Genomic DNA, 57,671 nt, shown 5'->3' with positions numbered 1-57,671 from the left:
GAAGTATTTGAGTTTTCAGCTCTAAATGTTGGTCCAAAAGTATAAATCTGACCCAAAGCCATAGCAAAAGTTTCTCCTTCTAATTGTCCAGAAACTGTCAAGTTGGTTTCTTTTCCAAAGAAATCTTCTTTGTAATTTACTTTCCCGTCCTCGGTTCTTGGTGTTCCGTCAAATGGCAAAGCCGTAACTTTAAACATTTCACCAGCACCCTCAGCATCAGATCCGGTGATGATAGGCGTATTCACATACACAAAACCTTTCTCTTGAAAATAGCTGTGAACGGCATAAGACAGTACAGAACGAACTCTCATAATAGCTCCAAAAGCATTCGTACGCACACGCAAATGCGCATTCTCACGCAAGAATTCTAGTGAGTGCTTTTTAGGCTGCATTGGGAATTTCTCCGGATCAGAGTCTCCTAAAATTTCCAATTTTGTAACCTGAATTTCAAATTTTTGACCTGCTCCTTTGCTTTCTACCAAAGTTCCCGTTACAGATACTGCAGCTCCAGTTGTAACACGTTTTAAAGTTTCGTCTGGCGTATTTTCAAAATCCACCACACATTGAATATTATTGATAGTTGAACCATCATTCAACGCGATAAATTGATTATTTCTAAAAGTTCTCACCCATCCTTTTGCATTTACTTCATGAAGCGTCGTTGTACTGTTTAGTAAGTCTTTAACTTTTGTATGTCTCATTTTATGTGAATTGTTGATATTAAAAATTGTCTCGTGACTGAACTGCAAATATAAATGATTTGTTTGAAAAGTCCTTGTGTAAAATTCAGGAATGAGGAGCTATTTCCCGCTATTCGCTTTATCTTTTATCCCGTTCTTAAAAACGAGATAAAAGGATGCCGCTACAAACGCAGTTCACTGAATACCTATGTAATTAAGAGTACGGTGAAGTAATTGGTGCTAAAGAGTATCGGAATTGACAAATCTCTAATTAATTAAAAATTTGGCTTACTGCCTAAAATACAAATTAAAGTTTAATTTTTAGCCTATTGTGCTTGTTGTTTTATCTTTTCAAGGTAAAATGTCCTTTCAAAATTCTACCATCTTCTAGTACTACCGTATACCAATAGTCATCAGAAGGCAAAGGTCGCCCATTAAAGTTTCCATCCCAACCTTGATTTAAGGGATCTAATTTGCTTATTAATTTACCATATCGATCAAAAACATGAATAATTGTTTTAGCATTAAAGGTATTGTTGACGCCTTTTATATTCCAATAATCATTTAACCCATCTTGATTTGGAGTAAAGAAATTGGGTATTCCAAGTATTGCTACTTCTTGCAAGGTAATACCGCAGCCATTTAAGTCTTTTACATAAACCGTATGCATTCCTGCACTAACATTAGTAAAAAGATTTTCTGATTGATAGTAGCTATTTTCGTCATCCAAGGCATATACATAGTCACCTGTACCCGTTGCGGAAACCTGGATACTATTAGTAGAAGTAAGATCCTCTATTTTTATGTTTTCTATTTTAGCAATATTAGATGCAGAAACTATAATTATTCTAGTTCTAGAACATCCGTCAACACTAGTTGCTTTCGCGGTATAGGTTCCTGTTTTGTCAATTGTTAAAGTATATTCTGTTTCGCCGCTGATGATATTTCCGTTATAAGTCCACTCATAAGTGTAATTATCTATTAATAATTCATCAACAAGGGCAGCATTGATTACTTTGGTAGAATTCCTAATATTGCTGCAAAGTCGTTCCTCACCAGTCAAGTTTATTGGCGGTAATGAATGAACTACAAATGGTATAGTCATTGTTGCTTTACAGTTCGCATTATTTGAATTAATTACCTCTACTCTTATATTTTGTGAGCTGGTTACAAACGGGTTGGGCAATGGACTTGAAAGTAAATTATTACTAGCATCATAATACTTGACTATCATTCCTGTTTGACCTCTCAAAATGGTATTTTGAAAGGTCGAAGTGTCAAAAGCATATTTTCCGTCTTGCTGTGTGGGATCGATTTCATCATCGCAAACAATTAATAAATTGGACGGAATAGGAGAGGCTTCTGGTAAATCCGAAACCACGAATTCTAATTTTGTTTCATAGGAACAAGCAGTCATTGAATTGTTGGTTGCCTCTACTTTTATTATTTGCGAACGAGTTACAAAAGGATTGGGTAGCGGACTTGATAAAGAATTATTGTTTTCATCAAAGTATTTCAAAGTGAAGTTAGTTGAACCATTCAATAATCGAGTTTGAATTGTAGAGGTGTCAAAAGCAAAAAAGCCGTCGTGGTTGTCATCACATTGTATTTCCTTAATAGGTTGCATTACCGGTATTGATTCAACAGTTAACTGAATAGGAGAACCTAAACCCAAACAATCATTGTTAAGTTTACTATCAATTCGAACATAAATTTTTTGTGAATTGAGATACCCTGTATTTCTGTAATTTACAATATCTAAAATTGAATTTTTTTCTATTAAAGCATCATTAAGATTGCGATAGTAGGTAATGTCTAGTTGCTGTCCTATAGGAAAAAGATCTTTTATTTCCTTATTTACACTACTAAAATCAAAACTAGAAATACCGTCTGTATTGGTACCCAAAACGGCATCATCACAAACTGTAAAATTTCTAACGAAATTAATCGGAATTTGCGTTGTAGAAACTATTAGGTTTATTGTTGCAATTTTAGAACAGTCATTGGAGTTTGAAATTCGTGCATAAACTATATCGTTATTGATTATTTGATTGCTATAATTAGTGGGATTAGTTATTGGGTTGCGATTATTTTGTGCATCAATTTGTTTTGAAAAAAAAGTGATGCTTTCGTTTGTAGCATTAGCTGTTATTTTTGGGATTGCTTCCTCTAAATTAAAAACAGTAAATCCATTAATATCATCGTCACATTGTTTTAAATCAACATTTTGATTGATAGTAGGTAATGCATTCACTTGTATGTTGAAAGATGTTGTTGCAAAACAAATTGGATCATTTTTGTTATACATTTTTACATAAATCGTTTCCGTTGCATTGGTATTTGCATAAGATGATGGCGCTGCAATATTTTGCGTCAAAGCAATGTCTTTGTAATAACTAAGTAAAAACTGAGTCGCTGACTGTCCCTTTAAAATTGTTGAAGATTTTTGAGTTAAATCAAATAAAACACGTCCATCAGTATCATTGCCAATGCTCGCATTATCGCAAACTACATAGTTTGATATAGCAGTGGAAATTTCTGGAATAGGTCTTTCATTAACAGAAATTGAAAATGAAGTACTGCTTTTACAAGACGGATTAGCTTTGTTTGTTACTGAAGCAATTATCGTTTGTGGTAAGTAGGCTGTTGTGTTTGTGTATGTAGATGGGCTATTTATGGCTAAATTATCATTATAGTCAGCAGCATTAACATAATAATCAACCTTATATAAATTGGGATCTTGACCGTTAAGTATTACAGCATTTTGAGATGTCAAATCAAAAGCATGAAAACCATCATTATTGTTATCACATATTGAGATATTTTGTGGTTGAGAGGCTGAAGGAACTTCGTAAATAACAATGTTTTTAGTTTCTGTTATTACACCTGTATTCGATGTTGCTTTTACGGAAACGGTGTAATTTCCTATTGATGAATAAAAATGATTAGGATTGAGATCAGTGGAGGAATTGCCATCACCAAAATCCCATTGCGCGGCAATAATTTCTCGATTGCTATCTAATGAAAAAGAAGCGCTATCGCCCAAACAGTTATTTTGTATTTTTATGGTGACTTGAAGATTAGATGGTGTAAATTGAGGAAGACCAGCATACGAGAGTCTACCCTTCAGGTCAACAGCTTTTAATTGAAAATTGCATCCAATACCCAAAACATTAGGGTTAGCAATAGCGCTTAAATAAGGAACTAGGTCATTGGCTACATAGATTTTCCCGTCAGGAGCTAACTGCAAGGCAAGTGGGCTAGATTCCCTGTAGATTGTAGTAACTAAATTGATTTCAGAACTGGGGATATTAGTAGCTGTTAAATCATATTGGTTCAGTTCATACTTCTTAGGAATTTCATTTCCGGTTGTTAGGTATGCAATTTTTCCAGATTGTGAAAATTCTACACCATAAGTATTTGGTTTATTCGTAATCAATCGAGGATTACTAACGACACCAGTTTGGTTATTAAAATTAAACAGTTCGGTTAAACTTGATAAATTAGCACAAATTAATTTATCACCTGTTGGAGCCACTTTCATGCTTCCAATAGCATCTTGAGCTCCTGCTACTTCCACACCAGCACTACTAATAACTGGGATAGAATTTACTCCTGAGTTATCTACAAAGAATGAGTAGAAATTATTACTTCCATATCCATGAGTAATGACCCATACTCCCTCTCCCGTTCTATTTAATGCTGCTGTTAATTTTTCAGTAGTTGGCGTGAATAATAGAATATTTTTATTGGAAGTAACAGCTCCTAATCCCCCATTTAAAGATAAATCTACTTCAGAATACTTTATTCCTTCATTACTCCCTTTAGCATCACAGGTGAAAATATAATAAATCGTGGAAGATTTAGGCTTTTTTACTATTATAGCAGATTGTGTGCTGGTATTATTACCTCTTAGATCGCTTCCATTTTCCATCAAGAGATGGCTTTTATTATAAACAGATACACCATCAGTATAGAATAACAATTGACCAGCACTGTTTGATATAGTTGCAGAACCTTCATAAGTAGTCTGTTTTCCGTTAGTTAATGCAACTGGAGTACCGCTGTTAAAATCTAATCCTGCACGTTCACCAAAATACCAAATATTAGCCTCGCCCTGAGCATATATTGATAGAGAAAATGAGAATAGCAAAAACACAAAAAATTTATTCATAGCATAAATCTAAAAAAGAAATTAAAAGTACATTTTATTTATGAGTTAGTGTAAAATTTGTAGGAATATTTGCTTTGTCAATTTTATAATAATGCTGAAATACACACAGCAGGTATTAATTTTAAAATTAGTTTTTTTTATGTTTTAAGAGTTTACGCTACTATTTTACATTAAGTGATTTTCGCTCGTAAGGAATTATAAAGTATAGTTATGCTATGAATATTTAAAGTATTGACCATTCAAGTTTCAAAATATATTTAAGTTAATCAGGAGCTGCTTCCCGCTATTTGCTTTATCTTTTATCTCGTTCTTAAAAACGAGATAAAAGGATGCCGCTGCTATCGGGGCTAGGCCATATTTTAATAAGAATATTTTACTTTACTTTTGTCGCTTTGAGGAGCGAAAAATATGAGTTTGGTAAGCAATTTGCAAAGATTCATACTTCCGCAAAATAATAAATTGTGTTTAAAAATAATGATCATGATTCTTGTTGCATAATCTATTAAAAAAAGCTAAAAACCCAGTTTTATTGAATATTTGCATGCCACATTATGGTTATTCAAAGTTGAAAAATTCACTAAGAGGTGGCTTCATCCCAAATGTAATGATGCAAAAAAACCACATCTAAAAAAGATGTGGTTTGTATATTAGTAAGTAAAAATTTTCTAATTAGTTGTAATTTAGCTTGACATTGATGGGGCTACTCTTAAATGGACCACTTAAAATAGTAATAGTGCCTTCAAAAAAACTATTTGTTGGAAAATCATTAAAATAATTTGCATTTGCCTTTTTGGGTACATCAAAAGTTATTTGAGTCCCCGCTTCATTTATCTTAAAATCCGGTGAGTTATTAGCATATACATCAAATATGTAATGACCTGTTCCTTTAAAATTAGTAAACGCTAGCCATAGTGGCACTCTCACTTTAAGTAAGCCCTGAGATGGTAAAGCATCTTCATTTAATAAATACCTTAAATTTGTTCCGGTGATAATTAATGACTCGCCCGAACTTAAAACAGTTTTGTTTACACCAGTAATTACCGGCTTTTTTTCTGCAACAACCAGCAAGTCATAACTAAAGTAAGTCGTTGTTCCATTTATATTTTTTACAGCTAAAAAGTAATTACCAGGATTTACAGCTGTCGGAATTTTAAAAACTACTTTGTTGTTCACTATTGAAAAGTTGATACTGCTGTTCACAAACATTTCTCGATTTTCAAGTGTTACACTCTGTATTCCAGCTCCAATAGCTAAATCATCAATAGAATACGTTGCACCCTGAAAAAACAGAATATTATTGTTGCTCGGTGTTGGTTCAAAATGATAGGAGGTGATTGATTCGTGTTGTATCGAGTTAAAAACAGTAGGAACAACTTTAAAAGTTTCCGAGAATGTTTGATTGGAAATTTTATTTTTGACAATCAAGGTATAATATCCTGAAGGTAATGTTGCAGTTTTTAAAAAGATGCGTTGCGCTCGACTAGAAGTATTATTGTAACCTGAGCCAGTTTGTTCTATTTTACTTATTGAACAATCAATACTGTTATTGTCATTTGCCAGACTGATGTCCCAATGTGACAAATCAGTATCAAAATCTAAAGCCAAAAATGAAATTTCTGATGGTTGCGATTTTTGAAGAAATACATCTTGATCCAAGTCAAGAAAGCGAAATGTTTTGGTGCTTGTAGACTCATCTGAACTGCTGCATGCTACCAAAAATAACGATGACAAGAAGAGAAGTAAAAATTTTAATTTCATAAGATTATTTTTTTTGGCGAAAATATGTATTTTTTTACAAAATCATCAAAAAAAGTGGTTATGCTAATCTTTTATAATAAATACGATTATTTTTTCCAGATAATTATGATTTAAGAGTAGCATTGATAGACGATCAAATCATAAGTGAGATAGTGGTACTTTGAAAGTTTTCCTTAATCAAATTAAAAACTTGATTAACCTACAAACACTTTGTATTTTTGCGGCATGAACGACAATTTTGTAACAGAGTATTTCGGCATTGGCATCCAAAATGGTAAAACACCTGAAAATCTTGGTGTATTGTGGCGCACCGCACAAAACCTGGGTGCAAGTTATATTTTCACCATAGGAAATCGATATGCCAAACAAGCTTGTGATACGCACAATGCTGTAAAATCTTTACCCTATTTTCATTACGAAAATTTTGAAGATTTCTACAACAACTTACCCAAAGGCGCTCGCTTAGTAGGCGTAGAACTTGATGAACGCGCTACAGATTTAGAAACATTCGAACACCCAAGGCGCTGTGTTTATTTATTAGGAGCTGAGGATAACGGACTCTCTAAGGCTGCTATCGCCAAATGCCATCATTTGGTCAAATTCAAATCAGAGAAAAGTTTGAATGTATCTGTTGCAGGCAGTATTGTACTTTACGATCGTGGCCTTGCAAAACCAAGATCATAAAGCATAAAGTGAAATTCAAATAGTGATATAGTTTATTTTTTTTGTTCTAATTCGTCAATTTCTGCATCACTAGGTTCAATGATGTCAATTTTAGGCTCAATAAAATCTTGTTCATTTGCCAATGTTTTATTTAAGGTGAGCACTAAAGCAGGTAGTAACATTAAATTAGACAGCATCCCGAACAATAATGTCAAGGAAATCAATCCTCCAAGGGCAATTGTACCTCCAAAACTAGACAACATAAATACCGAAAAACCAAAGAACAATACAATAGAGGTATAAAACATACTCAAGCCCGCATCCGTAAAAGTGGCATACACTGATTTGCGAATCTTCCAGTTGTTTTTCTTTAGTTCTTCTCGATATTGCGACAAGAATCGGACGGTGTCGTCTACTGAAAGTCCAAACGCAATTCCAAAAACCAATATCGTTGACGGTTTTAATGGTATATCCAAAAAACCCATCAATCCAGCGGTAAGCATCAACGGAAGTAAATTTGGAATAATAGAAACCAAAACCATCTTGAACGAACGGAACATAAATGCAATTAAAAGTGCCGTTAACAAAAAAGCAAATGCTAGCGAAGAAAGTAAATTATCTAGCAAGTAACCCGTTCCTTTTTGGAAAACCAAAGCTTTTCCTGTAATGGTTACTTTATATTGATTGGCCGGGAAAATCTTGTCTGCCTTCTTGCGAATTTCAGCTTCTATTTTAGCAATCTTATCGCCACTTTCATCACGCATGAAAGTAGTAATTCGGGCATATTGACCGGTTGCATCCACATAGCTTTTCATCACATTATCTTTCGAATTTTTAGTCGAATTTTTAGCATACGATAAAATAAAAGATTGTTCCTGTGAGCTAGGTAATTCGTAATAATCGGGATTACCGTTGTAATACGCTTGCTTAGAATATTTAACCAAATTGACAATAGAAATGGGCTTAGACAATTCTGGAACCTCATCAATAGCTTCCTCAAGTTCCTCCATTCGCTTCAGGGTAGACAATTTCATAACCCCTTTTTTGCGCTTGGTATCAATCATAATTTCAAGTGGCATCACTCCGTCAAACTCTTTTTCAAAAAAAACAATATCCTCAAAAAAGGCTTCTTTCTTAGGCATGTCCTCTATTAAACTTCCCGAAATTCGCATTTCATATATCCCTATAATGCTCACTACTAATAACGATACAGCTACTACATAAATAGAAAATCGATTGTATTTTACATTTCTTAAAATCCAATCCATGAAAACTTTAACGTAGTTGCGATCCAAGTGCTCAATGTGACGCTCTTTTGGTGCTGGAATAAAACTATGAAAAATAGGGATTACTATAATGCACAAAAAGAAAAGCGCCATAATATTGATAGATGTTACCACTCCAAACTCTAATAACAATTGATTGTTTGAAGCAATAAAGGTTGCAAAGCCTATGGCTGTTGTAAGATTAGTCATTAAAGTTGCCATTCCTACCTTTGTAGTAACACGTTGTAATGCTTTAGCCTTATTATGGTGAATTTTATATTCTTGATGATACTTATTGGTCAAGAAAATACAATTCGGGATTCCAATTACGATGATTAAAGAGGGAACTAAGGCCGTTAAAACCGTAATTTCATAATTCAACAATCCTAAAAACCCAAAAGACCACATCACACCAATAATTACAATAATCATAGATATTAAGGTGGCTCTAAAACTTCTAAAAAAGAAAAAGAAAAGCAATGAAGTTACCAGTAAAGAAGCACCTATAAAAATGCTAATTTCATCAGTAATGGTCTTTGCATTTAAGGTCCTGATGTACGGCATCCCCGAAACTCGCAAATCAATTCTTGTTTCTTTCTCAAAAACTTCGACTGCAGGGACTAGTTTCTCTAAAATAAAATCTTTTCTAGCAGCTGTGTTTACAATTTTCTTGTCCATGTATACCGCAGAACGAATACTTCCTGATCTTTTATTAAATAGCAAACCCTCATAGAAAGGCATATCATTGATAAGCTCCTTTTTAATGGATTGTAAATAGGCAGGATCTAAAGTTCTATTTTGGTCAATAAAGGGAACCAACTCAAAGGTTTCCAGGGATTCATTTTTTTGAAGCTTTTTTAAATCATTAAGAGATACCACAAGATCTACAGCGGCATCATTTTTTAAAGAATTCATCATTCTAGACCAAGAAGCGAATGCCTTTGGGGTGAATATAGCATCATCTTTAACACCTATAATGACAAGATTCCCTTCTTCTCCAAATTTATTTAAAAAAGCATCGTACTCAACGTTTACAATATTGTCATTAGGCAATAAATTTGCTTCAGTAAAAGTAAAATGAATATTTTTCCATTGTAATGCTAAAAGTGCCGTAATTATAGCAATAATAGACAGCATTAAAATTCTATTTCTAAGGACAATACGAGCAATTAACTCCCAAAATCCCAAACTAAACCACTTGATCATATTTCCTATTTATCGGGCACAAAGGTAATTAAATCGACTACAAATCGTGAGGTATAATCAAAAGTTTTTCTTGTGTTTACTGGATTTTAACGGTTGTTTTTTATATTTACAATTAATTAATTTTAAACTGTAAAATTTATACATTTGGTTTTACCATCTTTGTCATAATTAAAAAAATAATTTGTATCCACAACACTATGAAAAAATATAAAAACTCAATTTTTTACTTTGTTGTGACTGGCGTGTTTCTCTTTTTGATGTATCTCATTATCAATAAAGGAAAAACACTCGAAGCTAATGAAACAATTGTATCCCCAATTAGTGACAAAGGATCTTGGGGTGATTTCATTGCCTCTATGCTTCATAATTTTCAGGATCCATTAGCCATATTATTAGCGCAAATCATAACTATCATTCTAGTTGCACGCATATTTGGATGGATTTTCAAAAAAATTGGTCAGCCCTCCGTAATAGGAGAAATTATTGCAGGTATTGTTTTGGGACCGTCTTTATTGGGTTTATATTTCCCTGAAGTATCTGCTGCATTATTTCCAGTCGCTTCTCTAGGAAATTTAAAATTTTTAAGCCAAATAGGACTTATCCTTTTTATGTTTGTAATAGGTATGGAGCTGGATTTAAAAGTCTTAAAAAACAAAGCTAACGAAGCCATAGTAATCAGCCACGCTAGTATTATTATTCCGTTTACGCTAGGTATAGGACTCGCCTATTTTGTTTACAATCAATTTGCTCCAGAAGGCGTTAAGTTTTTATCTTTCAGTTTATTCATGGGTATTGCACTAAGCATCACTGCTTTTCCAGTACTAGCACGTATTGTCCAAGAAAGAGGCATACACAAGACAAAATTAGGCGCTATTGTAATTACTTGCGCAGCAGCAGATGATATTACTGCTTGGTGTATTTTAGCAGTAGTAATTGCAATTGTAAAAGCGGGAACATTTGTTAGTTCACTATACATTATCATGCTTGCAGTACTATATGTTGCAGCAATGATCTATATCGTAAAACCTTTCTTAAAGAGAATTGGAGATTTATATGGAACTAAAGACAGTATTGTAAAACCTGTTGTAGCTATCTTTTTTTTGGTATTAATTGTATCCTCTTATGCAACTGAAGTGATTGGAATCCATGCTCTTTTTGGGGCTTTTATGGCAGGAGCTATTATGCCAGACGTACCTAAATTTAGAACCATATTTATAGAAAAAGTAGAAGATGTTGCCCTAATTTTACTATTACCATTATTCTTTGTATTCACAGGATTAAAAACCGAAATTGGTCTTTTAAACGATCCCTTTTTATGGAAAATAACTGGTTTCATTATTCTTGTGGCGGTTGTAGGTAAGTTTTTTGGAAGCGCACTAGCAGCTAAATTTGTGGGGCAAAGTTGGCGCGACAGCTTAACCATTGGCGCCTTGATGAACACCCGAGGATTGATGGAGTTAATTGTATTGAACATAGGTCTTGAACTAAAAGTACTTACACCCGAAGTTTTTACAATGATGGTTATTATGGCACTCGTAACTACATTTATGACAGGACCGGCACTAGATCTTATTAATTATATTTTTGACACAAAAGATGGTCCCGAACAAGCTGAACTATCAGATGATTCCAAGTTTAAAATACTGATCTCTTTTGGGAACAATGAAAAAGGAAAATCACTGCTACGAATTGCAAATAGCTTAGTAAAAAAACAAAAAAACACTGCTGTTACCGTTATGCACCTGTCTCTGAGTGATGAAGTACATAGTTTTAACCTAGAGGATAAAGAAAAAAACAGTTTTCACCCTTTGGTTGAAGAATCTCAAATTCTAAAACAAGAAATCACTACCATTTTCAAGGCAACTACTGATATTGAAACCGAAATTGCCGATGTTGCTAATCAAGGAGATTATGATTTATTGCTAATAGGTTTAGGAAAATCTATTTTTGAAGGTACCATCCTTGGGAAAGTGATTGGGTTTACCACTAGAATCATTAACCCTGACCGTTTAATAGATAAGTTTACAGGTAAAGAAGGCTTGTTTGAAAATTCACCATTTGATGAGAGAACAAGACAAATCATATCCAAAACCAAAATGCCTATTGGAATTCTTATTGATAAAGATCTACAACAAGTAAACCAAGTTTTCATACCTGTTTTTAGTTCCGAAGATTATTTTTTAATGGACTATGTTCAAAAATTAATTTACAATAATAATTGCAAAATTATACTCTTAGATGTCAATGGAAGATTAACTACTAATTTTGTGATGAATAGCGCCATCCAGTCACTAGAACAACAATTCCCGAACAACATCAGTGTTATTACCGAAAAGATTATCAAAAAAGATTTCTTAGATCAGCAAGATTTAATGCTTATTAGCCTTGAGAGCTGGAAAGCACTTGTTGATTCAAGAAGTACTTGGTTGAGTGGCGTTCCTTCGGTCTTAATTGTTAAGCAATAATTATGAATTGGGTCTTACTGGTAATTGGAGGTCTTTTTGAAATAGGTTTTGCAACTTGTTTGGGCAAAGCCAAAGAAAATTCAGGTACTACAGCAATAGTATGGTTGATAGGGTTTTTAGTGTGCTTATCCATAAGCATGTTATTACTTTATAAAGCCTCACAGACATTACCCATAGGAACTGCTTATGCCGTCTGGACAGGAATTGGCGCAGTAGGAACCGTTCTTGTTGGGGTTTTTATATTCAAAGAACCCGCTGATTTCTGGAGGATATTTTTCATCACCACCTTAATAAGCTCCATCATTGGATTAAAATTAGTATCCAGTCACTAATATTTACATGACTGTTAACCCAATTAGGATGGGAAATGATTACTTATCGTACTTTTTAATTTCAAAATTCTCACCATCAAAAACGCCATAGGTAAAATATACAATCCAATCTCCTAGGTTGACATACTCTGCATTTTCACCTACAGAAACTTTCATCGGTAAATGGCGGTGACCAAAAATAAGGTAATTGTAGTGCTTGGTTTCTAATTTTCTTTTGGAATACAGAATAAGCCATTCTTTGTCTTCGCCAAGAAAAGTCACATCTTCATCACCTGAAATCAGTTTGTTTTTGACCGATAAATATTGTGCCAATTTCACGCCAATATCCGGATGCAACCACCTGAAAAGCCATTTGAAAAACGGATTGGTAAACACTTTTTTCATGCGTTTGTAACCCTTATCACCAGGGCCTTTTCCGTCTCCGTGGCCAATAAGGAATGTTTTATCTCCAAAAGTGTATTCTTGATTGTCATGAAAAACAGGAATATTCAATTCCTTCTGGAAATAATCGGCCATCCACAAATCGTGATTTCCCACAAAGAAATAGATAGGAATGCCACTATCTCGCAGTTCTGCAAGTTTACCCAAAACACGGATGAAACCTTTTGGGACAACCGTTTGATATTCGAACCAAAAATCAAATAAATCGCCTAATAAAAAAAGAGCTTCGGCATCACTTTTAATTTCATCAAGCCACGCTACAAACTTTTGTTCTCGTGGATAACTCAGCTCAGGCGTAGGAGCACCAAAATGTTGATCAGACGCAAAATATATTTTTTTGTTGTTGGGTAATTGCATGAAGTTACAAAATGGATTTTACATTATCACTGGCATACCATTCTGCAAAAGAGGATTCGGTCTCTTGTAATTTTAAAGAAAAAAGCGCAATACCTTCTGGAAGTCTATTACTGATGCGTTGCGCAAAATCAATAACCATGTTCTCACTTGTGGGTTGATAATCCACCAAAATTACGTGATGCCCACGGTTGATCAACTCATTAGCCAGCTCAATATGAGGTGTTGTTCCGTTAAAAACGGTGGCGTGATCAAACTGATCTACAATTTCTTCTTTTACAATTTTCTTTAAATCCGTAAAGTCAATTACCATTCCGAATTTCACATTAGAACGGTCAGTAATTGGAGACCCAATTACCGTTACTGACAATTTATAACTGTGTCCGTGTACGTTTTTGCATTTGCCATCGTAACCATACAAGGCATGCCCGGTCTCGAAACTAAATTGTTTTGTAATTCTGATATTGCTCATCGGAGTTTAATTTTAAGGCAAATTTAGTGATTTTTTGACTTGTAGTAAAAGCTTTGTTCATCAAACCACTTGAATGCTAATAAAACCAAAAGTTTTAAAAAACCATACCGTAAAATGGCACGTTAAATCCGACCAAAATTTACAATAAATTAACATACCGATTGCGTTGTCAATATTATTAGTAATATATTTGGCCTTCAAATATTTAAAAGTAAATAATATGAGAATACGCGCTCTGTGATTATAGAATGCCTATCCTTATTTTAATTATTTGAATGAAACTAACTAACACTTATTTATTACTTTTTCTATGAAAAAAACTTTACTCAACAATGTTTTGTTTGTGTTACTCACCTTTTTGGGCTTGAGCCTGAGTTCATCACTTAACGCACAAACTACCTACACGTGGAACCAAACAGGTAGCGCCTCTTTTGGTCTTGCAGCAAACTGGTCCCCTAGCAGAGATACGCCAGCAGCAAATGATATTTTAGTTTTCAATAACGGTGCTACAACTACCGTAACCGATGTACCTACACAAACTATAGGAGGTCTTACAGTTGCGACAAATACTAATGTAACTTTAAACACATCAGCTACACCCGCAAAAATACTAACCATCACTAACGGTCTAAGCGGAGCAGATTTTTCTGTTGAAAGTGGTTCTCAACTTAACGTGGCCATTACAGGAGGTGCTTTCCCTTTGACTATTGCTATTGGCACAGGAGCAACTGGAATCGTTGCCGGTTCTATGACATTTTCAAGCGCAACAGCAAATACTACAAACACCATAACTGCTGCTGATGCAAGTGGTTTAACTTTCACAAATGGTGCAACACTTACGCAAAGTACAAATAGTACAGGTAACATTTTTGGTAGTGGAACAAGCAACAGTGTTATATTTGCAAGTGGATCTACTTTTATTCAGGCAGCTGGTTCAAACCCTTTTCAAAAAACTCAACCTGCATCAGTAGTAGTTTTTCAAACAGGAAGTTTATTTAAATTAATTGCAAATCAAGGGCCAGCTTTTTCTGGAAGAACCTATGCAAACCTTGAAATTGCAGCAACTGGATTTAGTCAAAATTCTACTGGAACAGGGGCTTTATCCATAGACAACCTTACAATTACCACAGGTGCTCTTAACATAAATCTTACCTCAGCAGTTTCAATAAAAGGAAATATTAGTGTTGCTGCAGGACAAACATTATCTTTTAATCCTGCAACGGCTGTTGGATCATTAACTTTTAATGGTACAAATGCTCAAACCATCAACAATGCAGGTACACTTAATTTTAATGCAAATACAAATGCAATCATAGCAAATACAAACGGAGTTACTTTTAACCAATCTCAAACATTGTTAGGAAGTACTACTGTAAATGCTGGGGCTACATTAGCAACAAACGGAACCCTTACACTTTCAGGCACACCTTCTATCAATGGGACACTACGATTAAATTCAACTGGATTACTTGCAGGTGCCGCTCCTACTTATGGTGCTGCGTCAAGTCTAGTATACAATAGCGTTATTGGCGGTGCCAATGTAGGAAACGAATGGACCGGCAATGCAACAACAGCTGGGGTTGGGATTCCTAATAACGTGACTCTAAACAGCAGTAGCATCAACATCAACAGCAATAGAGGTCTTGCTGGTAATTTAACCATTGACTCTGGAAGTACAGTAACAGTGAAATCAGGAAATAATCTTTCTGTGGCAAATAATTTATTTAATAACGGTACAGAATCTTCATTCGTTCTCGAAAATAATGCAAATCTTATCCAAAATGGGACTACCGATACCAATACTGGCGCTATAACTATCAACCGAAACGGAGCTTCACTAATGCTTTTAGATTACAGTTTATGGTCTTCACCAGTAAACGGTCAAAAATTAAAAGCTTTTTCACCAAGTACATTAGATAATCGTTTTTATACTTACAATCCAGCTTCAAACATCTACGTACCCGTTGCTACTCCAGCTACTACTGATTTTGTACCAGGAAATGGGTATTTAATTCGTGTTCCAAATGATCATCCTGCCACTCCAACTATCTGGGGTGGAATCTTTAGAGGGGTTCCAAACAATGGAAACATATCTGTTTCTGGTTTGACTTCAGGAACTTTTAATGCAGTAGGAAATCCGTATCCATCTACCATTAGTGCCGATGCTTTTATCACTGCTAATAACCTTACAGAACCGTTGTATTTTTGGAGAAAAACAAATGCTGCTGCAGGAACTGCTTACGCCACTTATACAATGGCAGGAGCTGTTGGAACACCAGGTAATGGCGGAATCACGCCAAACGGAACTATTCAAGTAGGACAAGGATTTATTGTAAAAACAACTTCAAATGCTGTTGCATTTGCCAATACAATGCGTACTGCCAATACTGCAAACCAAATACTAAGAACTACTACAACTGAGAAAAACAGAATTTGGTTGAATCTATCTAAAGGCACTGAACCAGTGAACCAAATGATGGTTGCTTACATGGATGGCGCCACTAGCGAAATTGACAATACATTAGACGGAAGATACATTAATGATAATGAAACTGCTCTAACCAGTTCTTTAAAAGGAGAAGAATTTATTATTCAAGCCAAAGGATTACCATTTGATTCTAGTGACATTGTTCCTTTAAGTTTTAAAACAGAACTTGCAGGTAGTTTTACCATTGCTATAGACAAGGTAGACGGTTTGTTTTTAGGTAACCAAGAAATTGTACTTAAAGATCTAAAAGCAGGAACAGAGCAAAACCTTAAAACAGGTTCATACACATTTACCAGTGAAGCGGGCACTTTTAAAAACCGTTTCGAAATTGCTTTCAAAAACAACCAAACTTTAGATATCAACACTCCCAACTTTGATGAAAATTGCGTAATGGTCTTCAATCAAAATGGAACTTTAAACGTATCTACAGGAAAAAATGCTATCAAAAACATCCGTGTTTTTGATATAAGAGGCGTTTTAATTGCAGAACAAAAAGACGTAAATTCAAATAAAGCAAGTATCAAAAACGTTACGGCAAGCAAACAAGCTGTTTTAATCCAAATTACTTCAGAGGACAATAAAACGGTAACTAAAAAAGCTATTTTTTAGGCTGTAGCCAATAAAAACAGATACTAGAATTAAAATTTTAAAATTAAATCATGAAAAACATAGTAATACAATTTTATATCGTTGCTTTTTTTATACTCTCTAGTGTTACTATGGTAGCACAAACTCCGGGAGACACTGATGGTACAGCCGATGGACTAGAAGGAACTGATGCTCCTGCAGCACCAATAGATGATTACCTTTTGCCAATGGCACTAGTGGCTATTTTTGCAGGGTACAAATATTCTAAAAACACAGCTCAAAAAACAGTTTAAATAGAGTTGATTTTAAAACTGTAACCCAATAAAAACCCCCGAAAAATAATTTTCGGGGGTTTTGCTATTTTATATTGAGATACTAAATCATGAATTTAAATGACTCGTTATTTCATTCTATTTTTTAAACTGTGCCAAAGCATTTTTTGTAAATTCAGACAAAACCAACTTCCCCGAAATAGCGGCACGATCTAATAAAAGTGTGTCCCAATGTTGCGTTCCTTCCCAAAGTACTTTTTTCATTTCCAGCAATGCCTGAGGATTATAACTTGACAAAGTGTTGCTAAAGTTACTTACTTCAAGATCCAGCTCCTCTATACTGTCACAAACTACGGCATATAGCCCTTTTAATTTCGCCCATTCAGCCGACTTCCACTCTTGTGCCGCCAAAGTCATTTCAGACGTAGCTGTTTTTCCTATTTTTCGGGTCACAGCAGGTTCAATTACAAACGGCCCTATTCCTATAGCAAGTTCTGATAATTTAATTGCAGCATGCTGCGTAGCCATCACGTAATCACAAGCCGATGCAATTCCTACTCCACCTCCCACTGCTTTCCCATGCACTCTGCCTATAATAAGTTTAGAACAGTTGCGCATGGCATTTATCAAGTTTGCAAAACCAGAGAAAAAATGTGTACCAGCGACCTCATCTTGTACCGCAAGAAGTTCATCAAAAGAAGCGCCTGCACAAAATGCTCCAGTACCACTACTTTGAATCACAATTACAGACACATTTGTTTTTTGGTCTAATGTACTAAATTCAGCTGTTAAACGATTTAATAGTTCTCTTGGAAAGGAGTTACTCGAGGGATGACTAAAAGTTACCGTTGCTACTCTATTATTGATGCTGGTCTCTAAGGAACCCATTGCGTTTTCAGAAATCATACTTTTTTTTGGGTAAAGTTAAAAAAAGTAATGCGGAATTCATCAACTCCTTGTAAGAATGAATTTGTCTTTAAAATTTGTTTTTTGGTAGATTTAAATAGTATATTTGCGCACTCCTTGGGGGATTAGCTCATTTGGCTAGAGCGCTTGCCTGGCAGGCAAGAGGTGATCGGTTCGAATCCGATATTCTCCACCAGTAAATTCAAGCCTTACAGCAATGTGAGGCTTTTTTTATTTATCATCTCCTTTAATTCTAAAAATATCAAAAAGCTTGTGTCATTTTCACAATAACGACTTGTGCTACTATTTTTTTAATAAATACTTACATTGTACTTCAAAAAAAGAAAATACATACTTGAACATAACAATCAAATTATGTAACCGAATTATCAACTAGAAATATAGGAGCAAAAAATATGTTATTAATTAAATACTTTGTTGCCAAAGAATTGAATAAATTCTGTTTAATGTTAAGGTTTTAGTACAATAACTACTTCTAACATAAATTTTTCATCAAAATTCTACATCAAATCTTATGAAATTATATTTTTTTGTTTAAACCATTTGGATTTTTTTATCTTAGCTATTTGTATAATATCTATAGGTAACAAAGTTTAGTAAAACCTTTTAGGTTAGGGTTTAAAGACAATATAAAAATCACTAAAAATGGGTATAGGAATTCCGAAAAATATTTTAGTTATTTAAGGAAATTTCTTTTGAAAGATATTACAAGCTAACTTACATAATTCCAATACTAAATCATTTTGCAATTTTAGAGTTTTTAGAAAAGACAAATTAAATTACAGTAACGGAAATAATAAATCATTAAAAAATTAAAAAATGCCAATTAACTTACAAAAGGGTCAAAAAATTGACATTGGGTTATCAAAAATCTCTATAGGATTAGGTTGGGACCCTAATGAAGGCACAGGTCATGAATTTGATTTGGATGCATCTGCCATAATGATTAACGGTGACCGTAAGCTTCTCGGTGAAAAATACTTTATTTTTTATAACAATTTAACCTCTCCTGATGGTGCATTAGAACATACCGGAGATGACCCTACTGGCGGAAATAGTGACGGGGATGATGATGAGGCAATAAAAGTTGACCTTAGCAAAATTGATGAAAATGTTCAGGAAGTACTTTTTGTAGTTACTATTGAGGATTTTGAAAGAAGAAAACAAAATTTTGGCCAAGTTAGAAACTCCTATATCAGGATTGTAGATGATGCCAATGGTCAGGAAATTGCTAAATATGAATTAAATGAAGATTTTTCTATAGAAACTGGTGTTGAATTTGGAAGATTGTACAAACGTAACAATCAATGGAGATTTGAAGCTTCTGGTATTGGATATAGAGCAGATTTAGGTTTTTTTCTAGAGAAATATTATTCGGGGGAAATAATAAAATAATATACCAAAACTAACCAGTCAAACATAATCGGGACATTACTGTTTCGATATTTTAAATGAATATTTTGAAACTAAACTATAAAAAATACAGCCATCTTTCTTTTGATTTGTGGCTCACATTAATAAAATCTAATCCTGAATTTAAAAAAAAGAGAAATTTACTATTTAAAGATTTCTTCGAAATAGATTCACCTATAGAAAAAGTAAATGAGGTTGTTCGATATTACGATGTTTTGTGTAATAATATCAATGAAAAAACAGGGTTAAATATAAGTACTTATGAAATTTATTATCTAATTTTAAACGCTCTAGACGTAAACTTGAATTCAAATGGAACAGAGAAATTAGGAGAATTTTATAATGAAACAGAGGTTTTGTTTTTAAAGAATAAACCTGAATTGATTTATCCAGACATTAAGCTTCAGTTTGAAGAGATTTTGGCAGAGGGGAAAACAATTAATATATTGAGCAATACCGGATTTATAAAAGGGAAAAGTTTAAAAAAGCTGCTCTCATATTATGAATTAACAGATTCTATTTCTTTTCAAATTTATTCTGATGAGGTAGGAATTTCAAAACCCAACAACGAAATTTTTCAGTTAGTTTTTAATGAAATAAACAACTCTAAAAAAGTATTGAAAAATGAAATATTGCATATTGGAGACAACAGTATTGCAGATTATAATGGCGCAATCAATTTTGGGTTTGAAGCGCATCTAATAAAAAATTAAAAGTGAATAAAAATTATAGCTTACATAAAATTATTGAAAAAGATAATTGCCCGTTTGAAGAAAAAGAATACAGCCGGTTTAAATTTGGTGACAAATTCTATGCAGAAAAATTTGCAAAGGAACTTTTCGAAGGTTTTGTAAATCAATTCAGAGATTTACTACTTTCTGATAAAGAAATTGTTATTTTACCAAGTCCATATCTGTCTATACCAACTGCATCAAATTTTTTATGCTATTATTTTAAAAAAGAATTAAATAGCTTTTTATTTAAAAATGGTAAAATGGCAAGTATCGAATCAAAAATTTATCGAAATCAGACTTATGTTACGGATTATGGAAATTTAGATTTTAATGAAAGAGTCAATTTAATATCTAATGATACTTACTACGTTGATCGAAATTTTATTGAAGGTAAGCTTTGCATTTTTGTTGACGATATCAAAATCACGGGTAGTCATGAACATACAGTAAACAAAATATTGAATCAATATAATGTAAATGGAGATTTCATCTTTATTTACTTTGCGGAACTTGCAAATAAAGATATTCATCCTAAAATAGAAAATCATTATAATTATTTTGATATCAAGACTGTTGAGGATATTATTTCAATTATCAATAGTGACTATTTTCAATACAACACAAGAATAGTAAAATTCATTTTAAGTCTAAATGAAGATGAGTTTGGTTTCTTAATTAGTAACATCTCTTCCCAAAAAAGTAACGAGTTATTTCATTTGGCAATAAGTAACAATTATCACCAAATTTTAGATTATAAAACAAACATTAATGTAATAAAAATAGATTAAACTATGGCTATCAATTTACAAAAAGGGCAACGCGAAAATATTAACGCACCAAAATTTACAATAGGTTTAGGATGGGATACTAATAATAGTTCCACAGGATCAGGTTTTGATCTAGATGCTTCGGTTTTTATATTAGGTGACAACAGAAAGATCATATCCGATTCTCATTTTATATTTTATAATAACCTCAAATCGCCGGACGAATCAGTTATTCACACAGGTGATAATTTAACCGGAGACGGCGAAGGTGATGATGAACAAGTAAAAATTGACCTTACAAAAATAAACCCTGCCGTAAAAGAGATTTGTATTGTAGTTACAATTCATGATGCTGTCAATAGAAAACAAAATTTCGGTCAAGTTAGAAACTCATTTATTAGAATTGTAGATGATAGCAATAATACAGAAATGGTTAAATACGAATTAGAAGAAGACTTCTCTATTGAAACTGCTGTCGAATTTGGAAGAATTTATAATAAAGATGGACAATGGAAATTTGAAGCAATGGGGGTTGGAATGAAAGGTGGATTAGAAGATTATTTAAATAAATATAACTAATAAAATGGCAATTAATTTAGAAAAAGGGCAACGTATAAATCTTGAAAAAAGTAACGGGACCAAATTACAAAACATTTGTGTGGGTGTAAATTGGGGTGCAATTGAGAAAAAAGGACTTTTTGGAACCAAAAAAGAAGCTGTAGATTTAGATGCAAGTTGTGCTATTTATGATGATAAAAAGAATCATATTGATTCTGTTAATTTCAAAAAATTAATTTCAAATGACCGGGCTATTAAACACAGCGGAGATGATTTAACAGGAGATTTAAATGGAGATGACGGTTTAGATAACGAGGTTATCACTTTAGATTTTTCTCAGTTAACACCTGCAGCAAACCATGTTGCCTTTTTTATAAATAGTTTTAGAGGACAGGATTTTAAAGATATTCCTTTTGCATCCATACGTATCTATGAAGGAACCCCAACAAGAGTTACCCAAGAATTTGCACGTTTTGATATTGCAAATGACGCAAATTTTGCAGGAAATGTATCTATGGTTTTAGGGGTTTTTTATAAAAGAAATGACGAATGGAAATTTAGTGCAATTGGAGTACCAACAAGCGATAAAAAGCTAGAGCAGACTATTGTTACAATTCAACAGAATCATTTATAAAATCAGTCATGCTAGAAAATCAATTAGTTCCTCAAGAAAATACTTCTTTGATTGACAAAGATGGAAATGTAAACTTAGCGACAATTACTGAAGCTGATGCAAATAATTACAAATCTATTTCGAATCAGTTAAATGAAAACGATGCCAATTCGATTCTAAATTACGGTGCGGAAATTCAAAATTCGATTGCAAAACAAAGTGATACTTTTTTAACCAATGTTAGAACATATAATTCTGGTGAAGTAGGAACTTTAATTAACGATTTGTTGACAGAATTAAATTATGTAGATGTAGATCAGCTTGATCAGGGACCGTTTAAAAAGTTCCTTTCTAAAATTCCATTGCTGAATAAATTAGTGGTTGATGTAAAAAAGTTGTTTCAACAATACGATAAGATTACTGTAAATATTGATAAAATCAGTAATAAAGTAAAAGCAGGAATGATTAACTCGGTTAAGGATAACAGTGCTCTTCAAACCATGTTTGACGGCAATGTGGGACTTATTCATGAGATGGAAAAACATATTATTGCAGGTCAGATTCGATTTAAAGAATTAAGCGAAGATCTTGCTGTGATGGAATCAAATCCTGCGCAGTATCAGGATTATCAAATAGCTGATAAAAGAAATTTTATCAATCGTCTGGACAAACGTCTTGCGGATATGAAAATAGTGCGTTTCATCATGCTACAGTCTTTGGCTCAAATTCGTGTTGTTCAAAACAACAACACATCAATTGCAGAAAAAGCGCAGTCTATCCTTACTACAACAATGCCTGTATGGAAAAACCAGCTTACCCTTGCAGTGGCACTTCAAAGACAAAAACAAAACATTGAAATTCAAAGAAAAGTATCCGAAACCACGAATACTATTTTGCAGAAAAATGCTGAGATGTTGAAACAAAACAGTATTGAAGTGGCTAAAGAAAATGAAAACACAATAGTGTCTTTAGAGACTTTAAAAATGACAACAAAATCATTAATAGACACTTTAACCGAGGTAAAACAAATTCACGATCAAGGCACAGAAACAAGAAGACAGCTTGATGCTGGATTACAAAGCCTTGAAGCAGAATTAAAAAAAGGGGTTATAAGTTAATATAGTGTAAGGAAATAATTGAATGCAAGAGGAAGAGGAAAGGTACGTTCAAATAATAAAAGATAGTAACCGAAAGCTGGTGGTTTTAAAATTGTTGTCCAATTTCTTTAACCACAAGGATTTTGTTGGCGTTTTGGTAAGAACAAAAGTCATTCATTCTCTTTTTCAAAAAAACCAGACATTAGACATAAATAAATTAGAATTATTTCACATACAATTTACCAGCAGCCTCATTGATTTGTTTCAAAAAATCAAAAAATCAAAAGAGCAGCAGTACACTCTTATTTCAGACGAAATTTACATCAACAAGGATATTATTTCGAAACTGAAATCTGAAATTGGAGAAGATAAATTCACTGAGAAGTCAAAAGAACATGCTCAAAGAATGTCCAAAAAAATTGAACAGCTGTATCAAATTTTGGCATCAGATAACCAAAGTATTTTTGATTGGAATGAAATCATGTCTTTTTCAGATGCAATAAAATCTGAATTTTATAGGGAAATAAATATTGAACAGTATGAAAAAGTAACTGCCGTTAATAGGAAATTCTATGAAAATAAGCATGTTAGATTTGAGAAAAAGCTCTTAGGTAGATTGAATATATTGAAGTTTAAAATTAAGTTTTTGTGTGGTTTAGTCTGTAATAATGAAATCATCGAAGTGTATGAATTTAGAGACTCTAATGATAAGTTCGTTTTTGTAGGGAATGAAAAGTCTTTTTATTTCATTGAAAATAATATTGAAAAAGAAGTCAATCTTTCTAAAAATAATTCTGCCAAAGGCGAAATTATTGCACAATTGAATGATAAGAATGCAATGTTAGAATTAGAGTTAAGCACTATTAAAACATCTCTTCCTGAAAGTGTAAAAGAGGTATTAAAAGATTATTTAAATAAAATTTCATCTGTAGACTTTTTAGAAGATCTACAAAATGTTGATGAGCAGACCAATATTTTAAAAACAATGTTGAATATTAATATTAATTAAAGACAAATAGAATGGCGATTAATTTAGAAAAAGGTCAAAGACAAAGTATAGATGCACCAAAATTTACTGTTGGACTTGGCTGGGACAGTAACTCAAGCATTACAGGAGAAGGTTTTGATCTAGATGCTTCGGTTTTTTTAGTTGGTGCTAATGGTAAAATCCCAAATGATAATCATTTTGTTTATTATAATAACTTGAAATCACCTGATGGAGCTGTAACGCATACAGGAGATAATTTAACGGGTGCCGGAGATGGCGATGATGAAAAAATTCAAATTGATTTGTCTAACATATCTCCTGATGTAAATGAAATTTCATTTGTGGTAACGATTCACCATGCAGATACGAGAAGACAAAATTTTGGTCAGGTTAGAAATTCATACATCAGAATTTTAGATCAAGCAAATGTTGAATTAGTAAAGTATGAGCTAGATGAAGATTTTTCCATTGAAACAGCAGTTGAATTTGGAAGAATTTATAAAAGAAATAATGAGTGGAAATTTGAAGCAGTAGGAATTGGAATGAAAGGTGGTTTGCAAGATTATTTAAATAAATATAACTAATTAAAACCTGATAAAAAACAATGGCAATTAACTTAACAAAAGGGCAAAAGATTGATTTAAGAAAATCAAGCGGTGAATCATTAACAAATTTCTGCGTAGGTGTAAACTGGGGAGCAATTGAAACAAAAGGATTCTTAGGATTATCAAAAAATGTAACAGAAATTGATTTGGATTTGAGTTGCATTTTAATTGATGACCAAAATAAACTTTGTGATCATTTGTATTCTCCTTTATACAGAGTAGAAGTATTACAGCAATTTGGCCTTCCAAAAGGTAAATTATTGAGTGTTGATGGCGCACTAAAACACACCGGTGATGACCTTGCAGGTGATACAGGTGGAGATGACGGTTTAGATAATGAAATCATTACCGTTGACCTTTCAAAAGTTGATGCTAAAGTAACTCAGATATTTTTCTTTTTAAACAATGCAGGAAAAGAAGATTTCTCTCAAATTCCGTATGCAAAAATCCGAATGTATGAAGGTACTCCAACAAGAGTGGTTTCAGAATTTGCATCTTACAATGTTTCTGCTGATCGTCAGTACGTAAACAAGCGCTCCATCATTATGGGTAAATTATACAAACGTAATGGGGAATGGAAATTCAGTGCTATTGGTGACCCTACAGATGATACCTTTTTAGGTCAGACTATTCATAAAATTGTTCAGTCTTACCTATAATGGAAATCAAAAACATCGAAGGACTAAGAGTCTCTCAGATTAGAGACATGGTTCAGCAAGGAGGAAAATTTGTTATTTTTCCATATACGATATCATTTATATTAATGACTTTAAAAAGAAGTTCTGATATTTATTTCATCAAAGCTGATGAAAATACATTTAAGTATTCTTACGGATATGTTTTTCTGAACTTAATTGTTGGCTGGTGGGGAATACCATGGGGGCCAATTTACACTATTGGTGCAGTTTACCATCATATTGTAGGAGGAAAAGATTTAACTCAAGAGGTTATGAGTCACTTAACACAACACGACCCAGAAGCAAACACAAATACGTATAATATCAATGGTTTTGAAAGCTATAATCAGGCAAGCACTACTAGTGAAACCCCAACTTATAATATTCCTGTTTAATAAATTATTACCATGAGAAGACTGCCTGTATATTTAGTATTAGACACATCCGGTTCTATGACCGGAGAGCCTATCGAAGCTGTGAAAAATGGTGTTCAAATGATGATCAGTTCATTAAGACAAAATCCGCAGGCTATTGAAACTGCTTTTTTAAGTGTTATTACTTTCGATACTACAGCACAGCAAATTATTCCGTTAACCGATTTGGCTTCTTTTCAAATGGTCGATCTTAAAGCAATAGGCGTAACTGCATTGGGAGAAGCATTAAGATTATTGGCTCATAAAATAGAAACAGAAGTTGCCAAAACAACTACAGAACAAAAAGGCGACTGGAAACCCTTAGTATTTATAATGACTGACGGAATCCCAACAGATAATTGGGAAAGTGGTCTAAATGAATTTAAGAAAGTAAAAACCGCTTATACAGTTGCATGCGCAGCGGGAGGTGGTGCTGATACTGCTATTTTGAAACAAATTACGGATAATGTAGTAAGTCTTGACACAGCTGATAGTGCCAGCATAGGAAAGTTTTTTCAATGGGTAACCGCTTCTATTGGAGTAACTTCAACAAAAGTTGAAGATTCAGGAAAAGAATTTACAAATTTAAAAGAATTACCTCCGCCACCATCAGAATTAAACATAGTAGTTTAAGTTTTGAGAAGGCGGAGTTTATATTACCGTTTTAATTAAATACACTTTTGAGTATTACATCTTTTTAAGGATGTTATGCTATAAAACAAGCATGCTTTCAAATTATAAAACACATTTGAAAGTTAAGTAATTTCATTGTTATAACATTTTTAAAAGTAATATGAGAAGACTACCAGTATATTTTTTATTAGATACTTCGGGTTCTATGTATGGCGAACCCATACAGGCATTGAATAACGCTCTGAGCGGTATGATCAACACATTACGATCAGATGCCCAGGCCTTAGATTCATTATGGATCAGTATCATAACTTATGATCGTGAAGTAAAAGAAATAGTACCATTGACTGAACTGGTAAACTTTCAACTTCCTGAAATTACTTGTCCGCAAAGTGGTCCTACAAATACTGGAGCAGGTCTTGATTTTGTTATTCAAAAAGTAAATAAAGAGGTCATTAAAGGGTCTGAAACTCAAAAAGGTGATTGGAAACCATTACTTTTTGTTTTTACAGACGGAAAACCATCAGATATTCAGCTTTACAGACAAAAAACTCAGGAAATACGCAATATGAGTTTTGGTGCAGTGGTAGGCTGCGCCGCTGGACATATGGCTAACGATGAAATTTTAAAAGAATTAAGCGATAATGTTGTGCATTTAGCATCTGCTGATAGTTCAACATTAAAACAATTTTTTAAATGGGTTTCTGAAACAATTGAACAAGGAAATAAAAGCCAAGGAACAGGAGAAAGTGTAACATTACCACCTCCTCCGAGCGAAATAACAATAGTGATCTAATGGAAGTACTCTCAATTATAATATCTGTTATTGGTCTAATTGTGCACCTAATCCAGAAAGCCGATAATTCATCATACGGCAGTAGCAGCACAAATTCTTATACGGATTCAACTTACCAGGTTGTTCCTGAACTTACAGAAGCAGAAAAATTAGACAACATGAATATTGACAGTTTGAACATTTGTTATAAAACTGCCGGAATTAATAATTTTTCAATTGAAAATGCCAGACGCACTCTGCTAAATCATTTTATACAAAATGATTTTTATATAGATGATATTATTACACGACACAATTGCATCTATATAAAAGTAATGCATGCTATTCCTTATAATGATGGGAATAAATGTTATGGGGCCTCTTTTTCAATCAATTTTATGACCGTAAACAATGGTGTCTCTGTATATGGTTCTAAAAAAACAAATATTACTGAAGAAATTGTTTTTAAAGAAATTGCAAACGAATTATTAAAAGCTGTTTCATAAATGAATATTATAAAAATTTTTATTCAGATTTTGATTGTAGGTCTGTTTTTGTATTCCAAATTATTGCCTTACAAAGACAAATTAAATTCGCAATACCGCAGCATTTTTGATTTTTTCAATAGTGTTTACTCTCCCATATTCAATTTTTTAAAAACAATAATAAAACCTTTTCAAGTTGGAGTTGGATTAGCTGTTGATATGACCCAGATTGTACTTCTAATTATTTTTTTAATGCTATTAAATTTCCTTTAAAATGAGAAGATTACCTATATATTTTCTGATCGATATTTCGGAGTCAATGGTTGGAGAGCCAATTCAGCAGGTTGAAGAAGGATTGGCAACCATAATTCAGGCTTTAAAAACAGACCCACATGCACTTGAAACCGTTTTTGTTTCAATCATAGTATTTGCAGGTCAGCCTAAAACATTAGTTCCTCTTCAGGAAATCGTAAGCTTTTATCCACCAAAATTCCCAATTGGCAGCGGTACTTCTTTAAGCAAAGGTTTAGGACATTTAATGTATGAATTAAGGACTAATATCGTTAAGACAACGTATGAGGTAAAAGGCGATTGGAAACCTATTGTTTTCTTATTTACCGACGGAGTTCCTACAGATGATAGTCAGGCAGTAATAAACGAATGGAAACGAAACTGGCAAAGAACCGCTAATTTAATTGCAATCTCTTTCGGAAGTGAAACAGATACAAAATTATTAGGCGAGCTTACAGAGAATGTTTTGCATTTTAAAAACACAAATGTGCAGTCATACAAAGAGTTTTTTAAATGGGTTACAGATTCCATAAAAACCAGCAGTATTAGCGTAGAAAATAACTCAAGCGGTTTTGAATTGGCAAAATTAGATGGAGAAACACTTTCGAAAATAGATTTAACAAAAGTTGAACCCAATCGTCAATATGTCGATGATAATTTTGTGGTTTTGAACGGAAAATGTCAAAATACAAAAAGACCGTATTTAATGAAATACCGCAAGACAATTGCGGAGTCTATTTATGCCGGAATTGAATTATCGTCTAAAAATTACAAATTAGTTGGCGCTTATCAGGTTGATAATTCGTATTTTGAATTGGCTGATTCTGGAAATTTTAGTAATAAAGTAAATACAGACGAACTTGTTGGTGGGCCGACTTGTCCTTGCTGTGGCAATCAAATTGCTTTTGCTGTTTGTGTTTGCGGTAAAATACATTGCATTGGCGATGAAAATATAAGTACATGCCCGTGGTGCAACAATCAGGGAAGTTATGGTTGTAGTGACGGTGGCGGATTTGACGTTAACAGAACACAAGGATAATTCATGGAAGAGACTAAGAGATATATTCAGTCTTTTTTATCTCAAAAGAAAATTGACATTTCTTCGGGTAAAACAGTACTTTTTGATGCGTTTATTGCCAATGAAAAAAATATCAATGCAGTAAAAATAATTCAGGAAAACCAAAAAATGATTATGCAGAATTGGATATTGAAAAATAGAATTGATGATATTTTGACTCAGACTGTATTGATCCCAAATGGTACGGTAAATAAAAAGTATCAAGCAACGATTGATTTCAAAGCTTTGGGGTGGAATGATTTTATTTCCTTTGAAATGAAAGGCTTAGAAAATACAGGACTTGAATTTAATGACAACGATGAATTAATCGGAGTTCCTCAAATAAGCGGTGATTTAAAAATAAAGATTTTATTTAGAATCGAAAACGAGGCGGAAGATTCGGTTTTAAATGAAAAAACAATAACACTAATTATAAATCCTGATCCAAAATCGTTGTGGAAAAACCTGGAAAGTGATAAAAATGATCCTTACTGGAAACCGGATAACGAAACTGTTGCGTATAAATTTTTGGATAAAAACATTGTAGTAGCTTCAAAAAGAGGAAGAAGTCATGCCAATGTGGGTTCCTTTCGGGAAGATGATTTTGCGTTTAAAAATCTAGAAAAAATTGGCTGGAGTATTTTGGCCGTTTCCGATGGTGCAGGTTCTGCAAAATTATCAAGAAAAGGTTCGAAAATCGCTTGTGATTCGGTTCTTCACTATTTTGAGGAAAATTTAAAAGTAGAAAGCTTAAAAGAATTTGATCAGGTTTTGGTTGAACATCATACAAAAGCAACTGATGAAACATCAAAAAAAATAAGTCATTTTGTGTATCAAAATCTTTCTAAAGCAGCACATTTTGCACATCAGCAAATTGAAGAATTTGCAATAAATAGCGAAACTGAGCTGAAGAATTGTCATGCAACTTTGATTTTTGCTTTGGTAAAAAAGTATGATTTTGGATATGCCATTTTAACCTTCGGAATTGGTGACTGCCCAATTGGACTATTGAATAAAGATCTCACCGAAATCAAATTAATGAATTGGCTTGATGTAGGCGATTACGGCGGAGGAACACGTTTTATTACCATGCCCGAAATTTTCCAAAGTGATAAATTTTCAACAAGATTTGGTTTTACACTAATTGATGATTTCTCTTATTTAATGCTGATGACAGACGGAATTTACGATCCTAAATTTGTTGTAGAAGCCAATTTGGAAAAAATCGATAAATGGAATGAATTTCTGGAAGATTTAAAAGGGAAAAATGAAGATGGAATCAAAGTAGATTTTGATGAAAACAATACTGAAATAGCAGAACAGCTTTCAATCTGGATGGATTTTTGGAGTCCGGGAAATCATGATGACAGAACCCTTGCAATAATTTATTAAGATATGAGTACAATTACTGTAAAATCAATAAATGACACTGCAAAAACCTATCAGTTTATTGATGACGGTGAGCCTATGCGAGGTGGTGTAAAAGATGTTTATTTTAGTCCTGATAGAAAATATGTTGTTGCTATATTTAGGGAAAAATTAGATTATAATCAAAGAGAAAGGCTTCAAAGAATCACTAATAAATATTTAACTCAGATTCAAAATGGCGATGCTGGTGACTATTATCTGAACGAAGTGTACAGATGGCCGACTGACGTTATTGAGCATAAAGGATTAACGGGGATCATTGTTCCGATTTACGATTCTAAATTTTTCTTTTCAAAAGGATATGAAACCAGCGATTTAATTCATGGAAAAGAAAAGAACGGAAAGTGGTTTGCAGGCTCTAAATTTAGAAATCCAAACTTTCCGCTTCGTGTTGCAAAGTCAGAATTGGGTGATTGGCTGAGTTATTTTCAGGTTTGTGTGAATTTGACTCGCGGTGTGAAAAAGATGCATGCGATGGGTTTGGCGCATTCTGATTTGTCATATAATAACGTTTTGATTGATCCAATCAATAAATCAGCATGTATGATTGATCTGGATGGTTTGGTAGTTCCAGGATTGTTTCCTGCAGAAGTAATAGGAACAGCAGAGTTTATTGCTCCAGAAGTGCTTTCGACGAAACATTTAAACAAAACAGATCCTAATAGGAAACTGCCAAACAGATTAACTGATCTGCATGCCTTACCGGTTTTAATCTATATGTTTTTATTACATAGACATCCATTAAAAGGAGGTAAAGTACACGATTTAGACACAGAAAAAGACGATTTGCTCTCGATGGGAGAAAAGGCAATGTTTATTGAGCATCCAACAGACCCAATGAATAGGCCAAAACTTAATCAGGTTTCAAAGTGGGATTTGCCTTGGGCAGATATTGATAAATTGCCTTATACAATTACCGGCCCGTATTTAAAAACGCTATTTGATAAAGTCTTTATAGATGGATTACACAATCCGATGCAAAGACCAACTGCCGAAGAATGGGAAATTGCACTACTCAAAACAACCGATTTAATGCAGAAGTGTCATAATACATCCTGCGAGCAAAAATGGTATGTTTTTGATAATACGAATACCCCAAGATGTCCTTTTTGTAATACAGCTCACAAGGGTACGCTTCCAGTTTTAGATTTGTATTACCAGTTTCAGGAAACCGTTTGGAAACCTGAGAATCATAGACTTATGGTTTATAACGATCAATACTTGTTTCAATGGCATGTTAATCGTAATATTGCCAGAAATGAAAAGCTGTCAGCAGATCAAAAAGTGCCTGTTGGTTATTTTACATTTCATAATGATAAATGGGTCTTTGTTAATCAAAAATTAACATCATTAAAAGATGTAACAGAAGACAAGGAAATTCCTATTGGAACAATGATTGAGCTTACAGACGGCAAAAAAATCCTGCTTTCTAAAGAAGAAGGCGGTAGAGTTATAGTAATTACAATGGCAAACAAATAAAATAAAAATTAACTATTAAATTAAACAAATGAACAATAATCCAATAGTGTCAGAACACCCATGGCTAATAGTAACCTTTGCAATTTCAATTATTGTAATGCTATTACTTGATTTAGGTATATTTAGTAAAAAAAGTCATGAGGTTACCAACAAAGAAGCAATAACATGGTCAATTGTATGGATTTCTCTTTCTATGCTCTTTAGTGGTTTAGTATATTATTATGCTGGATCAGCAAAATTTTATGAGTTTCAATCTGCCTACTGGATAGAAAAAGCTCTATCTGTTGATAATTTATTTGTATTTATCTTAGTTTTTAAATTTTTTGACGTTGCAAATCAAAACAAACATAAAGTTTTGTTTTGGGGAATTATAGGAGCGTTAATTTTAAGAGCAATATTTATATTCTCAGGTGCATTTTTAATAGAACTCACTTACTTAAACAAACTTTTGAGTCTTGCTGGAATTGAGGGCTTTAAATATGATATCAATTTAATAATGACTGCTTTTGGGTTATTTCTGGTATACGCAGGAATCAAATCTTGGTCTGCTGGTGACGAGGATGAGGATGAGGATTATAACAATACTAGAGGTGCAAAATTAATCAGAAAGTTTTTTAGTGTTTCTGATAAATATGATGGAGATAAATTCTTCACCTACGAAAACGGGAAAAAATTAGCAACACCGCTTTTAGTAGTGGTTGCGGTAATCGAATTTACAGATTTATTATTTGCAGTAGATTCTATTCCAGCAATTTTTGCAATTTCAAACGATCCATTTATCCTTTATACCTCAAATATTTTTGCAATTTTAGGATTAAGAGCTTTGTTTTTCCTTTTAGATAATTTCATTCATTTGTTCAGTAAACTTACGTATGGTTTAGCTTTCATACTTTCATTCATAGGAATAAAAATGATAATTTCTCCTTTTTATCATATAGAATCGATTTACTCATTACTGGTTATTGGTGGTATACTGGTGATATCTGTAATCTTATCTTTATTGTTTCCAGGAAAGGAGGAATAATAATCAAGTCATATATAAATATAAAAAGACCTCTAAATGAGGTCTTTTTATATTTATAATATTACTAGTTTTGGTTTTATATATTTAAAAAAACCTGTAGACTATAAGCGAGAACTATTGAACTTAAAAAAATTTACTCTATATCATTATGTTAAACCTGTGTAAAATAATAAATAGCAAATTTATCAATTAGAATGGCAATGGTTCAAAATCATATCAAGTTCAATATAAACATCTTTAAAACTCATACCAATTGATTTCCTATATAGGGAAAGTGTTCGTTACTTAAAAAGGCTATAATTTATTAAAGTCTTTTAATCTATACCTCAAGACCTACTTAGGATAATTGACTTTACCTACAGTTCTCATAATCCTAACAATTTTAGCCTTTCGGTTATTAATATACGTTGAGGAACTTGTTGCTGAGTACTTACGCGGGTTAGGTAATATTGCAGCTATACCAGCAGCTTGCTTCGGGGTCATGCTTGAAGCTCCTTTTCGGTACCAGTGTTCTGCTGCAGCTTGCGCTCCGTAAACACCATTACCCATTTCTATACTGTTCAGGTAAACCTCCATAATGCGTTCTTTGCCCCATATTAGTTCAATTAAAAGAGTGAAATACGCCTCTAAACCCTTTCGCAAATAACTACGACCTTGCCATAAAAATACATTTTTTGCAGTTTGTTGGGATATGGTACTACCCCCTTTTATACGGCGACCTCTCTCGTTACTTTTATAGGCTTTTTGCATGGCAACAAAATCAAAACCATTGTGTGTCAAGAACGTCCCATCCTCACTAGCAATAACAGCTTTTTGTAAATTCATGGAAATATTCTCAATGGGCTCCCAGTCGTGACTAAAAAAAACTTCCTTGCCAGCAACTTTATTTTCAATTACTCGTATGACCATCAACGGCGTAAAGGGCACAGGAACAAACTTGAAAAAAACCACAAAAAAAAGAGATAGCCCAAAAAACCAAAGCAATACTTTGAGCAAAAACCTACTGATCTTACTGCCAATAGAACTTGTGTTTTTTTTGACGGGTTGTTTGGATTTTTTTGGTGTAATTCGTGTTCCCATTATAGTAAATCTGCTAATTCTGTACCTATTAAACTCCCTATTGCCATACCCATTCCTCCTAAACGCACACCACAATATACGTTGTCAGAAAGAGCCGAAACAATGGGATTCTTACTTGTTCCTATTCCCATGATTCCGCTCCAGCTATGCGCTATTTTAAAATCATGATTTGGCAAAATTACTTCTTTTAAGAGTTGTTCCAATTTTTTTTGTACAATTTCTGTCTGACCAAATTCAGTGGTGTTTTCTGTTGCAAAATCTAGATTTCTGCCACCACCTAATAAAATCCTATTGTCAATATTCCTAAAATAATAATAACCTCGGTCTAAATGAAAAGTACCCCTAATATCTAAATCAGCAATGGGCTCTGTAATTACAACCTGAGCTCTTGCCGGTTGCACCGCATTTTGCGTTAATTTTTGAGCAAAACCATTAGTAGCAAAAAACAATTTTTTAGTACTAAAACTAAACGATCCTAAAGCTACAGTAACCTGGTTTCCAGCGTCATGAAAATCGGTAACCGTTTGTGTGTTAAGGATTAAAATATTCTTTGCTATTGCCTCTTTGAGCAAGGCATGCATCATTTTACCGGTATCAATTTGTGCCTCAAAAGGATTAAAAATCAAGTATTCGTGTATTCCTTTAAACCCAAAACGATCTATTTCTTTTGCAAAAACATCCGATTTAAATAAAGGTTTTAAAACATCATTCACAAAAGGGAGTTTCGCCATACAGTCCTGAAAAACATCTTGGTCTCCGTCTAGAAAAAGCTCATAACCACCATGAGGTTTAAAATCAATGGCAGCATCCCCAAGTTTGTTTCTCAGTAATTGAAGTCCTTGCCATCTTTTCTGTATCAATTGAACAACTTCTTCCTCTGTGTGTGTTCTTAAATCGTCTATAACCTCCGAAAGACTACCAAAACAAGCAAAACCAGCATTCTTAGTGCTTGCCCCCTGTGGCAAAAACCCTTTTTCAAGAACTAATATCTTGCTGTCTGGAAACCTTTCGCGCAAGCGTAAGGCCGCATGCAAGCCCACTATGCCGCTGCCTACAATGGTATAATCTACATTGGTAAACCAGTTTTTCAATTCCCAGTAACTCAAGTCCATTTCGAAATTTTTTATAAAAATAATACTTTTTAGGAGCTAATCCCGCTATCCGTTGCAATCTTTCTAGTCTTACACACATTTCAGAGACCTGAAATACGTGAAAGACTAGAAAGGATTTCCACTACTATCGGGGCTAAAAAACCTTCCTCTACAAGACTAAAATCAGAAAAAAAAGAGCTATTTTTAACATCCTAAAAAAGCAATTTTACTCATGAAAAAAACACTTTTTATATCCTTACTAATGATCAGTTTAAACACAATGGCACAAAATACAATGACTTCAGAATTACTCTGGAAACTAGGTCGAGTAACCCCACTAGGAATCTCCATAGATGGAAAAAATGTGATTTACAAAGTAAGCACACCTTCTGTATCAGACAATAAATCCGAATCAAAAATGTATGCGCTTCCCTTAGAGGGCGGAAATCCTTCTGAAATTAAAGATACAAAAGACATTCTGAAAGACAAAAATATATCGCCAGATGGAAAATACGTGGTGTACCACGAAGAAGTAAAGGTTGAAAAAGTGCACGGAAAAGATTTTTATCCAGAACTTCAAAAATCAGACGTGCAAATCTACGATGGATTGAATTACCGCCATTGGGACACTTGGAATGAAGGCAAATACAACCATGTTTTTTTTAAAGAAAATAAGGATGGTGCATTAGGAATTGACATCCAAGAAGGAGAAAATTTTGATAGTCCACAAAAACCTTTTGGTGGTGACGAAGATTATATTTGGTCGCCAGACAGCAAAAATATTTATTACGTGTGCAAGAAAAAAGCAGGGACTGAATATGCTATTTCTACCAACACCAATATCTTTGAGTACAATCTAGAAACAAAAAAAACTACAAACATAACCGAAGAAAACAAAGGTTATGATACCACTCCACAGTTTTCACCAAGCGGGAATTTAACATGGCTGCAAATGAAACGCGATGGCTATGAAGCGGATAAAAATGATATCGTAGTTCTTTTTAAAGGAATAAAAATAAACCTTACCGCAAATTGGGATGGTACAGTAGATAATTATATGTGGAGTGCTGATGGAAAGAAAGTTTATTTTGTAGCCCCAATTGATGGGACAAAACAGCTTTTTGAAGTGAATTTTCCAGGTGCAACACGCATAGCCATAACCGTTCGTCAACTAACTGAAGGTGATTTTGATGTAAATGATCTTATTGGTTTAACTGGTGAAAACATTCTAGTGACACGCACCGATATGAATCATGCTTCAGAAATATATTCTTATAATTTGAGTAAAAACACTTGGAAACAACTATCGAATGTTAACACCACTACGTACTCCACTTTGGCGCTAAGCAAAACAGAGAAACGATATGTAACCACTACAGATGGTAAAAAAATGTTAGTTTGGGTGGTGCTTCCACCTAATTTTGACTCTTCAAAAAAATATCCAACACTCTTGTATTGCCAAGGCGGACCACAATCTGCATTGACACAATTTTACTCCTACAGATGGAATTTACAATTAATGGCCGCAAATGGCTATATTGTAGTAGCTCCTAATCGTCGTGGCATGCCGGGTCATGGGGTCGCTTGGAATGAGGAAATCAGCAAAGACTGGGGCGGACAGGTTATGGATGATTACCTATCAGCCATTGATGATGTGACCAAAGAAAATTATGTAGACAACACTAGATTAGGATGTGTGGGAGCGAGCTATGGAGGGTATTCTGTTTTTTATTTAGCAGGAATTCACAACAACCGTTTCAAAACATTTATCGCCCACGATGGGGTTTACAATACTCAAAGCATGTTTGGGACAACTGAAGAAGTTTTCTTTAGCAACTGGGATTTTGGTGGAGCATATTGGGAGAAGAACAATACCACTGCTCAAAAAAATTATACCACATTCAACCCTATGAATTTTGTAGAAAAATGGAACAAACCTATTTTAATCATTCAAGGTGGGAAAGACTTTCGTGTACCAATAGGACAAGGACAGGAAGCTTTCCAGGCGGCTCAACTTCGCGGTTTAAAAAGTAGATTTCTATATTTCCCCGAAGAAAATCACTGGGTTTTAAAACCACAAAATGCTTTAGTTTGGCAAACTGAATTTTTCAAATGGCTTAAAGAAACGTTATAAAATAGGTAAACATTGAATCAAAAAATCCCGTCAAAAAAATATTTGACGGGATTTTTTATTGTGATCTAAACAGATTCTTATTCAGGATCGTTCATTTTAAAAGTATCCATAAAAGCAGTAGTATAATCTCCCGCAATGTAGCGTGGATCATCCATCAATTGTCTGTGGAATGGAATGGTAGTTTTTATACCTTCAATTACGAATTCATCTAATGCTCTTCTCATTTTACTAATTGCTTCTTCACGAGATTGAGCAGTAGTAATCAGCTTTGCAATCATAGAATCGTAATTTGGAGGAATTGTATAACCAGAATACACGTGTGTATCTAAGCGTACACCATGTCCGCCTGGCATGTGCAACGTAGTAATTTTTCCTGGTGAAGGGCGAAAATCATTATAAGGATCTTCTGCATTAATACGACACTCAATAGCGTGTAATTGTGGTAAATAGTTTTTACCAGAAATAGGCACACCTGCAGCAACAAGGATTTGCTCTCGTATCAAGTCATAGTCAATTACTTGTTCAGTAATAGGATGTTCTACTTGAATACGCGTATTCATTTCCATAAAGTAGAAGTTACGGTGCTTATCTACTAAGAATTCTACTGTTCCAGCACCTTCATACTTGATAAACTCAGCAGCTTTTACTGCTGCTGCACCCATATCTTGACGCAATTCGTCAGTCATGAAAGGCGAAGGAGTTTCTTCAGTAAGTTTTTGATGACGTCTTTGTACAGAACAATCTCTTTCAGATAAGTGACAGGCTTTACCGTAAGCATCACCCACAACTTGAATTTCGATGTGACGTGGTTCCTCGATTAATTTTTCAAGATACATTCCGTCATTACCAAAAGCTGCAGCCGACTCTTGACGAGCACTTTCCCATGCTTTCAATAAATCTTCTTCTTTCCAAACAGCACGCATTCCTTTTCCACCACCACCGGCAGTTGCTTTTAGCATTACTGGAAATCCGAATTCTCTTGCTAACCCTAATGCTTGCTCATACGATTCTAAAATCCCAACAGAACCTGGAACACATGGAACACCTGCTTCAATCATAGTTGATTTAGCAGAGGCCTTATCTCCCATTCGATCAATCATTTCTGGAGAAGCCCCAATGAATTTGATTCCGTGTTCTTGGCATATCTTTGAAAATTTTGAATTTTCAGATAAAAAACCATACCCTGGATGAATTGCATCTGCGTTTGTAATTTCAGCAGCTGCAATAATATTTGACATTTTTAAGTAAGATAAATTACTTGGAGGAGGTCCTATGCAAACCGCTTCGTCAGCAAATTTCACGTGCAAACTATCAGCATCAGCAGTAGAGTATACTGCAACTGTTTTTATGCCCATTTCTTTACACGTTCTAATAACGCGCAACGCAATCTCACCTCTATTTGCAATTAATATTTTTTTAAACATCTTATTTGAAATTTTAAATGTAAATTTTAAATCTAAGTCCTATTGATTTTCGAAATATTCGATATCAAAAATAATTTTATAATTTAAAATTTCTTTATGATGGATCAACTAAAAATAACGGTTGATCAAACTCAACTGGCGACATATCGTCTACCAATATTTTAACGATCTTACCTGAAACTTCAGACTCAATTTCGTTAAATAATTTCATGGCTTCAATTACACATAAAACATCACCTTTTCCAATTGATTTACCTACTTCAACAAACATTGGTTTGTCTGGTGATGGTTTTCTATAAAAAGTTCCAATAATTGGTGACTTAATAGTAATATAATGCGCGTTTTCTGCAGCTGGAGCTTCTGGAGTTGCTGCAACTGGAGTAATTTGCTGAGGCGCTACTGCCTGAGGAATTGCAGCCTGAGCTGGCATTTGTTGCACGTATGTAGTCTCAGTTACATTTCCTTCTAAAGTGGTTCTAATGGTAATTTTCACATCATCCATTTCTAATTTAACTTCTGCAACACCTGAATTTGCTACAAACTTGATTAGATTTTGAATTTCTTTTAAATCCATGATTATTTGTTTTTAGTTTAAATTTATTTTTTGTCGTAGGCCCATTTCAAATAGATAGATCCCCAAGTGAATCCACCACCAAATGCTGCTAAAATTATGTTATCTCCTTTTTTTAACAAGTGCTCAAAATCATACAAAACTAACGGTAGCGTAGCCGAAGTGGTATTTCCATATTTCTCAATATTCACAAGTACTTTAGAGTCTTCAAGCTCCATTCTGCTTGCTGTAGCGTCAATAATACGTTTATTTGCTTGATGAGGAACCAACCAATCAACATCAGTATTGGTCAAATTATTTCTTTTTAGTATCAATTCACTAGCATCGGCCATATTAGTTACTGCATATTTAAAAACAGTTTTACCATCCTGCACAATACTGTGTTTTTTATCTCTAACTGTTTCAAATGATGTAGGGGTTATAGACCCACCAGCATCTATCTTTAAGAAATCTCTACCTACTCCATCGCTACGCAAATACTCATCTTGCAACCCTAATCCTTCGTAATTAGGTTCAAAAAGTACCGCTCCAGCACCATCACCAAAAATGATACAAGTAGCTCTATCTGTATAATCTACAATAGAAGACATTTTATCTGCACCTATTAACAGTACTTTTTTATATTTTCCTGAGGCTATGTAAGCAGATGCAGTAGACATACCGTATAAAAAACTAGAGCAAGCAGCTTGCAAATCATAAGCAAAAGCATTAGTAGCACCTATTTGCGTGGCTACAAAAACTCCAGTTGAGGCTACAGGCATATCTGGTGTAGCTGATGCTAATATCACCATATCAATTTCAAGAGGATCAATATTAGCTTTTGCTATTAAATCTTGAGCAGCTTTTATAGCTAAAAAAGAGGTTCCTTTATCGGTATCCTTAAGTATTCTTCTTTCTTTAATTCCTGTACGTGAAGTAATCCATTCGTCATTGGTATCAACCATTGTTTCTAATACTTTGTTCGAAAGCACAAAATCAGGTACGTAGGCACCAACAGCGGTTATTGCGGCTGTGATTGTATTCATTGTTGCATTTATTTCAAGTCAAATGTTTCCATTTGAAAATTTTTTAAAAGACGTGAAAATTACAAAAAAATTTTCATTTTTTTCTGAAAGTGTTGCCTTATAATTAGCTCTAATTATAATCAACAAAAAAACTCTCACGATGTGAGAGTTCGAATATCATTTACCGTAATGTATTAAGCAACAGCTACAGATTTATCTATAACAACTTGCCCTCTGTAATACATTTTACCTTCGTGCCAGTATGCTCTGTGGTATAAGTGTGCTTCTCCTGTGATAGGACAAGTTGCAATTTGTGCTACAGTAGCTTTATAATGTGTTCTTCTCTTATCTCTTCTTGTTTTGGAGATTTTTCTCTTAGGATGTGCCATTTTACTATATTATTTATCCGTTAATAGTTGCTTTAATTTGTCCCATCGCGGGTCAATATTTTCTTCTTCTTTAATTTCTGCTTTCTCTTCGCTTACAGCAAGTTCACTTAGTTTTTGCAAAGCTTCTGTTTGCAAAGTACCGTCTTTTACGCCAGGATGAACCCGTCTTAAAGGAACCGACAACACAATCATTTCATAAATATATTGCGCTATATCTATCTCAAACTCTCCGTGAGGAAGTATTAATAACTCCTCATTATCATTGTTAAATTCTTCACCAAAACGAACTATAAGTTTCATTTTTCCTTTTACAGCCAAGTTAAAATCTTCACTGGTCAAGTCACAAGGAACATTTACGTATCCTTTGTGTTTAAAACTTAATTCTAGAAATGTACTTTTTTTATCTAAAACTACATTTACTTTGATATTTGAATCTTGATATTCATTGTAATCAAAGATTTCAAAGAACTTATTATCAATTTGATATTCAAGATTATGTTTCCCTAGCTTCAAACCTATAAAAGGTATCAAATATTCTTTCGTGTTCTTCATTTTAACCACAATTTGACCCTAAACTTCGGGAGTGCAAAGATATAAATTTATTGCAAATCTAATAATCTTATTCACTTTTTTTTGTTCACAACTGTTTTTCTTTTATTCGAAGCGGTTTTTTACTGATTTCGGCATATTGATTTCTTGAATGAAACACATCAATAGCTAAATAAACCGCCTCTTTAAATGAATTGAAATCAGCAACACCTTTTCCCGCAATTTCATAAGCCGTACCGTGATCTGGCGAAGTTCTAATTTTATTTAAACCTGCTGTATAATTTACTCCTTTGCCAAAAGATAATGTTTTAAAAGGTATTAATCCTTGATCATGATAAGTTGCTATTATGGCATCGTATTTCTCATATTGATTGCTTCCAAAAAAACCATCTGCTGAAAAAGGCCCAAAAACAAGTGTTCCTTTATCAAATATTTTTTTCAAAACAGGATTCAAAACTAAGTTTTCCTCATTCCCTATTACTCCGCCATCACCACAGTGAGGATTCAACCCCAACACTGCAATTTTAGGCTTGTTTATACTGAAATCTTGAATTAAAGACTGCTTGATTGTTTCAATCTTTCTAACAATCAACTCCTCAGTTAAATGCGCCGCTACTTCACTCAAAGGAATATGATCTGTAAGTAAACCTACTCTCAAATTATCTTGAACCATCAACATCAATGCATTTCCCTCTAGTTCCTGATTCAAATAATCTGTATGCCCTGGAAATGTAAACTCTTCTGATTGTATGTTAGCTTTATTGATAGGAGCTGTTACTAACACATCAATTCCACCTTCCTTAAGCGCCTTTGTAGCCGCTACAAAAGATTTTACTGAATACTCTCCTGCTTTTCCATCAGATTTACCAAGATTCAACTCAACCCCTTCTTTCCAAACATTTAAAACATTGATTTTTCCATGCACAAGTTGGTCTAATTTATCAATTCCATGCAATAAAGAAGTTGATTGAAATGTTTTTTTTACAAAAGACAACATTTTTACATTTGCAAAAATGACCGGAGTACACATTTCTAACATCCGAGAATCCTCAAATGTTTTCAAAACCACCTCGCTTCCAATACCGTTTAAATCTCCTATAGAAATCCCTACAATTATATTTTCTGCATTTTTCACCATGACTACCGTTATTTATTGCTAATTTTGAAGTGCAAATTTAGTAAAATAAAACAAGAAATGTTTACAGGAATCATAGAAACACTTGGCACCATCCAAGAAATAAGAAAAGAGAATTCTAATGTGCATATTACCATCTGCTCCTCTATAACAAACGAACTTAAAATAGACCAAAGCGTAGCACATAACGGCGTATGCCTGACAGTAGTAGCCATACAAGATGACCGCTACACAGTGACTGCTATAGATGAGACTTTACAAAAAACCAACCTATCTCACTGGAATGGAAACGATATTGTAAACCTGGAACGCGCCATGAAACTTGGTGACAGACTTGACGGACATATTGTACAAGGACATGTTGACCAAGTAGGAACTTGCATTCTTGCTAATGAAACCAACGGGAGCTGGAAATATACGTTTGAATACAACAGTAATTTGAACAATATCACTATTGAAAAAGGATCGATAACAGTAAACGGCGTAAGTTTAACCGTAGTAGATTCACAAAAAGATAGATTTAGCGTTGCTATTATCCCGTACACGTATGAGAATACAAATTTCAACACGTTTAAAGTAGGAACAAAAGTAAATTTAGAATTTGATGTTATTGGCAAATACGTATCCCGGCTTAACGTTATGAAATAAGATCTTAAAAAAGAAAACCTTTAGTAATTTTCTAAAGGTTTTCTTTTTTTACACGATGTACCGTAATGTAATATCCTAAAAAAGCTGCTATTATAACCGCTATAAAAATACAATTATCAATTGGAAATACAGGAGGTGGATCACCTGGCGGCGGTAAAATTGGTGGCTGAGCAGTTGCAAATATTACAAAAGCCAATGAGAATACAAATGAAAGGTGATATTTATTTAAAAGTCGCTTCATATTGATACAAAAATATATAAAAGTTACGACACAAAAAAGAAATTAAACTACATTAACTTGTTTTTTTTATCAATACTATTCCCTTTTTGCAACAAGCACAACATTATCTCACAAAATAGTAATCCAAAATAGTTCGTGAATTTTATTTCAGATTCTGATTTTAAAATAAATTAAATATATTCCCAATTACTTTACCAAGTCCTTAAAACAAAAAAAGCCTCTACATTTCTGTAAAGGCTTGATTTTAAAAGTGGTCCCACCTGTATCTCAATTAATGTATTTACAAGCGCTTATATACAATGCCATGAACTTTCCAGCGCGAAGATAAATAAAAGTACACTACTATACAATGCTATGGATGTGCATGGGTTTGAGCATCATTTGATATAGTAGCTATTATATCTGGAAAAAGTTATTATTTTTTGATGCAGAAAGTAATTTTCTTTATTACTAGTTTATAAAATATTAGTATAAATTAAAAATAAAGCTTCAATTTAGATGACTCCTGAAATTACTTGATCTACTACATCCAGTAAATGAATAGCAGATTGCTGATTTAATCTATCTTTATCAAATGGAGGGTCTTGTCCTCTGTAATTTGTAACTTTTAATAATCTATAACCATGTGTATCTGCTAAATATCGAATATGCGCAGAAACATCATTGTAAACTCTACTGGCACAAATAATAATATCGTAGTTTTGTATTAAAACAAAGTCATTTAATCTATCGTGAAGATTATAGCGCCAAAGATAATCTCCCATGCTTTCAATACCAACTTTAAGACCGCTACACAAGAGGATATCTGAAATTTCTCCTAAGGGTAGTGGGATTGAATATGAATGAGAAGGATTAATATAACGAGTAATTAATTCTTCTCTTAAAATTTTTATTGTTCCCGTTTTACCACAACCATGTGCACCCCATAATTGAATAATAGTCTTTTGCTTCATTTAATATTTTTAAATTGGTTAAATCCTCTTGAATTACTCGCACCTAATTCATAACTTATAAAGTCAATCATCCAACTATATTTCTCTTTTACTTTATCGCTAATATCAGTACTTATTTCCTTTTTGCAAATTGTTAAAACTTCCTGTAGTTTTATGTTTTTATCTTCTAAATCCTGTGCCTGAAATGAGTCATTAAAAAGTCCTTCTATTCCTCCTTTTGACATCATTTCTTTCAAAATTTGATCTGCTAATTCTGAAGTAGATAGTCTGTAATTAAAAGGATTTGTAAAAATTTCTCCTGAATTGTCAATATTCAATATTTTGCTATAATCCCAATTGTTATGTAAATCAGAATTTTTGAAAACATCTAAAAGCTTTTTACTTATTATTACTCTTGGATAGTTTGCTACTTTCGATTCTAAATTATATGCTTCAACTAATCCCCCAGAGAAAATTATATTTTCATCTGAATAATAAGAACCTACTGTAATCGCTCCACGAGTAAAAATACCTTTTTCCAAAAGAAGAATTTGATAACCGCTTATATATTGATAAAAGAACCAAAATTGATCATAAAAATTATACATATTATGTTCATTACCATACTCGAAGGGCACGGACACACATAAACAATCAGAAAATAATCTAGCTTCGATGCATTCTCTAAAATTAAAAACAAACTCATTATTCTCTTTTGGTAGAGCTTTTATAAAACCACCAGCATTATTCATTGCATTAATTAAACTTTCTAATATTTGATGATTACCATTATCATAGTCCTCAATCATTTTAGAAAAACCTAAAATATCTACAAATGCAATTATTTTAGTTGTTGTCATTTTACTACTTTGCTAAACTTTTTACTACTTCTCTGAAACTTTCAATTGCACTTTCCAGATTATCGAAAATTTCTTGAGCTAATATTTCAGGTTCAGGTAAACTATCAAAATCAATATAACTATCATCTTTAAGCCAAAATATATCAAAATTAGTCTTGTCTCTGGCTAAGATTTCATCGTAAGTATATTTTCTAAATCGTCCCTTAGGGTTTTCTGTGTTCCATGTTTCACTTGTCTTATTCTTATTTTTAGCATGATAACACTCAACAAAAGGCATCAAATGTTCATATTTCAAAACCTGTTTCTTAAGTGTATGATGAACATTAGTCCTATAATCATAGAGCCAAACTTCTCTGTTTTTTGATTTTTTCTTATCTAAAAACAAAACATTACATTTCACACCATTAGCATAAAAAATTCCAGTAGGAAGTCTTAAGATTGTATGCAGATTCGTTCTCTCTAAAAGTTCTTTTCTTACAACTTCTCCTGCACCACCTTCAAATAAAACATTATCCGGCAAAACTATTGCAGTTCTTCCATTATCTTCTAAAATATTGACAATATGCTGAACAAATGCTAATTGTTTATTACCCGTAGTTGTCCAAAAATCTTTTCTTAATTTAAAATCTTCTTGTTTTCCTAACTTTTCATCATTAGTTATAGTATAGCTACTACTTTTACCGAATGGAGGATTCGCTAAGATAATTTTTGGTTTTTCTTCTGCTGGTTCAAGTAAACTATCAACAATATTTATATCGGGAGTTTTCTGCAAATCACCAACTCCATGCAAAAAAAGATTCATAAAGCACAGACGTGCAGTTGATGGTACAATCTCCCAACCTCTGAAAGTATCGTACTGGAAAAATTTTTTGATATTTTTCTTTTCTAACTCTTTTTTATAATTTGTGTTTAGATATTCAATTGCACCTAAAAAGAAACCACCTGTACCACAACTTGGATCCCAAATTGACTCTTGTGGTTTAGGCTGTATGCATTCAACCATAGCCTTTATGATAGCTCTTGGCGTGAAATACTGACCCGCACCACTACTTTCTGCGCTTTTTTGCAAGAGTGATTCATAAATATCTCCTTTGACATCATTAGACTCTGAAACCCATTCTTCTTCATCTAATAACTCAATCAGTTTTTTTAATTTATATGGATCATGAATCTTATTTTGTGCTCCATCAAATATATTACCTAACATACCTTCAGAATTTGAAAGTGTATGTAAAGCATCTATATAAACAGTGTTTAAATTATTGTCTAAATGAGTCAATAAATATTGCCAATTGCATTGTAGTGGCAGCTTAAAGTCTCTGTTGTAAGGTGGTTGTGCAAATTCATCCGCCATTTTTAAAAACAACAAATAAGTAATCTGTTCAAGATAATCGGTGTAATTTACACCATCATCACGAAGTGTATCACAGAAAGACCATATTTTTGCTACTAAATTATTTGTTGACATTGCTATTGTGTAAATGAGTTTAAAAATTGGAATTTTGGGTTAATTTTATGTGTTTCAAAACAAGCTAATGCAACTGATGAAAAATTTGATTTTTTGTCAATACTTTTTCTAATAATTTGAAAACATCTATCTTCCTCTCTTTGTTTTTCTTCTTCAGTTTTATGGCGATTATTAACATATTTTTCAGTTTCAACAATTATACTCTCTATAAACATCCAATGTTTTTGCCTTTCTTGCACAAAATTTGTTGTATTTGCTAAATTGTATAAATTTATTGAAATTTTTGCTTTTGTTTGTTGGTCTTCTCTGTAACCACATACTATAGGATCACCGTTTTTGTCGAACGTAATATAACCTGAATCAGCCGATTTTATCGGGTCTAGTAATAATATTTTTTCTGAAATATCTGGATTTTCATCATTATCATCAGCTATAATAAATTTATCATTTTCGAACTTTAAAGGGAAATAACAAGACTTTCCTCCCATATCTATTTCAGCTGATTCTAAATCAGTAAATCTAATATTAGACGTATGTGAGGAAAGTCTAAAATTTTTCAAATTATAAGCTAATCTCCAATAACCATTTTGTTTGATTATAATTTTGTGATTAGCATCCTTTTCATCTAAACAAAAATTAACTGCCTTACTTTTTGGTCTAAAGTGATCAATGACGCTTTTATCTAAATTCGACTCGGAATACCAACATTTATTCCCATATTCTTTTATTAAAATTGGGATTAATATATTCCAATCAGTATGATTATTAATATATTTTTTTCTTTCATCACTACTTAATATATCTAAGTTTTTGAGATGAAATTGTTCAATTGAATCCCAATTAATATAATCCTTGTCTTTATCTTTGTACACTAAAAAATTTAAATGAGTGTATTTATTTTTGAGTGCAACAGTCCATTTAATTTTTTTTGCTTTCTCTACTATTATTGAAATATCTATGTGTCGCATTATTCTTCTGAATTTAAAATTTCATTTAAAATTTCTTTAGCCATAGAATTTAACTGTATCATTTCTTCGTCAGAATATGTTCTATTACTAAACTCTTCATGCTCACTTGTTAATTTAACAAACTGTTCAAATCTTGAGTCAATAAATGTGTCATAAAAATTTACATCTTTCAAGTATTCCTCTAATTTTAAAAATTTTATTTTCTCTTCATCTGATATTGTTTTATTCATTATTTTGCTTTGCAAATAACGCTTAGCATTTAATGTGTCTTCCAATTCTTTACTCATTATAGAAGGAATTCCAAACAATTCACTTGTTAGAATTTTATCTACACTCATTTCTTTTGGACTAATCTTTGGATGAAAAGAAATGGTTTTATTATTCTCTTTTTTAAAAATAATAACTTCTTTTTTATCAAGTCCTCCAATAACTAGTGGGTCATGTGTGCAAAAAATTATTTGAGTTGAATCAGGATTACCAACAACTTTATCTAGGAAATCTATATATTTCCATTTCCATTGAGGATTTAAATGTGTATCAGGCTCATCCAGCAAAATTAAAGATTCTTCGTCTTTAGTAAACCTTAAAAGCCCTAATACAGTAAGAAGTTGTTGTTCTCCCTCACTAAATTCAGACATTGAAAGTTCACCATTCACATCTTTTTTCTTAACATTTACTTTTACTCCTGAGAGCATATTTGATAAATCAGGACTTATTAAGGCGTTGAAGAGTTGATTTCGTGTTAAATCTTTTAAAGATATAAAATCATCAAAAGTTTTTTGATCTTTTATGAAAAGGTAAAGTAATTCATTGGTCTCTTCTTTGTTATAACTTACGGTTCTTCTCGATTTTTCATAAATAGGAGCTAGTGAAAACATGAATAAATCTCTCAAAAATCTTTCTACTAATCCAGTTGCGCCCCAAAGAATATCATCTTCTTTTTTTGTATTACTCCATTCTGGGCTTTTTATAATAAAAAGTGTTGAAATAATTTCATGTATATTTAATTCTTTATTTAAAAACTCGATTGTTTCTTTATCTTCTTCTGATTTCAAGAAAAAAGACAAAAGCGCTAGAGTACCATGAGTGTTTTGAACTAAGAATATTGGTTGAATTTCATTAAATTCTTCATATTTGGCTTCTTTAGAGATTATTTTTTTATAATAATCCTTAATGTATTTATCATAATACTTTCCCAACCTATTACTAATCCCTGAATAATATATAAAAACATGCTTTGGTAAATATTCCTTTTTATTACTAAAAAATCGCTTTCTATACTTATTTTCTATCAGTACTTCTGCATCCTTTTGAAAATCAAATATTTTAAAATTATAGTTGTCAGAAATATGATTGTATTCAATTTCAATATCTTTATTCTTACAATTATATTTTATACAATAACTAAATGACAAATCAGATTTATCTCGATGTTCTAACTCTAAAGTTCCAAAAATAATAAGTAAACTCTCAAGAAAATTTGATTTTCCAGTTGCGTTTAATCCTATTAGAACAGTCTTCATTGAAGTTTCATCTAAATCTATTTTAAAATCCTCGAGATTTTTAAACTGTGTTATTATATGTACTTTGTCTATTCTCATTGTATTAACTCAATGTATGATAAATGGCCTTCCTTGAACTCTTTAATTTTACTATCTAATTCTTTAAGTTTTTTATAGAATTCTTCAATATTGTCTTTATACTTAGATTCTTGCCACAATAAAAATGAAGTAACTGGCTCATTTTTGCTTTTAAGAATATCTTCAATATCTAATAAATCTGTTTTCATTTTTTTTACTTTAGGAATAAGTTTTATTTTCTCTTTCTGTAAACTAAGATATTTCTCTTTTTCTTTTTTTATTTTTAATAAATATTCTTCTAAAGAATTACTTTTAAATTTATAAAAGACTAAGTTCCCACAAAAAGCATCACTCAATATTTTTTGTTTTAAAGCTCCCACTTCTAAAGCAGTCCTTTTAATGAAATTAGTTAACCCCTTTATTTCCTCATCTAATTCTTCAACCTTAATAGCTATATCTTCTTGTTCATCTATATTTGGCAAAATTAATGTCAAATTTCTAACATCACTTAAAGTAACCCTTTTCCTCGTTGTACCTTTAGATAATTTTTCTATTTGTGAAATTACATAAGGAGAATTTAAAGAATACATTAAGAATTTTGAATTTATAAAATCGCTTTTTTTGATTCTTATTAAATCTGCAACTATGACCCCTAATGGCAAGTTTTTGGGAACAACACACGCTTTCCCAAGAGGGCTACCTAATTTTGTCATTATTATGTCACCACTATTAAAGTGATGTTTTTTTAACTCATCTAATTTCTCTTGTGTAATAAATGATATTTCTTTATTGATGAATTCATTTCTATCTATGTTTTGTATTTTTAAAACAGGAAATCCTATCTTTTGAAAATCTGAAGATTTCAAATTAGACCCAAATGGCCCATCTGATATTGAATTTGCGGGGTTAATAAACACATCAGATAATTTAACCAAACTCCATTCATTAGGAATTTTAAAATCAATATGCTTATTGACTGAATCTAATTCTCCTTTATAATTTATTTTTTGTTCAATTCTTAATGCTTTAATTTTCGCTAAATCTATTTCAATCGATTCAGTATTTAGTCGTTTTGTTTTATTACCTTTTAAAAAAGAATTTAATTCCGAAAACCAATAAACTTTTAACTTGTGAGATAATTCGTTAAAAATACTTAGTATTGAATCTAATTCGCTAAATAATTCTTCAATTTTATTAACAATAACATTCTGTTCTTCAATACTACATATTGGAAAAGGATACTCATTTAAAACCTTTTGACTTATATTGGGTTGAGCACTTCCTTCTCTTTTATTCAATAATTCTACTTTGGAAGACATTAAGTAATAATATAAATACTTTGGGTTTATTAAAAACGTATTTATTGATGCCACTGCTTGATTAGTTGATGCATTAACACCAAGAAAAGACATTCTCCCTACTGTATTACCATATAAAGCAATTAACAACGAACCTTTTGGAAATATTTTAGCGCTAGAATAGGATACTGCATCTTCGGTTATATATTCCTCTGTTTCTGTTATTATATTATAATTTAATTCTCCTGATTTTACCCAAGGAATATTTCCTTTAAAATAATTCGAATTTTGTCTATTAGGAGTACCCCCACTACTTGTAATAGCAATATCTCCTATAGTAACCCATTTCCATGCACTTGGAATATTTGATAGTTTGTTATTCACTTTGTCTTTAAGTAATTATAGAGGTAATAGATTTAACCACACAATGTAAGTTTTTTTTAAAGACTGTCCAATTTTTAAGTTCTGATTTTGGAAATTTTATCTCATAAAAAAAATCCTCATTGTGAGGATTTTAGTTTAATCTATTGATCTGTGGAGGTTTTAGTTTATTTGATAGTCACTAAATCGAATTATGTATTATGATTTTAAAACGTATAGAAGTAAAAAATATCTAATTTTTATTTTTAAAAAATCTATTAAAATCAAAAGAATTATTACTGCAATCAACATTATCATTTATAGCTTTATTTTTAGCTTTAATCCATTTTTCTGTTACATCCCTTTGAGATGCCATAATTTCAGTCTCTGTATTGTTAATTTGATCTGTTAGTTTAAAATAATATTGTGTGTAAACTTCCTTAACTGGATATTCTAGATACTCAACAGGAAAAGTGCATGTCTCTATTTTATCTATAATCCATTCCTCATTGGGCTTCCAATTGCTTTTAAATTGTGGACTAATACCATCTCCTAATAAGTTCTTTGTGTAATTAATATCGTTACAAGTTAATTCATTACCATTCTCTAGTACAATTATCAACTCAGCTGTTAATATTACCTTTTTATATATATTTTCTGTATTATTTTTTAGTATTCCTTTAAAGACATGAGTTACCGTATGAGGCTTTTGCATTTTGTCAAGCGAGGAACTTAACACAACAAAGTCACTAAATATATTTTCAGTACAAATAAACATATCAGTCCCATCTTTATTTTTATTTTCGGGGAGCTCTTTATTAGCTATGGAATTACATGATAAAAACATTATTGTGACTACGATGTAAAAAAAAGTTGATTTCATTTTCAAAGGTTATTTATTGGTGACAGGTTGGGCTTTCACTTTAGTTCAAAGAAAAGTCTTACCACAAATATCAACCTTTTTTCTAAACACTCGTACATGTAAGAGTGAAATATTTTTAAGCATTAGCTCACTTTGTCCAAATGATTTATTTATGGACAATTCAAGTTTAGAGCCAATAGAACAGTATGTTATTGATATAGTTAGAAGAATGAGAACAGAGAAGAAAATATCTCAAAAAGAGCTGTCTTATGCATTAAATCTTTCTATCGGTTTTATTGGAGACATAGAAAGCTCAAAATCTAGAGCAAAGTATAATCTTTCTCACATCAATAAATTAGCGGAAATATTTGAATGTTCTCCTAAAGATTTTCTTCCTGATAATTCATTATAATACTGGATTTCTTCATATTAAAAACACATACCTAAAAGCACCAATTCTGCACTTCAAATAATTACAAGTCAAATTTACTAGTAGTAATTAATCTCTGATGTGTACAGTAACCAATGTTATATAGGATTGTAATTAGTTTTTTCTGTTCCAGTAAATTTGTCCAATTCGTTATACTTTCTTTACTGACATTTAATCTTTTTGCACTATATTCCCGCGAGGCAAAGTACGCTTTAACTCCTCCGCTCATTGAGTTATATTCTCCCCACAGCAGTTTTTCTCCCGTTCGTAATTTAGGATGTCTATAAATCAAAGAAGGAATGTAAATTGTTCTTTCATCTTTTAGTTGAGGAATAAACGCTTCAAATTTTGAAGTTAAAAAATAGATTTGTTTATCTTTAGATAAGTATCCTTGTGCAACAAGTCTTTTTCGACAGTCTCCCACGATATTAGTATGAAGATGGAACAATTCACTTACGTGTTTGTTACTCATTGTATTACTTCCATTTTTTGAACTAAAGGTATAATCCAAACCTAAAATCAATTTATCATTTAGAGATAGTTCACTACTGCTTAATATTTTAAATGGGATTTTAATTATGAGTGGCACTCTATTTTCAGTAGTCATTTTTATGTTTTTACAGTTTAAAGTTCCTTTCTGTCAATCAATTTTGCACTTTGTTCTACCTAATTTTACATTTCTATTACACCAATTATGCATTTCAAACACACCAATATTGCACTTATAATTAAAGAGATAATTAAAGAATTACTTAAAGATTATTTAAATTGCAGAACAACTACTCATTTTGCTTCGCAATGAGGTTGCTCTTTTTGTATTATGTATTTTTTTCAAAAATACGACTATCAAAGTTTGTTTAGTTTGTATAAAAGGGAGGACATTTATCCTGAAAAGTATTTAATCCAACTTATAAGTTATGCTTTCAAGAGGTTATGTCGTATTTCTTTATAAAGCAGAGCTAATAAAATCCTGCTGATGTTTCTTTGAGTGCCTTCCTCTTAAATAAAAAGACACTGAAAGAAACTTTTTATTTTATGCTGACTTATTAAGATATTTCAGCATCAAGTCTGCATTTTCCTCTTGAGATATTTTAATATAACTTGAAAAGGCTTTTTCTGTACGATGTCCTGTTATTTTCATAATTACTCTTGTTGGAACACCTCTTTTAAACATATTGGTAGCAAAAGAACGTATTGCAGTATGAGTGCAAATTAACTCCCATTTGAAATGAGATTCTTCAACTCTTTCTTTACCCTTATTTCTTATTTTCAATACTTTTTCATCAATTCTAGCTAATTCTCCTATCTCTTTAAGATGCTTATTCATAGTTTGATTAGCACAAGATTTAGGCAAACTGTTTGGTTGGTCTTTGTACTTTTCCATAATAACGGATACTTGGGCTAGCAATGGAATAGTTACCCATTCATCAGTCTTTATTGTTTTTATTCTAAGCTTGTTATCTATAATATGCTCCGACTTCACCTGACTAAAATCACTAAATCGAAGCCCTGTATAGCACCCAAAAACAAACAAGTCTCTAACACGCTCTAAAACACAGTTTTTCTTTAAATCTAAATTTATTATTGTCTCAAGTTCTTCCTCAGACAAATAAATATTGTTCACTTCCTCCTTTATTGTTTTAAAATTTTTGTGATGGAATGCATTGTTTGAGTTGAAACCTTTTTCAGTAGCATCATTTAGAATTACTTTAATTATTTTTATAATCTTTCCAAATCCGTTGTTTGTCAATCCTTGTACTCCAGTGTAAAAATCCAAGAAATCATAATAGAAATTCATGTCGATATTGTGCCAATCTAGTTTTACTTTTGCATATTTTTCATACTTCTTCAGTTGATTTAAAGATGTTTGATATGCTTTAATAGTTCCCAAAACCTTTCGCTTCTTACTAGCTTCTAAATATATTTCTGTGTATTCAAAGAAGCTATATTGATTCTTCTTCTCCTGTAATTCTTTACCAGTGTTATAAAGTTTTTTAACATAGTCTTTAGTTGGGTCTTCTCCTGAGATAAGTAATCCGTTCACAATATCATCTACTTTTTGTTTGATACTTTTCAGATAAATATTGTATCGGTCTGATCCTGAATAACTCCTTTTAACTTGTTGAGCCTTATCATCCCAATATTGTTCATCAATGTTTTTATGGGTAGTAAAATAGGTTACCTCTTTTTTATGCGTGTATCTCAGCATCAGCATGGATTCTTTGCTTTTTATTTTTCGCTGGTGTTGCGACTTGTTTAAAACGAATTTTAATGTTGCCATATTTTGTTTTTTTAGTTGAGGTAACATTACCCTTTATTTCGATGTGAGCTAGCTATACGGGGTAAAATAACATTCGCTTAAAAAGCTAAATCACAGTATAAAGAATCTAGGTCGGATATTGCTTTACGCCTTTTACTCTTTTGGGATGAAGACAAAGGGCTTGAATTGACAATTTTTATAAGTTCTTGATGGATTACATCAGAATTCCCTTTTGTTCTTTCTAAATTTTTTAATTGGGCGTACAAAATATTAATCAAATCATATTTTTTAGGGAGAACATTAGTATCATCCTGTAGAACTAATAATTTTTTTGTTTTGGATAATAATTGCATACATAAAAGTAAAATGGATTCTCGGCTAGGTTCTACAAGTAAATCATCAAATACTATAATCCTTTTAAAAATTTGTTTTGGATTTGTTATTTTTATCTCATATTTGACAACATTGGTTTTTGGAAAGCGTTCTGTAGAATACGTTTTTTTCTTTTTGGCATTATGAACGGCATCGTATATTTTGAAGAAAACAGCATTGTTTTGTTGTGAATATATTTTTATCTGTGGCTTGGAATACACCAATTCAGAATCCCTCATTCCTATAATTTTCTTTATTTGTTCCTCGGGATTTTCAGTTATATCTTCAAATCCTCCGTATTCAAACTCGAGCATTTCTGCATTTTTTATATCAATTCCTAAAATGGATTTTATTTGGGCGCAAAAGTCTGAAAGCTCTTCCTGTCCCACACTTCTGTAGTTATATCCAAATAAAAAATATGGAATGCTAAGTCTAATGACAACATCGCCATTGCTTTTCATATACAATCTAAAGTTTTTGGCTTCTTTGATGATGTGAGGAACTAAAATATATTGTTTTCTCAAAATCGGATGTGGTATTAGACAATTCCAATTGATTTGCTGAGCATGTACTGAATCTACTTTTAAAGAAATATAGTCGATCTGCGTTTTGTATAATTTTGCGTTCATAATATTAACATTTTAAGGGATATTATTTTATTGTCTATAATTTTGTTAATGTGATAATGACCAATTTTTTCCTGTTTTTAAGCTCACTTCAAGAGGAATAGAAAGTTTTACTACATTTTCCATCTCATGTTTTATTAATTTTTCCATTATTGGAATTTCATAGTCAGGGACTTCAAATAATAATTCATCGTGAACTTGGAGTACTAATTTAGATTTGAGATTTTTTTTCATGATTGCAGTATCACAGGCTATCATTGCCATTTTAATAATATCGGCGGCACTTCCCTGAATAGGGGAATTCATAGCAAGACGTTTCCCTTTTTGTCTTTCTGATATTTTGGAAGAACTTAGCTCAGGAATTGGTCTTTTTCTTCCGAAAAGTGTTTTGGAATAACCATACTTATCAGCAAAAACAATCAATTCATCTAAAAAAGATTTTACTCCACTAAAACGCTTAAAGTAATCATCCATAATTTTCTGAGCTTGTTCTACCGAGTGAGGTTTATTTGTGATTTCAGTAAGGGATTCTGCAAGTCCATTAGCAGTTTTTCCATAAATCAAGCCGAAGTTAATAGACTTAGCGACTGAACGTTGTTCATCAGAAACATCATTAAATTCTACAAGAAAAGTTTGACTTGCAGTAAGTTTATGAATGTCTAAATCTTCATTATAAGCTTTTAATAGAAAAGCATCTTGACTCATTTCCGCTGTAACTCGCAGTTCGATTTGGGAGTAATCTGCTCCAATGAATTGACAACCATTTTTAGGAATAAATACTTCTCTAAATTTAGATTCAAGTACTTTCAATCTGTTTATTTCGTCTACTTTAACCTTTACATTTGGAATGTTTTGCAAATTCGGTTTACTACAACTAAATCTTCCTGTTGCTGTTCCTATTTGATTAAAATTCCCATGTAAACGCTTAGTTTTTGAATTAACCTTTTTCAGCTGATCGCAGAATTTTAAAAGGCTTGTTATTTTTCGATAATCTAAAAGCAAAAGGATTATTTCATGGTCTTTCCTTAATTTGTTTAAGTGTGATTTATCCACAGAATAATAACTACTATTTGGTTTTTTCTTTATTTTTGGTTCTAACTTTAAATCATCGAAAAGTAATTTATTTACTTGTTCAGAGCTGTTAAGTTTTATTTCAGAGTTTGTAAAATAATTAATTTTGATTCTAGTACTGTCAATCAATTCATTTAATTCAAGTTCTACACTCGATAATGTTTTGAGATCTATTTTTACGCCTTCTAATTCCATTTTAACTAGAACAGAAATTAATTGATGTTCTACATTGATAATCGTATCATTCATAGTTAAGAATTTAATTGGTTATTGATAAAATGGTATAATTGAAAAGTTTGGTCAGTGTCCTCACAAGCATATAGTGTTAATTCTTCCAAAGGAACTTCTCGAATTGATTTCCCTTTGGTTAATACCTCATAACTGACTTGAAAATAATTTAGATGTAATTTTGAAATTTCCTTTAAACCGTGAGTCTTCCGATTTGGGTCCAATAAATAATCCATAATCATTGTGTCTTTAATGTTGGTACTAATTGTAATATCGTATAATTGCAAAAATTTGAGGTCGAATTTTGCGTTATGAAACACCTTTAGAATATTTTCATTTTTCAAAAAAGGCATTATAGGTTGGATAAAATTGCTAACCTTTGTTTTCTGCTTGGGAAAAATAAGATTGTAACCCGTACGTTCCTTAAAAGTTAAAGACATACAAACAATCTCATCTACATGAGCATTAAGCCCTGTTGTTTCCAAATCTATTGATAAAACTCCTCCTGGATTTTCATCAAAATGCCCTATAAGTCTTTTTACTAAACGGGTCATTTTATTAGGAGTATCTACGGTTTTATAATCAACAGAAATGTCCTTAACTGTGGTGTAAACTACAGAGGAAGACTCTTCTACTACTTCAAAGTAGACTTTGGTATTGCTTGGAATTTCTATATAATTAATCCCTTTATATTCGAAATATTTTTTGATTCGAGTGGTAAATGATTTCTGTGTAGGTTGGTATTTAAATGAAACATAACCCCCTTTGATAAAGGCTTGAAACAATTCTTTTTTGTGTAGTTTTTTGGTTCGAAGTAATTCCTCGTCTAAAAACTCTATCAATTCAATACCTACATCATTTATAAGTCGTCTCTCATTTAAATTTATAGAATCTGCTTCTACCAATCCAGTCTTGAGATATTTTTGAATACAACACATCATATACATGGAGAACTCATTCCATTGATC

Annotated in this window: 53 protein-coding genes and 1 tRNA gene (2 of these 54 cut by a window edge); 26 read left to right on the top strand and 28 right to left on the bottom strand. The window is 32.5% G+C overall.

The window, feature by feature from the left end:
• From asnS to AC061E_RS01735, 3 genes are all read right to left on the bottom strand, one after another.
• Positions 1 to 701, bottom strand: partial view of an asparagine--tRNA ligase gene (asnS, locus tag AC061E_RS01745; protein ID WP_478284726.1) — the beginning only. 745 nt of this gene lie to the left of the window's left edge; 701 of the gene's 1,446 nt are visible here — the first part of the coding sequence; the start codon lies at positions 699 to 701; the stop codon falls past the left edge of the window.
• A 322-nt stretch (positions 702 to 1,023) separates the two neighbouring features.
• Positions 1,024 to 4,854, bottom strand: coding sequence for an FIDD domain-containing protein (locus AC061E_RS01740; protein ID WP_478284725.1), 3,831 nt, complete (start codon positions 4,852 to 4,854; stop codon positions 1,024 to 1,026).
• Between the two features lie 669 nt (positions 4,855 to 5,523).
• Positions 5,524 to 6,612, bottom strand: a complete 1,089-nt coding sequence (locus AC061E_RS01735; protein ID WP_478284724.1) for a hypothetical protein — start codon at positions 6,610 to 6,612, stop codon at positions 5,524 to 5,526.
• A gap of 225 nt (positions 6,613 to 6,837) precedes the next feature.
• On the opposite strand from AC061E_RS01735, the gene AC061E_RS01730 reads away from it, so the two are divergent.
• On the top strand, positions 6,838 to 7,296 hold the full coding sequence (locus AC061E_RS01730) for an RNA methyltransferase (RefSeq protein WP_086454513.1): 459 nt from the start codon (positions 6,838 to 6,840) through the stop codon (positions 7,294 to 7,296).
• Positions 7,297 to 7,328: 32 nt separating this feature from the next.
• Here AC061E_RS01730 and AC061E_RS01725 read toward each other — a convergent pair whose 3' ends face one another.
• The gene (locus tag AC061E_RS01725; RefSeq protein WP_478284723.1) at positions 7,329 to 9,746 is read right to left on the bottom strand and encodes an efflux RND transporter permease subunit; all 2,418 of its coding nucleotides are present in this window, start codon (positions 9,744 to 9,746) and stop codon (positions 7,329 to 7,331) included.
• Between the two features lie 197 nt (positions 9,747 to 9,943).
• On the opposite strand from AC061E_RS01725, the gene AC061E_RS01720 reads away from it, so the two are divergent.
• On the top strand, positions 9,944 to 12,211 hold the full coding sequence (locus AC061E_RS01720; protein WP_478284722.1) for a cation:proton antiporter: 2,268 nt from the start codon (positions 9,944 to 9,946) through the stop codon (positions 12,209 to 12,211).
• Between the two features lie 2 nt (positions 12,212 to 12,213).
• Positions 12,214 to 12,543: a DMT family transporter gene (locus AC061E_RS01715; protein WP_478284721.1), complete on the top strand. Its 330-nt coding sequence runs from the start codon at positions 12,214 to 12,216 to the stop codon at positions 12,541 to 12,543.
• 39 nt (positions 12,544 to 12,582) lie between these two features.
• Here AC061E_RS01715 and AC061E_RS01710 read toward each other — a convergent pair whose 3' ends face one another.
• Positions 12,583 to 13,341, bottom strand: coding sequence for a UDP-2,3-diacylglucosamine diphosphatase (locus tag AC061E_RS01710; protein WP_478284720.1), 759 nt, complete (start codon positions 13,339 to 13,341; stop codon positions 12,583 to 12,585).
• Between the two features lie 4 nt (positions 13,342 to 13,345).
• Positions 13,346 to 13,810 carry a 6-pyruvoyl trahydropterin synthase family protein gene (locus AC061E_RS01705; RefSeq protein ID WP_478284719.1) on the bottom strand — a complete coding sequence of 155 codons (465 nt, stop codon included), beginning with the start codon at positions 13,808 to 13,810 and terminating at the stop codon, positions 13,346 to 13,348.
• A gap of 310 nt (positions 13,811 to 14,120) precedes the next feature.
• Here AC061E_RS01705 and AC061E_RS01700 point away from each other — a divergent pair, with 310 nt between their 5' ends.
• Positions 14,121 to 16,907, top strand: coding sequence for a RemA C-terminal-like gliding motility protein (locus AC061E_RS01700; protein WP_478284718.1), 2,787 nt, complete (start codon positions 14,121 to 14,123; stop codon positions 16,905 to 16,907).
• A gap of 50 nt (positions 16,908 to 16,957) precedes the next feature.
• On the top strand, positions 16,958 to 17,179 hold the full coding sequence (locus tag AC061E_RS01695) for an Fjoh_0651 family PID-CTERM protein (protein ID WP_144894171.1): 222 nt from the start codon (positions 16,958 to 16,960) through the stop codon (positions 17,177 to 17,179).
• Positions 17,180 to 17,296: 117 nt separating this feature from the next.
• On the opposite strand, the gene AC061E_RS01690 is transcribed toward AC061E_RS01695, so the two are convergent.
• Positions 17,297 to 18,064 (bottom strand): enoyl-CoA hydratase/isomerase family protein, encoded by a 768-nt coding sequence (locus AC061E_RS01690; protein WP_478284717.1) that lies wholly within the window; start codon positions 18,062 to 18,064, stop codon positions 17,297 to 17,299.
• A gap of 119 nt (positions 18,065 to 18,183) precedes the next feature.
• Between AC061E_RS01690 and AC061E_RS01685 the strand changes: the two genes are divergently transcribed.
• The 18 genes from AC061E_RS01685 to AC061E_RS01600 all read left to right on the top strand — a co-directional run bounded on the left by AC061E_RS01685 (position 18,184) and on the right by AC061E_RS01600 (position 33,122).
• Positions 18,184 to 18,260 (top strand) — tRNA-Ala (locus tag AC061E_RS01685).
• A 644-nt stretch (positions 18,261 to 18,904) separates the two neighbouring features.
• Positions 18,905 to 19,480, top strand: coding sequence for a TerD family protein (locus AC061E_RS01680; protein ID WP_478284716.1), 576 nt, complete (start codon positions 18,905 to 18,907; stop codon positions 19,478 to 19,480).
• Positions 19,481 to 19,545: 65 nt separating this feature from the next.
• On the top strand, positions 19,546 to 20,211 hold the full coding sequence (locus AC061E_RS01675; protein WP_478284715.1) for an HAD family hydrolase: 666 nt from the start codon (positions 19,546 to 19,548) through the stop codon (positions 20,209 to 20,211).
• A gap of 2 nt (positions 20,212 to 20,213) precedes the next feature.
• Positions 20,214 to 21,020 carry a phosphoribosyltransferase family protein gene (locus AC061E_RS01670; RefSeq protein WP_478284714.1) on the top strand — a complete coding sequence of 269 codons (807 nt, stop codon included), beginning with the start codon at positions 20,214 to 20,216 and terminating at the stop codon, positions 21,018 to 21,020.
• Between the two features lie 3 nt (positions 21,021 to 21,023).
• Entirely contained in the window at positions 21,024 to 21,578 is a 555-nt protein-coding gene (locus AC061E_RS01665) for a TerD family protein (protein WP_478284713.1), read from the top strand.
• A 4-nt stretch (positions 21,579 to 21,582) separates the two neighbouring features.
• Complete coding sequence (locus AC061E_RS01660; protein ID WP_478284712.1) at positions 21,583 to 22,191, top strand: TerD family protein; 609 nt, start codon at positions 21,583 to 21,585, stop codon at positions 22,189 to 22,191.
• 8 nt (positions 22,192 to 22,199) lie between these two features.
• Positions 22,200 to 23,288, top strand: coding sequence for a toxic anion resistance protein (locus tag AC061E_RS01655; RefSeq protein ID WP_478284711.1), 1,089 nt, complete (start codon positions 22,200 to 22,202; stop codon positions 23,286 to 23,288).
• Between the two features lie 22 nt (positions 23,289 to 23,310).
• Positions 23,311 to 24,276, top strand: coding sequence for a hypothetical protein (locus AC061E_RS01650; protein ID WP_478284710.1), 966 nt, complete (start codon positions 23,311 to 23,313; stop codon positions 24,274 to 24,276).
• An 11-nt stretch (positions 24,277 to 24,287) separates the two neighbouring features.
• Positions 24,288 to 24,839, top strand: a complete 552-nt coding sequence (locus AC061E_RS01645) for a TerD family protein (protein WP_478284709.1) — start codon at positions 24,288 to 24,290, stop codon at positions 24,837 to 24,839.
• A gap of 20 nt (positions 24,840 to 24,859) precedes the next feature.
• The gene (locus AC061E_RS01640) at positions 24,860 to 25,519 is read left to right on the top strand and encodes a TerD family protein (protein WP_315151155.1); all 660 of its coding nucleotides are present in this window, start codon (positions 24,860 to 24,862) and stop codon (positions 25,517 to 25,519) included.
• Positions 25,519 to 25,932, top strand: a complete 414-nt coding sequence (locus tag AC061E_RS01635; protein ID WP_478284708.1) for a hypothetical protein — start codon at positions 25,519 to 25,521, stop codon at positions 25,930 to 25,932. Before AC061E_RS01640 ends, AC061E_RS01635 begins: the two co-directional genes overlap by 1 nt.
• A gap of 12 nt (positions 25,933 to 25,944) precedes the next feature.
• Positions 25,945 to 26,583: a vWA domain-containing protein gene (locus AC061E_RS01630; RefSeq protein ID WP_478284707.1), complete on the top strand. Its 639-nt coding sequence runs from the start codon at positions 25,945 to 25,947 to the stop codon at positions 26,581 to 26,583.
• Between the two features lie 160 nt (positions 26,584 to 26,743).
• Positions 26,744 to 27,379 carry a vWA domain-containing protein gene (locus AC061E_RS01625; RefSeq protein ID WP_478284706.1) on the top strand — a complete coding sequence of 212 codons (636 nt, stop codon included), beginning with the start codon at positions 26,744 to 26,746 and terminating at the stop codon, positions 27,377 to 27,379.
• Positions 27,379 to 27,864 (top strand): hypothetical protein, encoded by a 486-nt coding sequence (locus tag AC061E_RS01620; protein ID WP_478284705.1) that lies wholly within the window; start codon positions 27,379 to 27,381, stop codon positions 27,862 to 27,864. Before AC061E_RS01625 ends, AC061E_RS01620 begins: the two co-directional genes overlap by 1 nt.
• Before the next feature lie 253 nt (positions 27,865 to 28,117).
• Positions 28,118 to 29,173 carry a TerY-C metal binding domain-containing protein gene (locus AC061E_RS01615; RefSeq protein ID WP_478284704.1) on the top strand — a complete coding sequence of 352 codons (1,056 nt, stop codon included), beginning with the start codon at positions 28,118 to 28,120 and terminating at the stop codon, positions 29,171 to 29,173.
• Positions 29,174 to 29,176: 3 nt separating this feature from the next.
• Positions 29,177 to 30,583 carry a PP2C family serine/threonine-protein phosphatase gene (locus tag AC061E_RS01610; RefSeq protein ID WP_478284703.1) on the top strand — a complete coding sequence of 469 codons (1,407 nt, stop codon included), beginning with the start codon at positions 29,177 to 29,179 and terminating at the stop codon, positions 30,581 to 30,583.
• Between the two features lie 3 nt (positions 30,584 to 30,586).
• Positions 30,587 to 32,098: a helix-hairpin-helix domain-containing protein gene (locus AC061E_RS01605; protein WP_478284702.1), complete on the top strand. Its 1,512-nt coding sequence runs from the start codon at positions 30,587 to 30,589 to the stop codon at positions 32,096 to 32,098.
• A 28-nt stretch (positions 32,099 to 32,126) separates the two neighbouring features.
• A complete protein-coding gene (locus AC061E_RS01600; protein ID WP_478284701.1) occupies positions 32,127 to 33,122 on the top strand; it encodes a TerC/Alx family metal homeostasis membrane protein in 996 nt (331 codons plus the stop codon).
• A 333-nt stretch (positions 33,123 to 33,455) separates the two neighbouring features.
• Here AC061E_RS01600 and mtgA read toward each other — a convergent pair whose 3' ends face one another.
• Positions 33,456 to 34,202 (bottom strand): monofunctional biosynthetic peptidoglycan transglycosylase, encoded by a 747-nt coding sequence (mtgA, locus tag AC061E_RS01595; protein ID WP_478284700.1) that lies wholly within the window; start codon positions 34,200 to 34,202, stop codon positions 33,456 to 33,458.
• Positions 34,202 to 35,314, bottom strand: a complete 1,113-nt coding sequence (locus AC061E_RS01590; RefSeq protein ID WP_478284699.1) for an NAD(P)/FAD-dependent oxidoreductase — start codon at positions 35,312 to 35,314, stop codon at positions 34,202 to 34,204. The genes mtgA and AC061E_RS01590 overlap by 1 nt, the downstream gene beginning before the upstream one ends.
• A gap of 211 nt (positions 35,315 to 35,525) precedes the next feature.
• Here AC061E_RS01590 and AC061E_RS01585 point away from each other — a divergent pair, with 211 nt between their 5' ends.
• A complete protein-coding gene (locus AC061E_RS01585) occupies positions 35,526 to 37,427 on the top strand; it encodes a S9 family peptidase (RefSeq protein ID WP_478284698.1) in 1,902 nt (633 codons plus the stop codon).
• 77 nt (positions 37,428 to 37,504) lie between these two features.
• Here AC061E_RS01585 and accC read toward each other — a convergent pair whose 3' ends face one another.
• From accC to pdxA, 6 genes are all read right to left on the bottom strand, one after another.
• A complete protein-coding gene (accC, locus tag AC061E_RS01580; RefSeq protein WP_478284697.1) occupies positions 37,505 to 38,851 on the bottom strand; it encodes an acetyl-CoA carboxylase biotin carboxylase subunit in 1,347 nt (448 codons plus the stop codon).
• A 94-nt stretch (positions 38,852 to 38,945) separates the two neighbouring features.
• Positions 38,946 to 39,425 carry an acetyl-CoA carboxylase biotin carboxyl carrier protein gene (gene accB / locus AC061E_RS01575; RefSeq protein ID WP_478284696.1) on the bottom strand — a complete coding sequence of 160 codons (480 nt, stop codon included), beginning with the start codon at positions 39,423 to 39,425 and terminating at the stop codon, positions 38,946 to 38,948.
• Between the two features lie 23 nt (positions 39,426 to 39,448).
• Positions 39,449 to 40,447 carry a beta-ketoacyl-ACP synthase III gene (locus AC061E_RS01570; protein ID WP_230157967.1) on the bottom strand — a complete coding sequence of 333 codons (999 nt, stop codon included), beginning with the start codon at positions 40,445 to 40,447 and terminating at the stop codon, positions 39,449 to 39,451.
• Between the two features lie 173 nt (positions 40,448 to 40,620).
• The gene (rpmF, locus tag AC061E_RS01565) at positions 40,621 to 40,815 is read right to left on the bottom strand and encodes a 50S ribosomal protein L32 (protein WP_007137315.1); all 195 of its coding nucleotides are present in this window, start codon (positions 40,813 to 40,815) and stop codon (positions 40,621 to 40,623) included.
• A 9-nt stretch (positions 40,816 to 40,824) separates the two neighbouring features.
• Complete coding sequence (locus tag AC061E_RS01560; RefSeq protein WP_478284695.1) at positions 40,825 to 41,367, bottom strand: YceD family protein; 543 nt, start codon at positions 41,365 to 41,367, stop codon at positions 40,825 to 40,827.
• Positions 41,368 to 41,452: 85 nt separating this feature from the next.
• Positions 41,453 to 42,502, bottom strand: coding sequence for a 4-hydroxythreonine-4-phosphate dehydrogenase PdxA (pdxA, locus tag AC061E_RS01555; RefSeq protein ID WP_478284694.1), 1,050 nt, complete (start codon positions 42,500 to 42,502; stop codon positions 41,453 to 41,455).
• Between the two features lie 57 nt (positions 42,503 to 42,559).
• On the opposite strand from pdxA, the gene AC061E_RS01550 reads away from it, so the two are divergent.
• On the top strand, positions 42,560 to 43,147 hold the full coding sequence (locus AC061E_RS01550) for a riboflavin synthase (protein ID WP_478284693.1): 588 nt from the start codon (positions 42,560 to 42,562) through the stop codon (positions 43,145 to 43,147).
• 31 nt (positions 43,148 to 43,178) lie between these two features.
• Here the strand turns inward: AC061E_RS01550 and AC061E_RS01545 are convergent, their stop codons facing one another.
• The 8 genes from AC061E_RS01545 to AC061E_RS01510 all read right to left on the bottom strand — a co-directional run bounded on the left by AC061E_RS01545 (position 43,179) and on the right by AC061E_RS01510 (position 51,737).
• Positions 43,179 to 43,388 (bottom strand): Fjoh_0651 family PID-CTERM protein, encoded by a 210-nt coding sequence (locus AC061E_RS01545; protein ID WP_478284692.1) that lies wholly within the window; start codon positions 43,386 to 43,388, stop codon positions 43,179 to 43,181.
• Positions 43,389 to 43,882: 494 nt separating this feature from the next.
• Positions 43,883 to 44,341, bottom strand: coding sequence for a hypothetical protein (locus AC061E_RS01540; RefSeq protein ID WP_478284691.1), 459 nt, complete (start codon positions 44,339 to 44,341; stop codon positions 43,883 to 43,885).
• Positions 44,338 to 45,180 carry a hypothetical protein gene (locus AC061E_RS01535; RefSeq protein WP_478284690.1) on the bottom strand — a complete coding sequence of 281 codons (843 nt, stop codon included), beginning with the start codon at positions 45,178 to 45,180 and terminating at the stop codon, positions 44,338 to 44,340. Before AC061E_RS01535 ends, AC061E_RS01540 begins: the two co-directional genes overlap by 4 nt.
• Before the next feature lie 4 nt (positions 45,181 to 45,184).
• Positions 45,185 to 46,648, bottom strand: a complete 1,464-nt coding sequence (locus AC061E_RS01530; protein ID WP_478284689.1) for a type I restriction-modification system subunit M — start codon at positions 46,646 to 46,648, stop codon at positions 45,185 to 45,187.
• A 2-nt stretch (positions 46,649 to 46,650) separates the two neighbouring features.
• Positions 46,651 to 47,616 carry a hypothetical protein gene (locus AC061E_RS01525; RefSeq protein ID WP_478284688.1) on the bottom strand — a complete coding sequence of 322 codons (966 nt, stop codon included), beginning with the start codon at positions 47,614 to 47,616 and terminating at the stop codon, positions 46,651 to 46,653.
• A complete protein-coding gene (locus AC061E_RS01520) occupies positions 47,616 to 49,217 on the bottom strand; it encodes an AAA family ATPase (protein WP_478284687.1) in 1,602 nt (533 codons plus the stop codon). The genes AC061E_RS01525 and AC061E_RS01520 overlap by 1 nt, the downstream gene beginning before the upstream one ends.
• Entirely contained in the window at positions 49,214 to 50,878 is a 1,665-nt protein-coding gene (locus AC061E_RS01515; protein WP_478284686.1) for a restriction endonuclease subunit S, read from the bottom strand. Before AC061E_RS01515 ends, AC061E_RS01520 begins: the two co-directional genes overlap by 4 nt.
• Positions 50,879 to 51,107: 229 nt before the next feature.
• Complete coding sequence (locus AC061E_RS01510) at positions 51,108 to 51,737, bottom strand: hypothetical protein (protein WP_478284685.1); 630 nt, start codon at positions 51,735 to 51,737, stop codon at positions 51,108 to 51,110.
• Between the two features lie 151 nt (positions 51,738 to 51,888).
• Between AC061E_RS01510 and AC061E_RS01505 the strand changes: the two genes are divergently transcribed.
• Positions 51,889 to 52,128: a helix-turn-helix domain-containing protein gene (locus AC061E_RS01505; protein ID WP_478284684.1), complete on the top strand. Its 240-nt coding sequence runs from the start codon at positions 51,889 to 51,891 to the stop codon at positions 52,126 to 52,128.
• A 61-nt stretch (positions 52,129 to 52,189) separates the two neighbouring features.
• Here AC061E_RS01505 and AC061E_RS01500 read toward each other — a convergent pair whose 3' ends face one another.
• From AC061E_RS01500 to AC061E_RS01480, 5 genes are all read right to left on the bottom strand, one after another.
• On the bottom strand, positions 52,190 to 52,753 hold the full coding sequence (locus AC061E_RS01500; RefSeq protein WP_478284683.1) for a hypothetical protein: 564 nt from the start codon (positions 52,751 to 52,753) through the stop codon (positions 52,190 to 52,192).
• 426 nt (positions 52,754 to 53,179) lie between these two features.
• Positions 53,180 to 54,427: a site-specific integrase gene (locus AC061E_RS01495; RefSeq protein WP_478284682.1), complete on the bottom strand. Its 1,248-nt coding sequence runs from the start codon at positions 54,425 to 54,427 to the stop codon at positions 53,180 to 53,182.
• Positions 54,428 to 54,504: 77 nt separating this feature from the next.
• Positions 54,505 to 55,407: a hypothetical protein gene (locus AC061E_RS01490; protein WP_478284681.1), complete on the bottom strand. Its 903-nt coding sequence runs from the start codon at positions 55,405 to 55,407 to the stop codon at positions 54,505 to 54,507.
• A 45-nt stretch (positions 55,408 to 55,452) separates the two neighbouring features.
• Positions 55,453 to 56,724 carry a DNA polymerase gene (locus AC061E_RS01485; protein ID WP_478284680.1) on the bottom strand — a complete coding sequence of 424 codons (1,272 nt, stop codon included), beginning with the start codon at positions 56,722 to 56,724 and terminating at the stop codon, positions 55,453 to 55,455.
• 2 nt (positions 56,725 to 56,726) lie between these two features.
• On the bottom strand, positions 56,727 to 57,671 hold the end of the coding sequence (locus AC061E_RS01480; RefSeq protein ID WP_478284679.1) for a hypothetical protein. Its footprint extends 1,098 nt past the window's final position; 945 of the gene's 2,043 nt are visible here — the last part of the coding sequence; its start codon lies beyond the right edge, outside the window; it ends in the stop codon at positions 56,727 to 56,729.

The organism is Flavobacterium sp. GNP011, from assembly GCF_056428925.1.
The sequence above is the reverse complement of the archived record's forward strand: the minus strand, read 5'-3'. Positions and strand labels throughout refer to the sequence as shown.

Bases quoted from the DNA above. Each gene is read 5' to 3' on its own strand.
- mtgA (WP_478284700.1), bottom strand. From the start codon at position 34,202: ATGGGAACACGAATTACACCAAAAAAATCCAAACAACCCGTCAAAAAA.
- pdxA (WP_478284694.1), bottom strand. From the start codon at position 42,502: ATGGTGAAAAATGCAGAAAATATAATTGTAGGGATTTCTATAGGAGAT.
- AC061E_RS01530 (WP_478284689.1), bottom strand. From the start codon at position 46,648: ATGTCAACAAATAATTTAGTAGCAAAAATATGGTCTTTCTGTGATACA.
- AC061E_RS01640 (WP_315151155.1), top strand. From the start codon at position 24,860: ATGGCAATTAACTTAACAAAAGGGCAAAAGATTGATTTAAGAAAATCA.
- AC061E_RS01605 (WP_478284702.1), top strand. From the start codon at position 30,587: ATGAGTACAATTACTGTAAAATCAATAAATGACACTGCAAAAACCTAT.
- AC061E_RS01585 (WP_478284698.1), top strand. From the start codon at position 35,526: ATGAAAAAAACACTTTTTATATCCTTACTAATGATCAGTTTAAACACA.
- AC061E_RS01525 (WP_478284688.1), bottom strand. From the start codon at position 47,616: ATGCGACACATAGATATTTCAATAATAGTAGAGAAAGCAAAAAAAATT.
- AC061E_RS01615 (WP_478284704.1), top strand. From the start codon at position 28,118: ATGAGAAGATTACCTATATATTTTCTGATCGATATTTCGGAGTCAATG.
- AC061E_RS01710 (WP_478284720.1), bottom strand. From the start codon at position 13,341: ATGCAATTACCCAACAACAAAAAAATATATTTTGCGTCTGATCAACAT.
- AC061E_RS01725 (WP_478284723.1), bottom strand. From the start codon at position 9,746: ATGATCAAGTGGTTTAGTTTGGGATTTTGGGAGTTAATTGCTCGTATT.
- AC061E_RS01620 (WP_478284705.1), top strand. From the start codon at position 27,379: ATGGAAGTACTCTCAATTATAATATCTGTTATTGGTCTAATTGTGCAC.
- AC061E_RS01645 (WP_478284709.1), top strand. From the start codon at position 24,288: ATGGCGATTAATTTAGAAAAAGGTCAAAGACAAAGTATAGATGCACCA.
- AC061E_RS01655 (WP_478284711.1), top strand. From the start codon at position 22,200: ATGCTAGAAAATCAATTAGTTCCTCAAGAAAATACTTCTTTGATTGAC.
- AC061E_RS01705 (WP_478284719.1), bottom strand. From the start codon at position 13,810: ATGAGCAATATCAGAATTACAAAACAATTTAGTTTCGAGACCGGGCAT.
- AC061E_RS01540 (WP_478284691.1), bottom strand. From the start codon at position 44,341: ATGAAGCAAAAGACTATTATTCAATTATGGGGTGCACATGGTTGTGGT.
- AC061E_RS01570 (WP_230157967.1), bottom strand. From the start codon at position 40,447: ATGAATACAATCACAGCCGCAATAACCGCTGTTGGTGCCTACGTACCT.
- AC061E_RS01600 (WP_478284701.1), top strand. From the start codon at position 32,127: ATGAACAATAATCCAATAGTGTCAGAACACCCATGGCTAATAGTAACC.
- AC061E_RS01535 (WP_478284690.1), bottom strand. From the start codon at position 45,180: ATGACAACAACTAAAATAATTGCATTTGTAGATATTTTAGGTTTTTCT.
- AC061E_RS01665 (WP_478284713.1), top strand. From the start codon at position 21,024: ATGGCTATCAATTTACAAAAAGGGCAACGCGAAAATATTAACGCACCA.
- AC061E_RS01495 (WP_478284682.1), bottom strand. From the start codon at position 54,427: ATGGCAACATTAAAATTCGTTTTAAACAAGTCGCAACACCAGCGAAAA.
- rpmF (WP_007137315.1), bottom strand. From the start codon at position 40,815: ATGGCACATCCTAAGAGAAAAATCTCCAAAACAAGAAGAGATAAGAGA.
- AC061E_RS01610 (WP_478284703.1), top strand. From the start codon at position 29,177: ATGGAAGAGACTAAGAGATATATTCAGTCTTTTTTATCTCAAAAGAAA.
- AC061E_RS01590 (WP_478284699.1), bottom strand. From the start codon at position 35,314: ATGGACTTGAGTTACTGGGAATTGAAAAACTGGTTTACCAATGTAGAT.
- AC061E_RS01490 (WP_478284681.1), bottom strand. From the start codon at position 55,407: ATGAACGCAAAATTATACAAAACGCAGATCGACTATATTTCTTTAAAA.
- AC061E_RS01735 (WP_478284724.1), bottom strand. From the start codon at position 6,612: ATGAAATTAAAATTTTTACTTCTCTTCTTGTCATCGTTATTTTTGGTA.
- AC061E_RS01720 (WP_478284722.1), top strand. From the start codon at position 9,944: ATGAAAAAATATAAAAACTCAATTTTTTACTTTGTTGTGACTGGCGTG.
- AC061E_RS01520 (WP_478284687.1), bottom strand. From the start codon at position 49,217: ATGAGAATAGACAAAGTACATATAATAACACAGTTTAAAAATCTCGAG.
- accC (WP_478284697.1), bottom strand. From the start codon at position 38,851: ATGTTTAAAAAAATATTAATTGCAAATAGAGGTGAGATTGCGTTGCGC.
- AC061E_RS01650 (WP_478284710.1), top strand. From the start codon at position 23,311: ATGCAAGAGGAAGAGGAAAGGTACGTTCAAATAATAAAAGATAGTAAC.
- AC061E_RS01715 (WP_478284721.1), top strand. From the start codon at position 12,214: ATGAATTGGGTCTTACTGGTAATTGGAGGTCTTTTTGAAATAGGTTTT.
- AC061E_RS01485 (WP_478284680.1), bottom strand. From the start codon at position 56,724: ATGAATGATACGATTATCAATGTAGAACATCAATTAATTTCTGTTCTA.
- AC061E_RS01635 (WP_478284708.1), top strand. From the start codon at position 25,519: ATGGAAATCAAAAACATCGAAGGACTAAGAGTCTCTCAGATTAGAGAC.
- AC061E_RS01660 (WP_478284712.1), top strand. From the start codon at position 21,583: ATGGCAATTAATTTAGAAAAAGGGCAACGTATAAATCTTGAAAAAAGT.
- AC061E_RS01630 (WP_478284707.1), top strand. From the start codon at position 25,945: ATGAGAAGACTGCCTGTATATTTAGTATTAGACACATCCGGTTCTATG.
- AC061E_RS01560 (WP_478284695.1), bottom strand. From the start codon at position 41,367: ATGAAGAACACGAAAGAATATTTGATACCTTTTATAGGTTTGAAGCTA.
- AC061E_RS01680 (WP_478284716.1), top strand. From the start codon at position 18,905: ATGCCAATTAACTTACAAAAGGGTCAAAAAATTGACATTGGGTTATCA.
- AC061E_RS01550 (WP_478284693.1), top strand. From the start codon at position 42,560: ATGTTTACAGGAATCATAGAAACACTTGGCACCATCCAAGAAATAAGA.
- AC061E_RS01740 (WP_478284725.1), bottom strand. From the start codon at position 4,854: ATGAATAAATTTTTTGTGTTTTTGCTATTCTCATTTTCTCTATCAATA.
- AC061E_RS01695 (WP_144894171.1), top strand. From the start codon at position 16,958: ATGAAAAACATAGTAATACAATTTTATATCGTTGCTTTTTTTATACTC.
- AC061E_RS01545 (WP_478284692.1), bottom strand. From the start codon at position 43,388: ATGAAGCGACTTTTAAATAAATATCACCTTTCATTTGTATTCTCATTG.
- accB (WP_478284696.1), bottom strand. From the start codon at position 39,425: ATGGATTTAAAAGAAATTCAAAATCTAATCAAGTTTGTAGCAAATTCA.
- AC061E_RS01510 (WP_478284685.1), bottom strand. From the start codon at position 51,737: ATGAAATCAACTTTTTTTTACATCGTAGTCACAATAATGTTTTTATCA.
- AC061E_RS01500 (WP_478284683.1), bottom strand. From the start codon at position 52,753: ATGACTACTGAAAATAGAGTGCCACTCATAATTAAAATCCCATTTAAA.
- AC061E_RS01730 (WP_086454513.1), top strand. From the start codon at position 6,838: ATGAACGACAATTTTGTAACAGAGTATTTCGGCATTGGCATCCAAAAT.
- AC061E_RS01700 (WP_478284718.1), top strand. From the start codon at position 14,121: ATGAAAAAAACTTTACTCAACAATGTTTTGTTTGTGTTACTCACCTTT.
- AC061E_RS01625 (WP_478284706.1), top strand. From the start codon at position 26,744: ATGAGAAGACTACCAGTATATTTTTTATTAGATACTTCGGGTTCTATG.
- AC061E_RS01505 (WP_478284684.1), top strand. From the start codon at position 51,889: ATGGACAATTCAAGTTTAGAGCCAATAGAACAGTATGTTATTGATATA.
- AC061E_RS01690 (WP_478284717.1), bottom strand. From the start codon at position 18,064: ATGATTTCTGAAAACGCAATGGGTTCCTTAGAGACCAGCATCAATAAT.